Raw genomic sequence first — 53903 nt, 5'->3', positions numbered from 1 at the left:
GCTTCGCCATGTCGTCGCCTTTGTCGTTGAAGGTTGGCGGCCTGCCGCAGGAGTCGTTTGGGACTGCCTTCGGCACCGGCCTCGCGTCGATCCTGGTTACCAGCCAGGGGAGCGAGGCCGTTCTGCTGTGTTGCTCACGCTGTGGACCTGAGTGGTCGTCTGGCGCAAGGCGCAGCCTATCGGTTGAGCTCGTCACTCGGCCAGTCTCCTTCCATACGTGTCGGATCAGTGCACTTGTCATCAGATAGCCAGGTCATCGGACAGGCGTACGGGTTCGGGGTCGTGTCCTATAAAAGTTCGCGTTAAATAAGTCGATCACGCAGCCTGGTGTGCCCTCGCAGAAGAAGGACTGGGCAGCGAAAAGGAAGTGGGGGACTGGCGGTTGAGGTCGAGGATGTCGGCTTCCGGTTCGGGTTCGGTGGGTTCCTGGGCTCGGCGGCCGGCTCGGGCGGTGGTGGCTGCGCGGCGGCATGTGGTGCAGCGGCAGCCGTGGTTGTTGTAGCGGGCTTCGTTGTGAGGGGCGTCCTCGACGCGGCGCTTCTTTCCCAGGGCCTTGGCGTCGGCGAGGGCGGCCGCGAACGTGGGGTCGGTGCGGACGTACCGGGAGGGCAGGTCTGCGCGGAGGCCGACTGATCGAGCGGCCTCTCCGAGGTACATGCCGTTGGCGACGGCGTCGAGGAACCGGGCCTGGACGGCTTCGGTGAACTGCACGGGCCGTCCGCGGCCGGCCTTCACGCGTGGCCCCGGGGGGTGTTGTTGTCGGCGGGGTGGGGGTCGAGGGTGCGGGCGGAGCGGGCGGCGAGGTGGCCCATGGCTTCGTATCCGGCGTCGTCGAGGGCGGTCTGCAGGCGCCGGAGGGCGTCTGGGGTCCAGCGGGGCCGGTCGACGAGGCGGCCGAGACGGAACCCGACGGGGAGGGCGGTGTTCCACACGCGTTCGACGACCTGCGGGTCGAGGTCGGGGAAGAGGAGTGCGGGGAGTTTTTCGGGCTGGCCGGCGACGTCGAGCATGGCGTGGGCGAGGAGTCCGGCGAGGTGTTCGCCGCTGGCGGCGCAGCGTTCGGCGAGGGCCTGGTCGTACCCGTGGGTGGAGGCGGCGGGGGTGGGGGTGGTCATGCTGCGGCCTCCAGGGAGCGCGGGGCGGGCAGGGGGAGCGTGAGGGCGACGGGGCGCGGCCGGACCAGGCGGAGTACCTGCCGGGGGTGGCGGGTTCGTACGGGCCGGGTGTGATCGGCCGGCTTGTAGCGGGGCAGGCCGGGGATGGTGAGCTGGATCGGCGGGCGGGGCTTGGGCCGGTCGGTCCGGGGTGCGGCCGGTACCGGGTGCGGCCCGTCGGGGACGATGCGGGTGTCGGCGGGGAGGATCCCGAGTGCGAGGGCGGTGTCGAGGAGTTCCCGGCGCGAGGTGCGGTCCTTGTCGAGGCCGAGGAGGGTGACGAGGGCGGAGCGTTGCCAGTTCGCGGTGCGCACGTCCATCCCGGCGGCGGCCGCCACGGTCTCGGGGTCGGTGTGGGCGGCGAGCGCCGCCAGGACGGCGCGCTTCTGCGCGGAGCGGGCCCGGGCCAGGTTCTCCAGGGGCACGTCGAGGCCGGCCGTGATGGGGTCGGTGAGCTGGTGGCGGCGGGTGATCCGCGCGCGGTGACGCTCCAGCGCGGTCTGCCCGCCCCAGATCCCTTCCGGCTCGGCCAGAGCGCCGCTGGGCAGTTCGGTGTTGGCGTACGTACGGCAGGCGGCCGCGACCGGGCAGCGGTGGCAGACGGCGATGGCTGCCTGCTCCCGGGCCCGGCGTTCGCGCTGCTCTTCGCTGTCGGGGCCGTGGGACCAGGCGTCGACGGCGAGGCCGGGGTCGCCGGCGGACATTGCGGGCTGGTCGGGGTCGGGGGCGCAGCCGCGGTAGCGGTAGTGGCGGTGGTCGGTGAGGTCCATGTATGCGCGCTGTGCGGTGGTCACGGCGTGCCCCCTTCCTGCTGGCTGGTGATGGCGTGGTGGTGGGTGTCGACGATCCGGGCGGCCTCGTGAAGGACGGCGTCGGCGTCGGCGTGGAAGGCGAGCTCGGCGCGCAGCTTGGCGATGTCGCGCTGCTGGGCGGCGTCGGTGAGCCGCTGCGCCGTGCGATGTCGGGCAGCGCAGCGGCGGTGGTGGATCGACTCCCACACGCAGTAGGCGAGGCCGCCGACGACGACTAGGGCGAGGGTGAGGTAGAGCGGACGGTGGGCCACGGCGGGGCCTCCAGAGTGGTGGGTGTGAGGGTGGGCCCCGCCGTGGTGTGCGGGTGTCAGGCGGCTGCGGCGAACTCGGAGCGGTGGAGGACAGCGCGGAGTCGGCTTCCGATCCATGCGCCGACCTGCGGGGATACGGCGTTGCCGAAGCCGTCGACCTGGTTGCGGGCAGAGCCCCAGACCTTGAAGGACCCCTGGTAGTCGGCGAAGTCGACGTCGAAGCCGCAGCCCCTGCCGACCTCGTAGGCGCGCATCATCCGGAAGTAGCACTCCTCGAGCGGCAACTCTGCGAGGGCGGCCCGCCAGTGAGTCGCAAGCAGCCCGGCGGTGTCGTTGGCGGTGAGGGTGCCGAGCGGGTCGGTCACCGGGTGCGGGGCAGTCTCGGTTCCCGTGGAACCGTTCTGCTTGAACCACCCGGCAGCGGTGAGCATCCCGGGGATCTGGTCGGAGGTGAACGTCGGCATCGGCTCGGTGTGCACGGTCGGCACCGTGTTCTTCCGGAAGGGGATGATGCCGGACGAGACCACGGCGAGTGTCTCGGAGCCGACCTGGGTCGGCAGCGGGGTGGTGGCACCGCGCGGGCCGCCCTGGTAGTTGTCGACGGCCAGGGCCAGGGCCGGAGTCCACAGCTGCTGGACAACCGGCCCCGTCGACAGGATCGACGTCTCCTGCTGGCTGGTCTGCGTCGACATCGGCTGCCACGGGTGCCTCTCCGAGCCGTGTACCGCCTTTGCGGGCATGAGGACCGCCGGGAAGTCGGCGAACCGCTGACGGCACCGTTCCGCGCGGGCCATCGTCGCAGCGGCGAGCGGCCCGGTCGTGCCGTCCTTGAACGTGCGGACCGGCTTGTCACCGATGCGGGTGCCGAGGTCGGTCAGGTCGAGCGCCGCCACCGACGGCGTCATCGGCGGTACGACGGGCCGGCGGCAGCTCGGGCAGCGGTACTCGTACTGCTTGCCGTAGCGGACCGACCCCGTGGGCGGGATGCCCGTGCGCCAGGTCCACACCGCTTCGACGTCCTTGTCGCAGTGGTGGCAGCGCGACACCGGGCGATGCTCAAGGTCGGGGGCGGGCAGCGACCGGTCCCAGAACGCGATGTACAGGCGGTCACGGGATTGAGGCACGCCGAAGAACTGCGAGTTCAGGTACAGGACCTTGTGGTCGTAGTTGAGCAGGTCGAACTGCTTGAGCCACCACCTGTAGGTGGAGCCGTCGCCGACTTTCGCCCGGCCCTGCACCGCGGGTCCCCACGAGGTCAGCTCGGTGGTGCACTCGACGAGGACGATCCGCGGGTGGTGCTGGGCCGCGTAGTGCAGGACGCAGTTCGCGGTCGCGCGGTCCCGCTCCGACCGTGTCACCCGTTCTTCGTAGTCGGGGTCGTCGAGCTCGAAAAGGGCCATGCCCTGCTCGTACGCCTTGACTGTGTTGGCCTGGGAGTGGTTCACGCAGCTGACGCCGGCTGCCAGGAAATCGGCCGGAGGAAGGTCGCGGGCGGAGTGGTAGTCAGCCGCCTCGGGGTCGACCAGGTCGGCGATCCAGTGCTCGGCATCGGGGTGGTTCGCCTCGTGGATCTCGACCTTGTAGGGGCTGTGGTTCGCAGCCATGATCGTGGTGACCCCGGCCATGGCCAGGCCCTTCGTCAGCCCCCCGAAACCGGAGAACATGTCGACGGCCCTCACCTCGTCGTGCCGGAACCGGCGCCGCCGGACAGCCGGCCGGTGCGTGGCGGTGCGGGGCAACTTCTTCGACGGACGAGCCATCAGGCGGCGCTCCTTTCGTTGTTGCGGTCCTCGGCGGCCTGCTCCAGCTCGGCGATCCGGACGGTGACCAGCGTTCGCATGGGCATCCACGTGCCATGCGGGCCCTGTACCTGTTCGTCGAAGACGTTGTGGTGTTCGGCGTCGCCCTTGATCTGCTGCAAGGCGGTGATGCTGTTCCAGCAGTTCCCGTCAGCCACCTGAGCCATGAGGCGCCTCACGTGGCCAGCGCGGTCCTGGGTGGGGGCGGTGGACGGTGCGGCGGCCCCACCGGTTGTGCTCTCGGGTGCACTCGATGCCCCGCCCCGGAGGCTGCTGAGACGCTCGGTAAGAAGGTGCTCGATGGAGACGATCACTCCGTCCGGGCCCGGTACCTGCCGGTCGAGGATGCCCAGCTCGCTGGCCTCGGCCTGCCGCTTGACGAGGGCCTGGTGGCTGTCCCATTCCTTGCGGATGTCCGCCACGAACCGCTTAACGGCGGCCTTCTGCTCGGCCTCCCGCTCCAGGTGCGTCAGACGCTCGCTCACCAGCTCGCCGAAGAGGCGCATTCCCCCGGTCAGGCCGTCCGGGACCTGGGCTTCGGTGAGCTCCTCCTGCTCGAGCTGCTGCAGAAGCGCCTTCAGCCCGCCTGCGTGGCCCCACCGCTTCTGCATCAGCACGACCAACTCGTCGAGGCGTTCCTCGGGAGAAGGCTCGATGCTGAGTGCTTCCTTCTCGGCGTGGGCCTCGTCCATGTCGGTCTTGGACCACAAGGCGAGCGCAGCACCGAACCGCATGCCCGCGTTACGCAAGGCGTCACCGATGGCTTCCTTGACCGCGTTCGGCCCCCTCTTCTTCTGGGCGTCGCCATAGCCGATGCGGGTGTGCCCGCAGACGGTCAGGCGGATCCACAGGCCGCCGTTCTCGTCGAACTTCGGCAGGCCGTTGTCGTCGAACGCCATGGGCTCCCACGTCCACAGCGGATCAGCGTCCAAGAGCCGGCCGGTGAGCTCGGCGTGTCCGACGTAGTCAAGGTGGATGTGGGCGGTGGTCAGGGTGCTCTGGCATACGTCGCACCGCTCGCGCCGGTGCCCATTGGTTTCGCACACCTTGTACTGAGCGTCGCTGCACTTAGAGCAGGAGATCTTCGGGAGCTTGGAGATCTGGTGGGGACCGAAAGGCTCACGCAAGGTGGCGAGCGCGGTGAGGGCGTCCTGGTTCAGGGTGTGCTGGGTCGGACCCTCCGCCGTGGTGGTGGCGGGGGCCTCGGTGGCCGGGGCCATGAGGTCTCCTATGCGGTTGTTGCTGTGGGAGCGGAAGGGGTCCGGTTGTCGGCGTCCAGACCCGCTGCCGCGGCTGTGCCTATGCGGTGGGGACGGAGATGCCGTACTTCTGCATCAGCCATGCCGTAGCCACCTGGGAGGCCTTGGCGGTGTAGCCGAGTTCGTCGGCGCGTTCCGCGCCGGCCTTGTCGGCTGAGGCGCGGAGTTCCGAGCTGACGCGGACGGTGAGGTTCACGGACTCGGCAGCGGTGCCGCGGCGAGCACGTGGGAGCCGCTCTGGCGTGAAGCGGCCGGCGATGAACTCGGCCAGACCTTCCCTGACGTCGTCGGACAGGACGTTGCCCGCGGCTTCCGCCTGTGTCTGGATGGCCGTGCGCAGTGCGAGTGGCATGCGGATGGGCCAGGTGGCGCCGCCGGTTTCGCTGAGCTGGCGCCATCCGCCGGGGGCGAGGACGGTGTCGACGTACTGGGCGAGGTCGTTGGAGCCGACTTCGCGGAGGCGGGCGGCGGCGGCGGTGAGGTGGGTGCGCAGGTCGGTGTCCTTCTGGGGCACGGTCCGGGGTCCTCTCGGAGGGCGCCTGCCGGACCGGCGGCTGCTGGTCGGCGGGCGTGTGGGGGCGTTGGCCATGCCAGTCTCCCTTCTATTGCATTGCGGGCGCAACACAACATGGGTCGGGGTGTTCGGGGCGGTGTGTGACCCGGTGGGGCAACCGTATCCCATATTGCATTGCGCGCGCAATGCAATATGGGTAAGGTGGAGCCACACCACCACGACGGGGGACACCGATGAACGCCCGCAGCCGCCAGGCCCGCCATACCATCCGCGCTCGGATGCGCACCCAGCGCGCCGCCTCCCGCATCAACCGGCGCGGCAACGGATCCCTCACCACCCACTGCATCGCCGCTGGCCTCTCCCCTAAGGAAGCCCGCAGTGTCGCGAGCAGCCTCCGCCGCAACGCGGCCAAGGTCGGCGTGACTGGCCAGGTGGGCATCGCCTACACCAAGGGCCGGGCCCGCACCTGCAGCCGCTACACGCCCGCCCAGGTCGCCCGGATTGCCGTCGTCTACCGGCCGCGCCGTCCCGACTACAAGCGCGCCGCTGCACGCCTCGCACTCGCCGCCTGACTCACCTCTCGGAGAAGTTCGTGACTCAACCTCGACAGCGCATCTGGGAGGTGCGGTCGGCCACTGTTGAAGCGGAGTTCCGGGCGCGCCTGACCGAACTTGGCATAACGCTCCTCGCGCCCGAGTACCTCGGCTACAACGCACCGCACCCGGCTATCTGTGCTGCGGGACACGATTGCACGCCCCGTCCAAACAATCTCCGGCGAGGACGCGGACCATGCCGAACCTGTTCGGGCCGCGACTCAGGGGCGGCCGAAGCCGCCTTCCGCCAGCGGGTTGCCGAACTCGGCGGCACCGTGCTGGAACCGGCGTGGCTGGGTAACCGCGGGTACCACCGAATCCTCTGCCCGGCTGGTCACCCGACCAAGGCGCAGCCCAATCGAGTTCAGCAAGGTGGCGGTATCTGCTCGTTCTGCGCGGGGCGCAGCGTGGAGGGGGCAGAAGCCAAGTTCAAGGCATGTCTCGCGCAGCTGGGAGCGACTCTGCTGGAGGAACAGTGGCTCGGAAGCGCAGCACCTCATCGCATCCGTTGCGTCCAAGGGCACGCGGTGACCACCACTCCAAACCAGGTTCGGACCAGGAACAGCTGCTGCCGAATTTGTTCCCGACGGGACTCGGACACCGCTGCGGCAGAGTTTCAAGAGCGGTTGACCGCACTGGGAGCCACTCTCTTGGAGCCCACGTGGCTCGGGAACAGTCAGCCGCATCTTGTGCTGTGCGCCGCCGGCCACGAGTGCACGCCGCGCCCGGAAAGCGTGCAGCAGGGGCAGGGCCTGTGCCGTCGATGCGCGGGCAAGACTTGGGACGCCTTCTACGTGGTTGCCGACAGTGATGCGGAGCTGGTGAAGTTCGGTATCACTTCCGGCAGCGGCCGCCGTCGCCTCGCCCACCACAGGCGCGACGGATTCGACACTGTCCACCGGTTTCTATCGGGGCTGCCGGGTGATACAGCGCCGAGTCTGGAGAGGGACGTCCTTGCGACTCTCCGCCTGGCGGGCGAAGAACCCATTCGAGGGTACGAGTACTTCCCTGACCGTCTGACCGCGCTCGTACTGGACGTGGTGGACAACTACCCGATCTGTAGAGAGCACTGACCTTGCCAACGACGAAGGCCACCGCCCCCGCTAGGGGTGGTGGCCTCCAAAGTCACACGAGTTGCGCACGCGCAGCGTAGCCGATCATCTCGCCAGCGCGCCAGCCCATCGCACCGACGACAATGAGGCCATGGCCCGACGCCCCCCGAACCAGCCCACCCTGGTCGACGACCCCATAACCGGCTACCGGCACCGGTACTGCCGGCGCTGCGGCCGCGAACTCACCAGCCCCGAGTCCCGCCTGAGCGGCTGGGGGCCGAACTGCGATCCCCACCGGCGGCCCCAGGCCGCCCCGGAGCACCAGGTCGAACAAGAGCCGCTTCCCGGGACCTGACGGCACACATGGCAGTGGCCCCCGCGCCGTGCGAAGTACGCGGAGGCCACCCGGGAACCACACCAACCGTCCGATGGGAGGTGTCACCGCGACCGTACGACCCGCAGCCCCCGTTCGCCCGCCGAGTGCCCGCGCCCGGGTGAGTTCAGGCGCCGGCCAAGTCCCCGACCGACTCGGCTGGAAGCGGCTCCGCCTCCACTCCGCGCCGCAACCGCTCCATCGTCGTGGGCAACGGTGACCATCCATACTGGCCGGCCATCACCCAGTTCAGAGCGTTCACGCCCTTCGCGTACGCCTTCTGTACGCTCTCCGGCCTCAGAGTGATGCCGGGAGGGCCGGCCTTCGACGCCCGCAGCGTGACCCAGAGCGCTGACCGGCCGCCTTCCAGCGGCAGCGCGTTCACCACCTGCTCCCGCACCTCAAGCCACCGCCGCAGCGCCACCCGCGTGCCGTCCCTCAGCGGGTACCACTCCACCTCTGGCAACGGCTCCAGCTCGGCGATCGCCGCCAGCACCCGCTGCCGTACGGCCTCCGACCGCTGATGCACCTGCCCGTACCGGATCGCCTCCACCGTCTTTGGATGTACCTCGGCCAGCGCGGCGATCTCCTCGATCCGGCCGGGCGGTGCCTTCTGCGGCCGACGACGCACCCCGATCGCGGCCTCGTCCGCCGCCACATCCCCCAGCCGCAGCGCCGCCAACTCCCCCGACCGGGTCCCCGCGTCCAATACCAGCCCCACCATCGCGAGGACCCGCGCCCGCTCCGCGCCCGTCAGGCCGATCCCACCGCGCTCCAGCGGCCCCGATGACGCCAGATCCGCCAACCCCCGGTACAGCGCCGCCCGCGAACGCCCGTCGACCGTCGACTTCAGCTCCGGCTGGTCCACCACCGGCAACGCCACCGGCTTCTCCGGCACCACCAGGCCGGCCAGGATCCCCAGACAGTCCCGCACGATCCGCTGCGAAGCCAACGGCAACGGCCTCCCGACCTCCGCCGTCCGGTGCGGGTTCCGAAGCACACCCGCCTCGGCCAGACCCCAGAACGCCTGAAGGGCAGGCCGGGTGAACAACTGCGCCGCCGATCGCCGGGCCCGTTCCGGCATCCCTTCCTGCCGCAACGCCCGGTCGAACATTCCGACCACCATCCACAGCTGATCCGCCCGCGACTTCGACACCTGCAGGAGCAGCCCGCCCGCCGAGGGGGCCGGCTCCCGCCGCTCCCACAGCCCCGGATCCCGCGGCGCGACCCGCTCCACGACCGCGGCGAGCTGCCGCACCGACACCGCGCTGTACTGCATCTCACTCACCTCCGTCGCCCCGCTTCTTCATGGCGGCCTTCCCGATCTGCGCGAGCGGGTTGCGCTCGCCGCTGCTGTCCTCCTCGTCGACGTACCCGATCAGAGCCTTCGACTGGTCGTCCCAGCCACCGTGGCGACCGATGTCGACAATGTCCACGCCCGCGTCCCGGGCCGACTTCACAAACCCCCGGCGCAGCGAGTGTGAACGCCAGTCACCAGGCAGCCCGGTGCGGGCGATGGAGCGGCTGACTACGTCGGAGGCGCCGTTCACGCTAATCCGGCCGGTCGGGTCCCCGATCGGCTCACCGTTTCGCGTCATCTCCACGCCCATGTAGCCCCACTGGTCGATCCGCATGAACAGGGGCCCACTCGTGTGCCCTTCCCGGGCCAGGGCCTCAACCAGGTCGCGGACTGCGGTCACGGTGCACATCTCCAGCTCCGGGTCGGGCAGCACCTCGACGTTCTGCCACTTCTTGCGCTTCTTGCGGTACACCCGCACTCGAAACCCGCCCTCGGGAAGCTCCGTGAAGCTGCCCGGCCAGTCCAGCGGGGCCAGTTCACTGCCACGGGAGGCGAGAGCGTGACCGAGCAACATCAGCGCGGCGTCCCGCTTGCCGACCAGCGTGGTGCGGTCCAGGCGCGCGAGGGCCTGGTGCAGCACCCGCCGGTCGGCCGGCGTCGCCTTCCTCGGCTGCGCGGCCGGATCCTTGGCCAGGGCGAGCTGCTCGCGATACCCGGCCACCACCTTCCGCGCGCCCATGGTGTCCGGCGGCTCGAAACCCGCCGCCCGGTGGGAGGAACGGATGGAGGCAATGATCCGATCCATGGAGTTCGGCCCGTACGGCCGGCCCGTCTTCTCCCGTGGCGTGCGCTTCAGATACGACATGTACGCGGTCACCGTCTGCGGCGCGGCCGGCATGACACGGCGGCCGACCGTCTCACACCACTCGGCGAAGCGGTCCATGTCTCCCTTGTACGCGCGGCTGGTGTCCTTCGGGATACCAGCCTGAACATCCTCCTCGGCCTCCGGGGGCAGCCAGGCGTCGGGATCTTCCTCCGCGAGGAGCACGGCCGGCGAGCGGTCTTCGGCGATGGCGGGCAGCCGGTCGTCCTCGACCAGCTCTGCCTCCACCACCTCCGGCTCGTCATCCACGGCCAGTCACCTCGGCCATCCACCGGCGTAGCGCGGCTACCTCTTCGGGCTGCGCGTGCTCCTGGGCGTACTTCATGACGACGGCGTACAGCGCGCCTTCCAGGTGCTGGTGCTCCTCGAACTGCCGCAGGACAGCCCGGGAGAAGTCCCCGACGCTGGAGTCCCCCCGCTCATCAGCGCTGGCCGCGGCATCGTGGAAGGCCGCGGCCACAAGCAGGTGCGCAGTCGCCTCGTCCTCCGGGCTCATGGTCGCCACGCCTCCTGATAGTCCGGGTGGTCGGCGTACAGCGCGGCGAGGCCCTGGGTGAAGGGGCAGTCCTCGCCGTCGACCTTGCACACGACCATGGGGGTCACCTCGTCGTCCTTCACGGCGGCCTGGAGCGAGGGCTCGTGCTCGGCCAGCAGCTCCCGCTTGAACGCGATGTCTGCCAGTACACGCCGTGGATCGTGGCGCGCTACATGGGCGGCCAGACCGGCGTCGAGCTCGCTGGTCGCCTTCGATTCCCCGCCGTCATCCCGCTGGAGGAGGAGATGCCGTGTGCCCCAGAGGTAGTCGACAGTCTCGACGCGGTCGAACCCGACTTCCCGCGCGCAGCGTTCATCGTCGTCCAGGCGAGCAGAGCAGAAGTCCCACACCTCATCAAGGCGAATTGGCGCTCCGGTCATCGGCTGCTCCCCTGCTCGGATCTTGGCTCCATAGAAGGAACATTATCCGGAGCCAGCAGACTTGATGCCTCGGACAGCGCAGGGGCCGAGAAGGGCGGCTCGTTTACTTAGACGTAGATAAAGGCTCGACAGACGAGCGCGGTCGCGCTACCTTCGACTCGTTAGAAACACTTCTATCCACGTCAGTTGTAACGGGGAGACGCAATGAAGATCACCGTAACCATCGAGCAAGCCACGCCCGAGTTCCAGGACCGCCTGCTCGCACTCCTTGCGGAACACGCCGCCGACGTCCAGGTCGACACCACCTGGACCAAGGAACGCGCCGAGCGCCTCTACACCGCACTGCCCACCCGCGCCCGCAGGATCATCAAGCAGGCAGCAAACAACGGCGGCTACGTCAGCGCAGATGACCTCCGCGACGATGAGAACACCAGCCTCCGTGGCCACAGCGCCGCCATCAAGCGAGCCATCGAACGCGGCGCCGTCAGCGGGTGGTGGCCGGCCGGGCTTGAAGCGGTCGTTATTCCACAGGGCCCCGGCTTCGGAAAGGTTCTCGGCTACCAGATCCCCGACCATCTCGTCGAGACCTTCAAGTACGCCGCCAACAAGCCCTCGCGCGACTGGTAACCTCCACCCCAGAGTTGGCCGACCGACCTAGGCGGCGGTGCAACAAGCCGAAGCGGGCGAGTACACGCTCCCCGTGGACTTAGGACCCCCCCGGGCGTGTACCAGGGGGGTCCTCTTCGTCGTTACTCGAAGAGACGAAAGCATTGGGCCTTGAGCTGAGTGACCTAGTTGTAGTGCGGGTTTGACATAACGATGGCGCCCTTGACGATTTCGCACGGCCAAGGGGCATCGTCGCATCCAGCACAGGTCGGGTTCACGCGGTCGCTGGGAGCGTGTTCCCTCAAGTCCTTCCCGGCCATGCGCCGGGCTGCCGACTCGAACTCGTTCATGCCCCTTGTACGTCTCGCCCGCTCGGAAGACGGCCAAGTCGTACTCGCTGAGGTATTGCCGCGTCTCCTGGTCCACACTCAGCGAGCCTACCCGGTGGTTGTCGTGGCCAGTGCGGTCGCCAACGGCGGGTGAGCGTGCTTGATCGACTTATTTAACGCGAACTTTTATAGGACAGAGAGCGTGGTCCTCCCAGCGTCTAACCAGGTATCAACTCTCGGTAGGCGGCCGTGATGCGGCGTGCGAGGTACGCGTGCCCGGCGTCGTTCGGGTGCACTGAGTCACTGCCGACGTAGGCCGCGGCATTCCCGGTGGTGATCCACGGTCCGTGCGTGCTGATGAGAGTGCCGGTGGCGTCGTAGATGGAGCCGGTAACCGGGGAGACGAACGGAATGCCGGCGGCCGCAGAGGCGGTACGCAGGGTGGTGTCGGTGTTGACGATGCTCGCGCCCGGGCTGCCGGTCGGGGACCAGCAGCCGATGACGGTGATGTGGCAGTTCGGCAGGCCAGACTTCAGCTGGGCGTACAGCGCGTCGGCTGCCGAGCCGATGACGGACTGGGAACCGGCGGCGTCGTTGTACCCGCCGAAGATGACGAGGCGGTCCGGGTTCCAGGCGACAACATCGGCAGCGGCGCGGTTCCCGAAGGTCGCGTACACCGGGCTGGTGCCTGCGCTGATGTAGCCAGTCCCGCCGCGGCCTTGTTCCCACGCGTCGGTGGAACCGAGGTACCGCGCGACGCGGGAGAACCACGTACCGGCGCCGCCCCCGGTGTTCTGGGAGGAGCCGTCGCTGATGGAGTCGCCGAGGACCATGAGCCGGCCGCCCTGGAGCGGGACGCCCCACATGGTGGCGGTGGGTGGAAGGTAGACGCCGCCGAAGGGGACGCTGGCGAAGTCGAACCGGATACGGCGCGGGGCGGCAGTGCCGAGGTCGACGGTCATGAGGTGGCCATTGCCGGCGGTGGTGCCGCCGACGGGCTGCATGAGGTCGGTGACGCGGCGGCCGTCGATCGTCAGGCGGTACATGGCGGCCGTCTGGTGCTGGAATCTGAGCTGAAAGATCGCGGCGTCGGTGCCGAACTCCACCGACCAGATGGACTGCCCGGAGTCATAGGTGTTGGGGTAGCGGCTGGTGGCCTTGACGTAGGAGAGGTTGGCACCGGAGGCGCCGATCTGGAATCCGCCGGCGCCCGCGTACCGGAATGGGCCCGTGGTGTCGGTGCCCGTGAGAGCGACGCCGGCCGGGACGTACTTCACGTATCCGGAGGTCGGCGTGGTGGTCTGAGCGGTGGAGATGACCGGGGCGGTTCCCACGTAGAGGGTGTCGACGGTGACCGGGTCGGGCAGGTCGCGGCGGCGCCACGTGGCGGTCGGGAGGAAGCGGGCGGTGGCGTAGGCACGGTCACCGTGCGGGTCGGTGGCGTTGGCGTGGGCGGTGACCTTGCTCGTGGCGTCGCTCGCCGCAGCATCCTGGGCGGCATCGGCCTTCGCCTGGGCGCCTGTCGGCGTCTCGGCACCGATCCCCGCCGGGGTGATCGGGTCGGAACCGCCCGAGGCGTGCGTGCTGGCGTGCGGGAGCGGAGGGCGGGCGTCGGTGGTGGAGGGGTCATCCGAGGCGAGCGCGGTGTCGGGTCCGGTGCCGGCGGCGCCGAGCGGCGGTTGCGGTCCGGCCGGGCCAGTATCGCCCTTCGGCCCGACTGCGCCGGGAAGCCCCTGAATGCCCTGGGGTCCTTGTTCGCCTTGTGGGCCCGGGACGACGACGTAGTGGGAGCGGGTGGGGTCCGCCTGGTCGATGGTGCCCATGTCGACCTCGGTCTGCGTGACGGAGAGCTTCATGTAGAAGCGGCGGGGGCCAGCGCCGACGATGTTCACGGTGACGAGCCATACCCAGTCGGACGGGTTAGCGCCGGGGATGTCGCACGGCAGGAGGCGTACGCCCAGCTGTCCGTCCGCGTCGACGAGGCGGCCTTGAGCGTTGAAGCGGTACGTGCCGCTGCCGGTGAACGCGACGCCATAGGAGGGGAGGTTGATGACGGGGGCGACGGGCGCGAACGTGACTGATCCGACGGCGGGACCGCCGCCTGCGGGGCTGGCGGCTTCATACGTAACGAGGACAGTCGGCAGACCCTCGGGGAAAGGCACAGGGGCTCCAGGGCTCAGTAGCGGCGGCGGTCGGGGGCCAGGCCGAGGACGGTGACGGAGGAGTGTTGCTGGCCGGGCTGATCGGGGGCGGGGCTGCTGGTGGGGCTGCAGGTGTAGCGGGGCGCGGCCGGGTCGAAGTCGGCGACCGGGCTGCAGGTGTAGGTGACGCCTTGGGGGTCGGTGTAAGTCCATCCGGCCGGGGGCTGGCCGTCCTTGCCGTCGACGCCGTTCGTGCCGTCGACGCCATCACGGCCGTCCTTTCCGTTCTGACCCGGGGTGCCGTCCTTACCGTCGACGCCATCACGGCCGGGGAGGCCGTCAGCACCGGGCCGCCCGGTTGCGCCCGGGGACGGTGTCGGCGCGGGCTCTCCCGGATCGCCCTTGTCTCCCTTCTCGCCCTTCTCCCCCTTCACGCCGGGGATAGGGACGGGCACTGCCGCTCGGTCAGGAAGGTCGTCGACGGCGGCGGTCGGATCAGGCGCGACCGGTGTCTTGCCGTCGGACTCGAGTTGAGAGCGGAGCTTTCGGACGTCGGTGGCGAGGGTGGTGACGGCGTTGCCGCGCAGGTCCGCCTCGGTCGCGAGCTCGTCGTAGGCCCGATCCCGGGCATCCATCTCGGTCGCGAGCTGGTCGTAGGCCCGATCGCGGACATCCATGCGGGCCCACAGAATGGATGCAATCCCGAACAAGGCGACGAGCGCGCACAGGGTGGCGAGGCCACGCCAGCGGGCGGCCAGGAACCGCTCGGTGCGGCTCATCCGGGATCTCCTCCGAGGTTGGTGATGATCAGGCGTAGGCGGGCGATCTCCGCTTCGGCGGCGGCCCGTTGCGCGCAGGCTTCGGCCAGTGCTGCGTCCTTCGCGACGAGCGCGGCGTTCTTCTCGACGATCTCCTCCTTGAGGAGCGCTCTCTCCTCCTTGAGGTTGGAGCGCTCCTCCTGGAGCTCGTCGGTCAGCGTGCTCAGGCTGCTCAGCGACAGCTCCCCGCGCTTGCCCACGAACGCCACCACGGCGGTCGCCAGCACGCCAGCGAAGGCGACGAGCGCCCCCACCAACGTGACGGTGGTCGGGTCCATTCACGGGGTCCAGTCCATGCAGATGTGGGTGAGGGGTCAGGCCGTCGGGCGCGTGCTCGGTCCGGTAATGAGGCTGTCCTGGGCCTTGCCGGAGACTCCGGCGGGCTTCCAGAGTCCGAAGTGGGCGAGGACGCCGGTCGCGAAGGAGACGAGGGCGAGGACCACGGCGGTGCCGAGGTCGTAGTCGGGCCCCGGGTGGGCGTACTCGACGAGCAGGCCGTTGAGTGTGGACAGCGCCAGGAGCAGGACGGCCTTGGCGCCGGCGTGGGTGATGCGGGTGGTGACAAGGCCGACGAGGACCGGCAGGACGACGGAGATGAGCAGGCCGATCCAGTACGCGGTGTCCAGGGTGACGTTCACGAGAGTTCCTCTCGGGGCTGGTATGAGTTGAAGGGGGTGGGGTCAGAGCTGCTTGGGGACACGCAGGCGGTCCCAGGAGGTCTTGCCGGGGATGCCGTCGGCGGCCGCGCCGGAGTAGCCGAGCTTCTTTTGCCACTTCGCGTAGGACCGTTTGTCGGCGTTGGTGAAGTGGGGGCCGGGGCCGTCGGCGTACGCGGAGCAGCCCTCGGCGACCAGGCGGCGGCCCATCGCGGTGATGATCGGGCTGCGGCGGCCGTTGGTGAAGAACGCGGCGCCGGGGAACGGCTCGTACTGCGGGGCTGGGGCCTTGCCGGGGACGGTCAGGCGCTGTCCGATCGCGAGCTCGTCGGGGTCCTTCAGCACGTTGAGGGTCGTCAGCTTGGCCACGGTGGTGCCGTAGCGTGCGGCGATCTCGGAGAGGGTGTCGCCGGCGCGGACCGTGTACGTCGTGCCGGTGGTCGGCGTGGTGCTGCCGCCGGGTGTCGGGGGCTTCGGGGTGGTCGTGCCGCCGGTGGTGGGCTTGCCCGGGACGATCGCGGTGTCGATGGCGCCGGGGTCCCAGTGGTTGTTGCCCGGGACCTGGCCGTGCGCGAAGTGGCCGCCCTTGGTCTGCCAGGTGGTGCGGTCCCGCTTCGTCGCGGCGGCCGCGGTCGCCGGGGGCTTCCCTGCCGGCCAGACGTCGGGGACGCCGTGGGCGCGCCCGGCGGCGATGAGCTTGCGGAAGTTCGGCTTCGTCGCGGGGTTGAAGCCCTTCGTCCACGGTGACGCGGCGCGGCCGAGGACCTCGACCTGGATGTTCACGCGGCCTTCGCGGTTCGTGCGGCGGGAGCCGTCGTTCTTCAGGGCGCGGCCGGACTGGGTGAGCGGTCCGAACTGGCCGAGGAGGTCTGAGACCGGGTCGTAGATGACCTGCGGTTCGGCGCCGACCCTGATGAGGTAGGCGGCGACGCTGTAGAAGTAGGACTTCCCGGCCGGGGACTCGGTGGTGTGCCAGGTGACGCGGGGCGGGTTGCCGGGGGTGTCCATGGCGCCGCCGATGGACTGGTCTCCGAACCGTACGACGCCGTCGATGTACGCGAGTCCGGAGGCTCCGCGCGGCAGGTCGGCGGCTGGCGGGCCCTTGGGGTTCGGGTCGGGCGGGTAGACGCGGTAGTCGGCGGCGTCGGTCGGTACGTACACGTCGAGGTCGCCGTCGTCGCGCAGGACCATGAACGCGCCGTCCTGCCGCGGGTGCTCCTTCACCCACCGTTCGGTCGTCTTCAGGGCGGCGATGGCGCGGACCTTGTCGATGTGGTCCTGGTCGACGGTGCCCAGGTAGGTGGTGGTTCGTTCGAGAGTCGTGGGGTCGATGTGGTCGACCGCGACGTGGAAGGTGCTCACGGGGTGTCTCCGTCGAGTCGGGGCTGGATGAGGTCGATCTGGTCGCGCAGCGCGAGGTAGGTGGTCAGGTGCATCAGGCCGTCGCCGTGGTCGCCCCAGCCGGCGCTCCAGGAGTTCCGGAACCGGAGCACGGTGCGGTCAGGGTCCAGAGCGCCAGTGGCGGTGTGGGCGACGTCTTCGAGGGCGGTGATGCACACCTCGTGGCCGCCTTCGAGCGGGCTCGTGGCCCAGGCGGGGTTGGAGTCGATGAAGCCGCGCGTGCCCGGGTCGCTGAAGGCGGCGTGCCACGGCATGCCCATGAGGACCGGGCCGGTCTGGAGCAGGGCGCAGAGCTGTTCGGTGGTGGTGGCGTGGACGTACTGGGTGATGAGGCCGCGGTCGTGCATGGCCTGGGTGACGCCGAGGCCGGAGGAGCCGACGTCCTGGGTGGGCCAGGTGTAGGTGTGCCACTGGTCGCGGGTGGTGGCGTCGGCGTACAGGCCGATCGCGTAGTGCTGGGCGGCGGCCGGGTCGGTGAGGTTGAGGCCGGCGGCCGTCGCGCGTTCGGGTGTGAGGAGGACGGACAGCAGGGTGGTGGCGGCGTTGCCCGTGCACGATCCGAGGGCGTCCAGGTCCGTCGGGAGGCCATAGTCGGTCGAGGTTCGGATGCCTTGGGTGATCAGGTTGCGCTGGTCGAGTGCGGGGAGGCGCGGTTCCCACGCGGTGGGGCGCAGCGGGCGGCCGTCGTACAGGGGTACGTAGGCGAGGCTGCGCGGGTCCAGGGCCTGGTGGCGTCCCAGGTGGGGCTGGACCTCGTACGTGGTGACCGTGGTGTCGGGCATGGCCCGGCTGCTCCTGCACTTCCCCGCGCCCAGAGCTGATGGAACTCTCGCGCACCTTGCTGGTGCGGTCCCTCGGGGGTGGAGCAGTGGGCGGAGGGTCACCCTTGTGATCAGCGTAGAACGACGGGGGCGGATCCATCCCCCTGCTCCGGGGTCAGTCGAGGGGCCAGGACATGTTGGTGAAGTCGTAGAGCGCGTTCACGGCGAGGGCGCCGGACGTGTAGAGGGTGACGTTCCCGGTGTCGTCGATCCGCCCGCCGAGGAGGCCTGGTGAGCCGCTGGCGACGTTCGGGACGGCGAAATAGTGCGCCTTCAGCGGCCTGTACTCGGTGGGGACTGTGAAGCCGATCTGGTTTCCGGGGCCGTACGCGGTTGCGACCATGGCGCAGCCGTCGAGCCTGGCGCGCTTCGCGCCGCGGGAGAGCCGGAGCGTCTGGTAGGTGCCGTTGGTGGACTGCTTCCAGTAGGTGGAGAAGGTGGGGGTGGTCCAGTCGCCTTCTTCGGAGAACTGGCCATGGGGGCCGACGAGTGCGTGGGTGACGTGCATGCCAGGCACCGAGGCGGCGGCGTCGTGGGTGAAGCCCTTGCCGGTGGAGTCCAGCCAGTCAAGCTTGTTGGCGGTGATGAGGAGGCGGCTGGAGCCGCGGTAGAGGGCGATCTCGTCGCCTTCGACCTTGATGAAGGAGAACGGGCCGGCGGAGCCGTCTTGGGCGAACGCTTCGATGACGCTGGTGCCGCTGTCGATGCCGCCGTCACCGCGGAGGTAGCAGTAGTTGCGGGAGCTGTTGGTGTTGATCTTCCATTCGCCGCCGAAGGTGTCGGCGGGCGAGGTCATGGTGAGTTCCGCCCTGCCGCTGTTGGCCATGGGTGCTTCTACTTGGATCGTCGGCTGGGGGCCGCCGCCGGAGGTGATGGTGGTGGAGCTGACCAGGCCGGGCAGGTGCTCGTCGGGGTGGCCGGAGTAGAGAGCGATGCCGGGCACGTCTGTTCCGCCAGCGTCAGGGGCGATGACGACGCGCCGGCCGCTGGTGCCGGTCTGGAGCGTCTTTCCGGTGATGACGTCGGGGATTTCATCGGCGACGACCAGGGCCGGGGCTATCGGCCCGTTCTGTTCGGAGGGGGCCGAGGCGGTGCCGGAGCTGGTGCGGGTGACGAGGCGGACGTACAGGGGTGTCTCGGTGGGGATGGTGACGGTGGCGCCCTGCGGGGTCTCGATCGTGTTCTGGAGGGTGGCCGAGGTTGGGGTGAACCCGGCGGTCTCCGAGGAGTGCACTTCTACGCGGGCGAAGTCGAGCGGCACTACCTCACTGTTCACGAAGCCGCCGTCCCAGGAGGCGGCGACGCCGCCGAGGACGGAGGCGACGTACGGGGCTGTGGGCGCGGACGGGACGGGGCCGTTGACGAAGTTGGCGGCGGTGGTGCCGTCGGCCTGCTGGCCGACGAGGGCGCGCAGGGATCCGCCGGCGTCGCGGACCTCGAGCGCGCCGTCGTCCAGGGACGCGGAGGAGAGGCGGGAGGAGCGCTCCACCTTAGAGAGGCGCTCCTCGAGCTGGGTAATTCTGGTTCCGAGGTCCATCAGGACACTGCTCCGTACTGGTAGCTGTCGGCGGGGTTGAGGGTGAGGACGGCTTGGGGGCCGCCGGGGGCGTGGGGGCGGTATGTCCAGCCGGTGATGCGGCACCAGCCGGTGTAGTCGGTCCAGGCGTTGTGCACGCGGACGTAGATGTCGTCGCCGACCTGCCACGACCCGAACCGGGCAGAGCGGGTGTTCCGGATGGTGATCTGGGGGACGGCGCCGAGGCGTTCACGGCGGGCTCGTTCGGCGGCCGCGCGGGCGGCGAGGACGTCGTTGGCCTTGACGTCGGGCAGGTCCAGGACGTGCTCCAGGCGGAGCCGTCCGTTGCGGACGGCGGAGGTCTGCCGGCGCTTGGCGGAACCGTCGCCAGCGCCGGACGCGATGACGACCTGGGCGTACTCGTCGCCCGATATCTGGACCTCGGGGTCTTCGACGATGTTGATGCCGGAGGCGAAGGTCAGGTCGGTACGGCGGGCACCGAGGCGCGGCCAGCCGAGCCGGATCCGCTTCACGATCGCGGTCTTCGCCGTGTTCCATTCGCTGACGCAGGTGTAGTCGGGGGTGGCGTCGCCGGAGACGAGCTCGTCGACCCGGTCCCCGAGCTTGGGTGTCTCCCAGGCGTTGAAGGTGTACGGGTCGGCCGGGGTGCCGATGGTGGACGTGGACGTGGTGGAGTCGACGATGACGCCGAGGTTGCCGTCGGCGACGGACTGGGCGTAGGCCCAGATGTCGCGGATGACCTGGCAGCGGTCGGCGTAGGTGTAGGGGCCGCGGCCCTGAAGGTTTCCGTGGAGGTCGTGGCGGCGCTGGGGGTAGGACGACCACGAGGCGGCCTCGATGGAGAGCAGGTTGCCCTGGGTGCGGGCGTCCCAGACGAGACCGCCCCAGCGGATCTCGCCGTCTTCCTCGACGTAGATCTCGGTCGTGCCGGGGTCGACGAGGGTCGGCTGCTGGGCGAGCAGCCGCGGTGCGAGACGGCCGGTGAGGCTGCCGGGGCCGTTGAGTTCGGGCCCGTACTCGAGGTCCTGCAGCGGAAGGGCTTGGGAGAGCCACTCTCCGGTGAGGGCGTGCCGGGTGAGCACGCGCAGGCTCATCGCGGGGCCTCGGTGAACTGGACGTCCGCGATGAACGTCGAGCTGCCGTCGACGTTGATGCGGCCGGTGTTGCCGGAGTAGCCGGCGGCCTGGACGCGTAGGAGCTGGGTGGTGCCCCGGTAGGAGGCGGGGATGGTGAGGGTGTCGGCTACCTCGAATGGGGCGCGGCGGACGCCGGTGCCGCCGTTGTCGTCGATGGTGACGAACTGCAGGGTGAGGGAGGCGCCGAAGGTGGCGCGGATGCCGCCGTAGAAGTTGGCGGTGGACAGGCGTGCCTGGGAGGCGCGGACGCTGATGATGGCCTGGCTGGCCCAGTCGGGGACGGCGACGTTCCAGCCGGGGTGGGTGGAGAAGTAGGCGTAGGTGGTGGAGGCGCCGAGTTCGGTGCTCGCGGCGGTCGGGGACTGGACGGGAAGGAGGGTGCGCTGGGTGCGGGGTACGGCGATCTTCCGGACGTCCTTGATGTAGGCGTCGGTGATGGTGGCGGTGGAGGCGGGGATGTCGATTCGGGCCAGCGGGATGCCGGTGCGGCCGTCGGGGATCGTCGTCGCCGTGGAGGAGACGTTGGGGATGACCTCGAAGTAGGTGACCGGGTCGACGGCGGGGTCGCGTGTGCCTTCGTAGTCGGGGTCTTCGACGCGGACGATGACGAGGTCGGAGCGGGGTGTGCCGGCGGTCGGGGCGATGGTGACGGTGGCGGAGCCGACGTTGCAGACGGCGTAGGTGCCCTGGAAGGCGTTCACCTTGCCGCGGATGACGCCGGAGCCGTCCCCGACCTGGACGGCCCCGCCGGGGGTAGCGAGCTGGGTGACTTTCAGGTCGCTGCCCTGGGTGATGCCCTCGGCGCCGAGGGACAGGTCCCGCACCAGCATGCGGAACTGCTGGGCGGAGTGGGTGGCGCCGTTGGTGAGGATCGGCGCGGGGAACAGGGCCATGGTCGCGTCTCCTCAGAGGGCGGTGTAGGCGTCGCGCCAGGTCAGGCGCAGGCGGGCGGTGTTGGTGGCGTCGAACGCGGTCCAGCGCATCTCACTGGTGCCGGGGGGCAGGGAGAACAGGTCGATCCGAGAGGCGGGGCTGAGGAGGGTGGAGGCGTTGCCGCCGGTCTCGCGGATGACGGTGCGGTGCCCGGGCCGGGTGTCGATCTCCACCCACTGGCCGGCGGCCAGGGAGAGCGTGGGCAGGTGGAGGGTGCGGCCGGATTCGACGTGGCGGAGGGTGGCCTGCGCGCAGGGGCCGGTGATGCGGATGACCGGCCAGGCGGGGGCGTCACCGGAGTTGGTGACCCAGCCGGGCCGGTCGGCGGCCACCGTGCCGTCCTGGACGTAGATCGGGGCGGTGACGGGTGCGGTGAACCCGCCGCCGGTGAGCCAGCCCAGGGGGAGCTCGGTGGTGGTCTCGGTGTCGGCGTACCAGGTGGGGTCGGTTGCCACCCATTCGATGTCGAGGGGGATGTAGCCGTGGACGGCCTGCCGGAGCTCGGCATCGAGGCGACGCAGGCGGCCTTCGAGGCGTTTGACCGGGCGGCCGGGCCACGCGATCCGCAGGGCCTGGGTGACGCCGCCGGCGAGCCGTACGGTCGTGTCGGCGGACGGCTGCTGCAGCGCGGCGAGGACGTCGAGTGCGGCGGCGCGCTGGCCGGGGAGTTTGATGGCGGCGGCGATCTGGACGTGGCGGGCGGCGTAGTAGTCGGGGCCGGGCCAGGCGCCGTCCATGGATGGCTGGTCGAAGTCGTTGTCGCGGACCGGGGGCCGGGCCAGGCCGGTGATGTCGTGGATCGGCACGTTGGTGTCCTTGCCGATGAGGACGCCGCCGAGGTCGATCTGTCCGGTGGTGAGCGTCAGGTCAGGCACGGGCGGCCACCCCTCCCCTGCGGGCGCGGCGCGCCTGCCATTCGAACGCGGCCTGGATTTCGTGGGCGGATGCCCCGGTGCGGACGGCGGGGACGGTCAGGTTGTAGGTGTCGCCTGCTTCCTTGACGACGACGACCTGCCGGGAGGAGAGGTCGGTGAGGCCGACGCCCATCCGGGCTGCGGCTTCCCGCAGGACGGGCAGGGCCTGACGCCTCTTGTGTGCGCCGAGGGGGATGAAAGCCTCCCCGCCGGTCGATGGTTCGGCGAAGGTGACGGCGCCGGCGCGGGTGGCGTAGATGCCCTCGCGGATGCCGCCGTCGGCGTAGGACAGGCCCTTGCCTGCTCGGGCGAGGTCGGCGAGGAATTTCGTGGCCCGGGAGCCGAGGGCCTTCTTGATCTGGGCGGAGGCCTTGGCGGCGGTGTCGATGATGACGTCCTCGCCGAGGCCGGTCTTGTCGGCCACGTCGTGGATGCCGGTCTTGCTGCTGGAGATCGCGGCGATGATCGCGACTAGCTGCTGCACCTGCTCGGTGCTGAGCTGGTTGTTCGCCTTCTTCGCCGCGGTGTTCGCGGCGCCCGCCTTGTTGTTGTCCTTCACGGCGGCTGCGGCCAGGTCGACGGCGGCCTGGTCGCCCTGCGCGGCGAGCTGCCGGGCGAGGTCTCCGTGGCCGCGGGCGGCGAGGGTGACGAGGTTCTGCTGGAACCGGTAGTCGCTGGTGATGGCGCCGTTCAGGGCCCGGGTGTAGTCGGACAGCGAGGCCTTCGCGGTGGCGGCGAGACCCCGCAGCGCGGCGGCCATCTCGTTGATGTACTTCGTGGAGCCGTTCGCCATCTTCTTCGCCAGGGCGACGCCGTCCTTGCCCATCGCGGCGAGCGCCTCGGCGACGTCCCCGCCGACCCGGTCGGCGACCTTTTCCAGGTCCCGGTTCCACGCCTGCGTCGCGCGCGAGTTCGCCTTCAGGGACTTCTCGACCTGGCCGAGGTCGAAGAAGGAGACGTCCTTGCCCTTGACCTTCTTCGTCTTGTGGCCGGCCTGCCCGGCGTCGTTCGGGCTGTAGAGGGAGCCGGTGCGCGGGTCGTAGCGCCAGTCGGTGACACCACCGTTGGCGTTCCACTCGATTCCCGACGGGTTGCCGCCCAGGCGCCGGACGGTCTCTTCCACGATGGAGCGGGAGCGGGGCCGCTTGGACGGGTGGAGGGGTACGTAGGCCTCTCCCCCGGTCTCGTCCTCCGCCCACACCCGCCATGCGCCGGCCGGAGCGATCTGAGCGACGTGGTTCTCCCGCACGCCGCCGTTGGCGTAGAAGTCCAGGACGGAGCCGCGGGCCTGCGGGGCCTGCACGGAGTTCGGGATGCCGTTGCCGTCGGAGTCCCACTTGGTGCGATTCAGGTAGGTGGTCGTGACGGTGATGTCGATGTTGCGGTCCTGCAGGCGGTCGCGGGCCGCCTGGACCGCGCCGATCCCAGCCAGGGCCGTGCCCGTCTGGGCGGTGACCCGGACCTGGCCGTCGGGGAGGGTCTCGGTCTTGTAGCCGAGCTGGTTGAGCAGGGTGATGGCGTCGGCGGTCAGCGCGGAGACGGTGACGGACTTCGTCCCGGGGGTGGCTTCGATCTTCGCGATGACCTGGTCGAGCCCGGCGAGCGCGTCCTCGCGGTCCATCTCGACCTTGAGCTTTTTGGCGTCCGGGATCTGCAGCATCTGCTGCCGCAGGATCTCCGCCTGCCCGGAGGTGAGACCCATCGCGGCGGCGGCGGCCATGAACTGCTCGCGGCCGCGCTGGTAGATGCCGTTGACGGACTCCCACGACGCGCCGGATTCCCGGGCGGCAGAGGCGGCCTCGTCGGTCTTGGTGCCGAGGTCCTGCAGCGCGGACGCGGCGTCCCGGGCCTTCTGGGAGTTCAGGTCGAGGCGGCCGCCGGTCATCGTGAGTGCGCCGGCGTTCTTCGTCGCTGCTTCGGCGGTGTCGTCGATGGCCTGCTCGAACGCGATCTGTCCGCCGAGCGCTGCGCGGTTGGTGTCGTTGAGGGCCTGGATGGAGGCGCGCAGGCCGTCCGCGCTGGCTTTCTGGCCGTCCAGCTTGGCCTGTGTCGCCTGCGCCTGGGCGCCGAAGACGCCCATGGACTGGGCGGCCAGGTCCTGCTCGGCCTTCAGCCCGGCGACCGACGCCTGGTACTCGGGGAAGATGGCGGCGATGTCCTTGGTGGAGTAGCCGGCCGCCTTCAGCGCGCTCTCGAACTGCTTGTACTGGTCGGCGGCCAGGTCGGCGTGCCCCGAGGTGGCGAGGGAGGCCATGGCCTCGTCCAGGCCCTTGAAGTCCTCCTCCAGCGCGGAGATGGACTTGTCGCCGTTGACGAGCTCGTCGACCTTCCGGGTCAGCTTGTCCATGCCGCCGAGGCCGGTGAAGGACAGGATCTCCTTGGCCTTCTCCATGCCCTTGGTGGCGCCCTCCAGCTCGCGGAGGGACCGGACGAAGCCCTTCATGTCGCCGAACGTTCTCTGCAGCTCGCCGGTGAACTTCCCGGCCTTCCCGAGGTTCTTCAGCGACGTTGTCAGCTTGTCGACGTCCGGGGGCGCGCCCTTGGCCTCTTCGGCCAGCTGGTCGATGGCCATCACGGCGACCGTGAGGACTGCGAGGACGACCGACGCTTTCTGCATGGCGGTGAGCTGCTGGGTGACGCCGGCCATCGCGGAGGCGACGCCGCCGAACCGGGCCGCGCGTGTGAAGCGGCTGGTGTTGGTGGCCATGACGCCCATGACCGGGCCGAGGGCGCCCATCGCGAGTCCGGCGAGCTGGATCGCCTTGAACGCGAACGCGACCTGAAGGAGAGTGGCGAGCACGTCGGTGGGGATGGCGTTGACGAGCTGGGCGAACGCGTTGACGACGGTCAGCATCGTGACGCCGGCCTCGGAGCCCGCGGCGACGAGCTTGAGGAGCATGGTGAACAGCTCGGACAGGGTGTCGGCGACCGCCGGGCCGTTCTCGCGGGCGTAGGCGAGGAACTCCCTCAGGTTGCCGCCGATCTCGCCGGAGTCGAGGCCCCGGGCGAGCCGGATGACGCCTGCGTTGGCGCGGGCGAGGGTCTCCACCGCGAAGGTGGTGAAGTCGTCCATGAACTCGTCGAAGGCGCCGGTGTTCACCGCGCCGCCAATGATCGTCATGAACCGGCTGGCCTCGCGGGAAGCGCCCTTGGCGAGCGGCGTCGTCTTGTCGAGGAGGCCGGAGAAGATCGCCATGCTCTTGTTGGCGACCGGCATCGTGTCGCCGGCCAGGGCGTTGGACCAGTCCTCGTAGTGGTCGGTCAGGACGTCCCACCCTGCCGCCGCCTGACGGGTGGCGGCAGGCATCTCCTTGAGGATGCGGACCTGCTCGAGCTCGGCCTTGGCCGCCTCCGGGGAGGTCCGGCCGTGTTCACGGACGGCCTCGTCGTAGGTGGTCTGCGCCTCGGCGGCTTCGGTGAGTGCTTTGATCTGTCCGGCGATCGCGATCGCGAACACGCCGGCCGCGACACCGGCCGCCCCCAGGCCGGCGGCGATCGGGACCGTGGCGGCGGCGATCGGCAGGAGCGCGGTGCCGAGCATCCCCGCCAGGACCAGAAGCTGACGTCCCCGGGCCGTGGTGTTGCCCATCGCGTTGCCGGTGGAGCTGACGCTGCCGCGCAGGCCACGCATCCGGCCGGTGACCCGCGTCAGGGTCTCGTCCAGGCCACCCATGGTGGTGGTCAGCGTGCGGGTGCGGGCATCCAGGGTCTCGAGACGCCCGTCGGCGGCCGACGCGGCGGTGCTCAGGCGCCGGATTCCCCTGGCGGCCAGGAGTGCACGGGACCTCAGTTCGTCGAAGGCGGCGGCTGTGTCCTCGGCGCGGCGGCGTAGCGTACGCAGTGCCTCCGCGGTGTCCTGCGCGGCGTCCTGGACCTGCCGTAGGGCGAGCGCGCCGCCGGTGCCGGTCTGGTCGTCGAGGCGGACATGGACGGTGATGTCCGTATCCAGCTGCCGCAGGCGTTCCTCGGTCAGCCGGATCTGGTCACGGAGCTGCCGCATCTGGCGGGCGGCCCGGTTGGCGCGGGTCTCCAGCCTGCCGAGACGGGTAGCGGCGGTCGAGGCTTGGGAGGCGAGGCTGCGCAGTCCGGTCGGGGTGGTGCCGAGCTGCCGGATCTCACTGCGGGCGTCACGGACGGCGGAGGCGAGGTTGCGGGCGTGGGTGGCGTTGCGGCGCAGAGTCTGCGCGAGGTTCGTGCCCCGGCCGCGCAGGTCAACGCTCAGGTTCCAGTTGGACACTGCCCGCCCCCCTCCTCTACTCGTCGTCGTCTTCGTCGTGGCGGCGCCGGTTGGCCCGCTTGTGTGCCCGCTCGATCTCCAGCGCCGCGTGGACCTCGGTCGGAATCAGCGCGAGCTTCAGGCCGTGCATGTCGGTGTCGGTGTTCTGGAGCTCGGTCTGCTTGTCGGCGAGGACCTGGCAGCCCACGCACCGCTGGACGGTGACCGCCCAGGCGTCTTCCTCGTCTTCGTGGCCGTGGTCCCAGTCGTCGTAGCGGGTGCCGCACTGCGCGCAGACGGTCCGCTGGTAGGCCCGGTACGCGAGGGCTTTCTCGCGGTCGCGGGCGGTCCAGCGGCCGTCGCCCAGGCCGAGGTACTGGGAGTGCGGGATCCGGTAGGTCTCGCACAGCTCCAGCTCGGTGCGCAGTCGCTCATCGTGGATCAGCCTTTTCCCAGGTCCATGCGGACCTCGGAGTGCAGGTCCCAGGCGGTGTTGAACAGCGCGACGGCCTCTGCCTCGGCCCAGGTGTCGAGGAACGAGCGGGCGTCAGCGGGGGTGAGACCGTCCACGGAGGTGGCGGCGATCAGCTCCGGCCCGAGGGACTCGACGTTGACGATCTGACCGTCCTCGGCGCCTTCCTCGGTCGGCGGATGCGCGGCCTTCAGGGCTTCGAACTCCAGCCGCGGCAGGGCCCGGAAGGTGAGGACGATCGCCTCGTCATCGAACACTTCCTGCGCGGCGGCCAGGTTGGCCTGCGCGGCGGCGAGCGCCGCCTGCAGCACGGGCTCGTCGGGGCTGCGCTCCAGGTTCTGGGTGGCGCGCTGGTGCCGCTGCCGCGCCTCGGCCAGTGCCTGGCGGACAGCGGCGTTGTCGCAGATCGTCAGCGTCGCGGTCGGCCGCTGCCGGTTCTGCAGCCGTGCGAGCTTCGCGGCCCAGTGGGCGTCCTTTGCGACGGCGTCGGCCGGCGGTGCGGGGGTGGTGGTCTTGGGCATGAGGGTGGTCCTCCGTCAGGGGAAGGGGGCCCGGCCGGGCGCGATGCGCCCCTTCCCGAACACGTCGGGCCCGGCCGGGGACTGGGGGGAGGGCGGGGTCAGCCGCCGGGGGTGGTCGTGGTGACGGTGACCGCCGGGCTGGTGCCGCCGGTCAGGGAGCTGGTCGCGGTCATCTGCGGCACGTCCTGGCCGTCGTACTGGCCGCCGAAGGTGACCGTGACCGGGGCGCCCGGGTGGGGGCCGCCCGCGCAGACGACGTCACCGGAGTTGATGTTGGACAGGCCCTCGAGTGCGGTCTGCACCGCGGACGCCGTGGCGCTGTACGCGATGGGCGCGGTGGTCTGGCCGGAGAACGTCAGCGTGTAGGTGCCGCCGGTCGGGGAGCCGGTGATGGTGACGGTCTGGACCTCGTCGGTGCCGGCGGCTGGGACGGCGATGCTGAGCGCCGGGGTGTCGGTGATGGAGAACCGGGCGGTCCAGCGGGCGGGCTCGTTGTCGACGGTGATCGCGGCCGACTGGGAGGCGACCCGCACCGGATAGACGTCCATCGACTTGTTCGCGGGGATGTCGCCCTTGCGGAGGATGATGATGAAGCCGACGGTGCCCTTGGCGAGGGTCTCCTCCAGGGTGCTGGAGACGTCGTCCTCGTAGAAGGTGAGCGAGCTGTCGGCAGCCTGGTCGTCGCCGGGGATCTTCGAGGTGAACGTGGACTCCAGGTCCGGAGTCTCGATCTCCGCGTTCTCCAGGACGAAGCCTTCGACAGAGGAAATCTGCTTGGTGAGCTTCGTGGCGCTGCTGAGTTCGGCGCGGGTGGGGATGTAGGACTCGGAGGCGATCGTCTCCGTGAAGAGAATCTTCGTGACGCCCTTGCGGGAAAACCTGCCCATGATGGGGACCCCTTGAAATGCGCGTGCGGCTTCTGGCGGCCACCTGCGTTGGTGGCGTCCGCGTGGGGTCCCGCCGCGGTGCGGTCGTGCGCGCCTGAACGGCTCAGGCGGGGGTCAGGGCGAACCTGAACCGCTGTACGTAACTGATGATGGCATCGCCTGGATCATTCGTTCCCCCCGGTTCGGTCTCGAGCCCGCGGCGGATCACCTTGTGCCCGGGGACGGTCAGGGTGTGGAGCCACAGTCCGGTTGTGGGGTGGCGCTCGAGGACGACGCGGCGGGCTTTGTCCGCCATCCACTCGGCCTGCTCCAGCGCGCCGGACGACTCCGGGCGTTCCGGGTCGGGGCCGGACACGGACGTGACCTGGTAGACGAGGTCGGCATCCTCGTGCTCGTCCGCGAGCGGCGCGCCGGACAGCTCGGTCGTGAGCGCGTCGACGACGTAGTACGGCGGGCCGCTCACCCCGGCGGGCGCCTTGCTACGGCCGACGGGCAGGCCGGTGCCGGTGACGAGCATGGTGACGAACGCGTTCGTGGCGGTGCGGCGGTCGATCACGTGAGGGCCTCCTCGGCGGCCAGGCCCATCTGCTCGCGGAGAGTCGCGCCGATGAACGGCAGCGCGGGCTGCACATGCGGGTAGGGCGGCTGGAAGAAGTGTCGGCCGAGGGAGTCGGTCATGTCGTAGAACCCGAACTCAAGACGGCGGCCCTGCGGCTTGCTGGTACCGATGGTGCACTGGGCGCCGTGCGGAATCGGCTGGTGGACGTCCTTCCACGAGGCCCAGTAGGCGCCGGTGATGATGTTCGGCCCGGGCCGGCCGGACGCGTTGCTGCGGATGGCGGCCACCCCGCGGGCTCCGACGTGCCGCATGCGGCGCTCGATGGCCGGGCCGATGGCGTCGGCCGCAGCCTCCAGCCGGTCGGCGAGCTGGTCCAGGTCGACGGTCCTCATGCCGGGCTCCGCTGCTGATCGAGCTGCGTGCTCCGTACGGCCTGCGCCGTGCCCGCGCGCCCCTGGTCGGCGCACGTCCAGGATCGGCCCAGGAGCTCGCTGTCTCCCCCATCGTGGACGGCGGTCACGGTGACGATGGCGTCCTTCGGCGGGACGGGGGCACTCAGCGGGGTGAAGAGTCGGTAGGCGGACCGGGTGGCCTTCGGCCAGGGAAGGTTGGCGTCGATCACGCTCATGACAGGCGGCCCGGACACCGGCTGCACCGCGCCGGCACCTTCGTACAGCACGGTGTCGGCCGGGTACTCCAGCTGTCCAGTGGCCGGGTTGAGGTCGGGCTCTCCCGCCCCGGGCAGGACGATCTGCACGGTGTCGAGGAGGAGGTTCTCCCCCACCCATGTGCCGATGTCGGCGAGGACGTCGTCGAGGCCGGCCATCAGGTCGTCTTCCCCTGCGCCCAGTCGGCGGCCTGCTGAAGCATCGCGCGGGCGAGGGCGTACCGGTCGTCTCCGAGGTCTTCCCGGTCCAGCGCCGCCTGCTCCAAGGCCTGCGGGTCCAGGGAGGTAAGGAAGTCCGCGATCAGCTGCGCGGGCGCGGGCTGCTCCTCTCCGACGACGACGTGCGCCAAGCCGTCGAACACGGCACCGTCGCGGTGCGGGGCGGCGTAGAGGACGAGCATGGGCGGCTGCCCGAGACGCTGCTCGAGGGTGAAGGCGCGCAGCTGGTCGGAAAGGTCGACGTCACCCAGTTGCACGGTGGACGTGATCCCGTCGGTGGTGATGCGGACTCGGTGGGGAGTGCTGGCCAGGCTCAGGGGCGCGCCGTCGGCGTCGTTCACCGGGTGGACTCCTTCTTCTCTTCCTTGCGTTCCGCGCGGGCGGCCTGCCAGGAGCTGATGTGGCCGATGGCGATGGCGTACCACGACATGCCGACGAGGTAGGGGATCGAGGACTTCCACCACAGCACCGTGGGGAGCAGCAGGAGCAGCCATACGACGAAGAGGGTCACGTGGAGGCGTTTCCAGAACTGGGCTGACATGGGCTACTCCTCGTTCTCGTCAGCCGCTGCAAGGTCCGGGTCAGCACGTTCGGTGTCGGAGTCGACGGCGAACCCGATGGGGGGCTTGGCCGGCTCCGGCGCGGGGCCGGGCAGGGCGTGGAACAGGCTCAGGGCGGCCTTCTCGGCGGCGCGGACGCTGACGTGTTCGCCCTTGGTGGTGGCCAGGTGGACGGTCTTGTCGGAGGTACTCAGCGTGATGCGCATCAGAACGGTCCTCCGAAGGCGTAGTCGGGTCGGGAGATGATGTCGGGGCGGGGGTAGAACTCGCGCTGGCAGTGCGGGTGGGCGACCGAGTGCGCGAGGGCGTCCTGCACCGTACGGAGGGTGCCGTGGGCGCGGTCAGGGTCGTCGTGCGTGGTCCAGCCGCAGTCGCGGCCGTCGCGGACTTCCATCCAGTCACAGCGCAGTTCGTCGGCAGCGGTGCGGATGGCGCCGGCGTTGGCGGTGGTGACGGCTTGCCAGGACAGGGCGGCGCGGGCCCAGGATTCGACGGGGTGGCGGGCGTCGCCGGAGTAGATGACGGTGCCGAGGGGGTGCTCGCGCTGCAACAGGTCGCGGTCGAAGCGGGCGGCGGAGAACCGGTCGGCGCGGGTGCGGGCGGCGTCGAGGGCGGCGCGGAGGAACGCGCGGGCGCGGCGAAGGGCTTCGGCGAGGCGGCCCATGAGGTCGGCGTAGTACTGCGCGGTGAGGCTCGTGATGGCGCCCTGGTGGCGGCCAGTCCACGTCCAGGGGCGGTGGGGGCGGCCTGCGTGGTCGAGCGTGGCGTACGCGCCTTCGCGGTAGGCAGCGGGGAGGTCGGTGGCGGCCCAGCGGGCGGCAAACGCGGCGACGGCGCGGTCGAAGGCGGCGAGGGCCTGCTGGAAGGCGAGGGTCGCGGCGCGGATCGCGGCGAGCGCGGTGCGTCCGGGCCGGACGGCGGCGAGCGCCGTCAGGAGCCGTGTCTGTGCGGTGGTGAGGATCCGCCAGGCGGCGGTGATCCGGCCGGTGGCGTCGGTGATGAGGGCCTGGAGGCGTGCGCGCAGCGAGCGGCGCCGTAGTGGGGTGGTCATCGCCGGGCCCGGGGCACGAGGTGGATGACGCCGATGTCGCCGGCCGTGGGGTCGGGGGCAGGATCGTCCGGGGACGGCGGCTGACCGGCCTCCAGCGCGGCGATCTGCCGCTCGTACGCCTTGATGTTCTCGGTGTAGGAGACGGCGACGACGCCGGACAGGTTCACGCTGGTGGGCTGGGTGCGGAGCTTCGCGATCCGCTCGTAGAGGACTTCGATGGCGACGGCGCGGGCGGTGCCGAGGCGGGCGTAGCGCTGTTCGAGGTCGATGAGGTCAGTGGTGGCGCCGAGCTGGGCGAGCAGCCAGGCGCGGATGGCCTCGGTCATCGGCTCCTCCAGGCGGTTGGGGTGGGAAGGGGGTGGGCGAGGTACGGGCCCGGTCCGGCGCCCCCACCGGGGTCCGGGCCCGTACTCCGCTTACTGACCGCCGGTGCCCTCGGCGGCGGTCTCGGCCTGCTTGCGCGTGGCCGTCTTCTTGGCCGCGGTGCGGGCGGCCGGCTTCTTCTCCTCGACTACGGGCGCGGCCTGCTGGCTGCTCACTTCGTCGGGGTTGGCGTCCGGGTCGGTGGGGTCATCGTCGCCGGAGTCGGTGCCCGATCCGTCGCCAGAGGCGGCGTCCGGGTCGTCGCCGGAAGGGGTCTTGCCGTCGCCCTCCGGGGTCTCGGCCTTGGCCTGAGTCCGTAGGCGGGGCAGCTTGCCGTCGACCCAGGCGGCCGGGTTCGTCACGAGCGCCGCCAGACGCGGCTCCGGGGTCGTACCCGGGGCCAGTTCCACCGTCTGGTGCGTGTCCGGGTCCTGGACGTACACGGTGCTGTTCAGCTGGGCGGCCATGGGTCACCACACCGTCGCGGCGATGTGGATGTCCGGGGTGTACATGACCGGAAGCGCCGCGGCGGAGCCCTTCGTGTACACCTGCGGGGGGTCGTCGTTGTACCCGCGGGTGACGACGATGCCGGGAGCCTCCTCGCGCAGGATCGCCGGGTTCGAACCCTGGGACAGGATCAGGCCGTCGGCAGTGAGGCCGTACTGCGTCTCGGCCCACTGAGACGGGTTCGGCGGCAGGAGGAAGAACATGTCCTCCGGCAGCACGCGGACGTCCGATCCGGTGTCCAGCTCGATCTTCACGTCGTACGTGGTGATCGGCGGGAGGTTGTAGCGGGCCCGGACCACGTTGACCTCGTTCGGGGCGAGGACGGCGGTGGGGATGGTCGACGCCGAGTTCACGCTGCCGTAGTAGGCGGCACGGTAGGAGTCGTTGGACAGCATCAGCGCCCACGTCTTGTACGAGGTGAGCGCCCGGGCGGGCGTCGGGGCGCCGGAGGCACGCAGGACCTCGATCCAGCGCATCTCGTCGCCGAGGATGTCGGCGGTCGGGTCGGTCCACGCGGTCGGCGCGGTCGGCATGTTCGCCGACGGGACGCTGTAGTCGGCCTCGATCGACAGGTTGTTCTCGCCGGTGAGCGTGAACTTGCCGTCGATGAGGAGGTCGCCGGCCGCGAGCTCGAGGCGCTTCTTGATGGACAGCACGTGTGCGGCAACGTCGTCGTATACGGCGCGGACGAGGTCGCGGGTGTCCATGCCGCGGTCGAGGCTTTCCAGGATGGTCTCGAACTCGCCGACGATGTACTTCTGCCCGAGGGGCAGGAGCTTGCCGGAGGTCGCGAACTGCGTGATCTCACGCGTGGCGACCTTGGTCTGCGCGTCCCACGCTCGGTAGGACGCGGCGGCAACCCTGCGGCGGGTGCCCCGGTGCTCCCACTTCACGGAGTCGATCGTGCGCTCGGGAATGACGGACTGGGTGAGCAGGTAGTCGGCGGGAGTCTGGATCTCCCGGACGAAAGCCTGGATCTCCGTCGGGTTCAGGTCGCGGAGCAGGAGCTCCATCATGTCGGTCATGGTGGCTCCTGGTCAGATTCCGTAGGCGAACTGGGTGTTGGATCCGGCCGGGACGTCGGTCGGGTCGAAGGCGACGGGCAGCTTGGCGACGTTGATCTGGCCGTGGACCATCAGCGCTGCGGCGGCCTTGGTGTGACCGGGGTAGAACGACACCTCGGTGAAGAGGAACCCGGCGAACATCTGCGAGCCGTCCGACGCGGTGGGGGTGTCGCCGCCGGTCGTGGTGGCGATGGTGATGTCCGGGGTGGTGCCGCCGGTGAACGCCTCGGTGGTGGTGACGGCGGCGACGTTCTCGCCGAGGTACTGGCCGCCGTAGGTCAGCGTCCACGGGCCGCCGGCGTTGCCGGTGACGACGATGTCGCCCGGGTTGACGTTGGACAGCGCCTCGAGCGCGGTCTGTACCGCCGCGGCGGTGGCGTTGTAGGCGATCGCCGCGGTGGTCTGGCCGGTGAACGTGATCGTGAAGGTGCCGCCGGTCGGAGCGCCGGTCACGGTGAGGGTCTGGACCTCGTTGGTGACGGCGGCGTACGGGGCGTACAGCCCGGACGCGGTGATCTTGCCGAGGGGGATGCCGGACTTCAGCTTCCGCTCGGGCTGGTACTTCGACGCCTCGGTCCAGTGCAGGTTCTGGCTGAACTTCGTGAGGTCGAGGGTGACGGTCTGGTTGGCTTCGATGCCGAGCATGCTCATCAGCCACGGGCGGCCAACGACGAGCGTCTCGGTGGTGGTGTACGGCTGGATGTCCACGCCGTGACCCCTTTCGCGTGAGCGCGGGATAGGTGCGGGCACCTGGTGTGGTGCCGTCCACGGGGGTCAGGGCGTGGTCCCTCGGGTGGTGCTGGTCTGGCGGTCAGGCTGCGTCGTCGCTGCGCAGGCCCATCTGGATGGCTCGGGCCCGGGCGGCAGCGCGGACAGCGTCCTTGCCCGATACGGGGGTCCGGGCGGGCGGCCCGCCGGCGGGGGCGCCGCCGGGAGCGGGCGGCAGGCTCTGGGGGGCCGGGGTGCCGCCGAACAGGGCGCCGCGGCGCTCCTTGAGGGCAGCGGCGGCCGCAGTGATGGCCGCGGCGTCGGCGTCGTCCGCGAGCTTGCCCTTCACCAGGGCGAAGGCGTCTTCGAGGTCATCACCGGTGGCGCCCAGGCGGACGAGCTCGGCCCGTATCTGCGTCTCACGCTGAAGGGTGGCCGCGGCCTGCTCCTTGGCCTCGGCGGCCGCGAGGCGGGCAGCGAGCTCCTGTTCCCGGTTGTTGAGTTCCTCGGCTCGGCGCTGCTCTTCGCTGAGTTGTGCCTTGCGGGTCTCCTCCGCGCCTTTCAGGAGCTTGCCGAACTGCTTGGGGTCGAAGTTGTCCGGGTCGAAGGGAAGCCCGGACGCCTCGCACAGTTCCCGCAGTGCGGCGGCACGGCCCTTGTCCTTCTCGCGGGTCATGATGACGGAGAAGCGGCCCTGGGTCATGGGCTGACCGGTGTACTTGTCGATGAGGAGTTCCCGGTCGTCGTTGATGACGCGCGCCTCGGGCGGGACGACCGTGGGCGCGCCGGGCTTCTGGTGCTGCTGGGCGCGGGCGGCGACTTCAGCCGGGGTGGGGACGGCCGGGGGCGTGACGGCCGGGTCGCCGTTGTAGAAGACGGCCAGGGCCTCGATGCCCGTGTAAGGGCGGGCCCATGCGGACGACACAACGGGGGCGGTGCGAGTCTGCGCGGGGCGACGCATGAGGGCAGGTCCTCCCAAGGACAGTTCAGGCCCCGCGCCTTGATCCAAGGACACCACAGATCTCACTGTTCGTTCCCCCCGCTCCCCGGTGCCGGGTCCACGAGGGCGTCGTCGTCCTCGTTGGTGGTCGGGAGTTTCGGGGCGGGCGGCACCCGGTCGGGAGTGATGTCGATACCGAGGTACTTGCCGACGGCGTCGGTGGAACCGGTCGCATCGGCGAGGAACCGGGCCTGCTCGAACTGGCGTGCCTGGATCTGCGCGATCTCCTGCTCGATGTCGTCGATGGCCCAACCGGACTCGTTCAGGGTGCGCACCGCGGTCTCCAGGGAGATGACGCCAGCCTGGTAGGCGGTGGTGACCTGGTCGAGGACAGCGGCCTTATCGGTCGGGGTGTACGGGCCGAAGACGAGCTGGGCGGGCAGTGGCCGGACGCCCACCCAGTCAGGGTGCTGGCCGGCGATGTGGAGGCGCTGGGCGAACTTGAGCAGGAGCGCGTACTTGTGGGCGCGGGCCAGGCGCATGGAGCTGATGAGGGAGTCGAGCGGGCCGAGGGACAGCTCCAAGGCGTACCCGGACGGCACCTTGGAGGGATCCATGGTGCCCAGCGCGACCGCGGGGAGGCGGGCGATGTTCGCGGCGCGGTCGGCGAGGTCGTGGCCTTGATTACGGAGCTCGGCGAGCTGCGGGGAAGTGTCGAGGACGTCCATGCGGCCGCCCTCTCCGAGTTCGAAGACCATGCCGGCCGCGACGGACATCTGGGCCTGCCGTCCGCTGGTGGGGCGTCCGGAGATGGAGATAATCGGCGAACCGGTGGTCGCGGAGGCGCGGGCGGAGTCGGTGTCGGTGCCGGAGATCTCGTCGAAGACCTGCAGCACCTTCGCGAGCGACGACTGTCCCCAGTGCTCTTCCGCCGGGGGCACGGTGTTGGGGACGTGAATGATCGGCACGAAGTCGATGAGCAGGTCGAGGTGGTCGAGGACTTCCCCGGTCGGGCTGGTCGCGAAGCGGGCCTTGTCCATGGGCAGGTTGTCGACGTCGATGTTGCCCTTGAGGTCGCTGAGGTCCCAGGTGGCGTCGGTGAGGTAGCAGGTGCGGTACGACGGGCCGTCGTTCCACGGATACGTGCGGGAGATGAGGCCGGTGTCGTCGACCTGGTCGCCGCGGCCAAGGAGCGGAGCGGCGGGGGTGTCGTCGGTCGGCTCGGACATCAGCGGTGCCCGGACGGGCCGGCCGGTCCGGTCGACGCCGGACCCGGTCGCCGGGCGGATCCAGTCCAGCTCGTGCGTGATGCGGCGCAGGCGGGCGGGCAGGCCGCGCTTCTTGTCCTCGGGGAGCTCCCAGGCGAGGTGGACACGGTCGGGGTACTCGGAGCCGTCGCCGTCTTCGGGGAGGACGGGGAAGTAGAAGCCGGGGTCGTACGTGCGGGCGCGGACGCGCTGCTTGGCCGGGTCCCAGAACTCGTGGTAGACGCCGTCGCCGAGGCTGACGGCCTTTCGCTCGGTCTGGAGAATGCGCATGGTGAGCAGTTCGTTCTCGGCCCAGTCCCGAAGGAGGGTCTGGACGCGTTCGGCGGCGGCCGCGCTCGCCGCGGCTTCACCGTCCGCGTCGGGGTCGGCGTCGGCGCCGGGGACGACGATGTGCTGCTCGCGGCCCATCACGTTGGACACGATGGTGTCGACGAACATGCTGGGGTCGCCGAACTCGCGGCGATCGGACGGCGTATCGCCGTCACGGATCTCGGTCAGCTCGGCGACCTGGTTGTTGTCGTACGCGGCGAGGAGCTTGTAGGCGGCCAGGCGCCGCTCGTCGGCGGCCGGCACCCACGAGGCGTGGGCCTCGGGGAACGCCCGCCGGTTTGGCATACCCAGGGAGTCGGAGAAGACAGGCTTGTAGTTGAGCCAGCCCCACGCGTCGATGATGACGTCCTTGACGCCGCTGAACAGGCCCACGGGCACGCCTCCGCTGACAGGCCCCGCGCCATGTGATCAGCGTACGGGGCCCGCCGTGCGTCGATCCCCCAGGCAGCCGCCACCCGTCACCTGCGCCCGCGAAGCCGGCTGTCGCCATAGGAGCCGCTCGTGGCAGGCGCTGCGGCCGGGTCGGCGAGTTCGGTCAGGAGATGGACAGCAGCGTCCAGGCGGTCGGGTGAGTCCATGCCGGGGATCCAGGACACGTACTGCACTTCCAGCCCCGGGTACTCGCCCACGTGATGGACGTGTCCGTTTTCGTAGAGCTGCGCTACCGGCTCGGCACGGAGCCTCTTGCCGACCTTGGCGGTGACCTCGATGATCCGGGGCATCAGCATGCCCCTGGTGGCTCCTTCACGCTCAAGTTCTTGCCAGGCCTGACGCAGGATCTGTGCAGCCATGTCACCGCCGAAGTTCGACTCGACGACCCAAGCGTCTGCCTGAAGCTCGATGGCCAGGAGACACGCTTCGCGCCCCCATTCGGCTGCCCCCATCTTCTTCGACTTGTCGGCGAGAAGGTACATCTCTCCTGCTGCGTCGCGTCCTCCGCCGATGAGGCCGACTTCGTCGCTGTCGTCGCGGCCGCCGGCGGTGTCGATGGCGACGAGGGTGCGGGTGAGGTCGACGCCGCGGAACGCCTGGGGGGTGATGCGGTTGTCCGTGATCCAGGGCCATTTCCAGACGCCGCCTTCTAGCGGTCTGGGTTCTTGCTGGTAGAGGGCCCACCAGCCTCGTTCGCCGACGGCCTTCTTGAACCGGTCAAGATGCTTGCGCTGGAAGCGCTCGGGCCAGAGCGGGTCGCCGACTTTTCTACCGAGGGGGTCGTCGGCGGTCATGGCGATGGCGGGGAGGTTGATGACCGTCCAGTCCTCGGCGCCGCTCTGTAGGATACGGCCGGCGAGATCGTTCTCCGACCAGCGGGTCTGGATGACGATGATGGATCCGTTGGGTTCCATGCGGGTGTTGATGACTTGCTGCCACCAGTCCCAGAGAGTGGCGAGCTTGACGGGGCTGTCGGCGTCCTTGGCGTCCTTCAGAGGGTCGTCGACGATGGCGACGTTCGCGCCCATGCCGGTCAGCGAGCCGCCGACACCGGCGGTAACAAGGCCTCCCTCGGTGTTCTCCAGGTCGAACCGATTCGCTGCCTGGGACCCGTAGCGAAGGTTGATGCCGATGGCATCGCCGTGTGCGCGGATACTGTCCCGGATCCACCGGCCGTGGCCTTCAGCGAGCTTGGCCGCGTAGGAGGCGATCATGACGCGGTGCTCGGGGTTGCGGGCCAGGTACCACAAGGGACCCCAGCGTGCCGCCCGAGCGCTGTTGTGCGTGGGCATCAGACCTCGGCCGACGAGGTAGAGGCTGCCTTCGACCTGGATGCATCGCCCTGGCTCCGGTGCCGCCGGTTCGACCGTCGCGAATCCGATGCGCCGCTTCGTCTTCACCGGGTGCTTGATCGCTTTGCGTGGCAGTGTGCCTTGCGGAAGTCCATCGTGCGGTGTCCAGTCCGTGACCCAGCAAGCGCCCCCCTTCAGCGGGTGGTCGCCCCAGATGGACCGCTCGCGTGTGTCCGGGGCACGCCAGGTGAGGTTCGCCCGGTAGCCGAGGGTCCGGGCGAGGTCACGAACGTCGGCTGCGAGTTCCTCGGATGCGGATACGAAGCGGATGCGCCCGTCGCGCCCAAGGGATCCGTCCGTGTCGACGAGGCCGGCCAGGAGGTCACGCCGCTGGCGCTCGGAAGCGACGAGGTAACGCTGCGGGATGTGCTTCCGTCTGAGTACGCCAGCCGCCCTGAGGGAGGCCATCAGCCCTTTGATGTACTGGTAGTGGACCCCGGTAATGGGGTGAATCCAGCGCGCTCCCAGGACGTAGGGGATGCGGTCCGCGATGTGGTTGACGTCCTCTTCCGTACCGCAGAACGATGCCTTGCCGGTCGTGCCGTCACCGAGCCATACCCCGAGGGTGTAGGGGTCCACGGGGAGGTCGGCGTCGTGGTTCTGCAGCGGCCCGACTGGCGGAAGTTGGAACCGGTAACGGCCGCCGCGGCGGCCCTGCGGCCCAGAGTGGAGGGTCTGTGTCGTCAGGTAACGCGTCTCGACGATTCTCCATGCGCGCCGGCTTCGGTCGTACACCGACCATTCGTGGTTGGGGTGGACGAGCACCGACTGTCCGTCGCTGAACGTGACCCGCATCTTCTCGTCCGAAGGATCGGAGACCCATTGGACCAGCACTGGGTTGCCGTTGGGGGCGTAGACGTAGTCGCCGACTTGGAGGTCGCCGTGACGCTTCCACCCCTCGGTGGTCAGCACCGGCTCCGAGTCGGCGACCTGCTTCCCGTGCCGAGGAGGCATGTTGAGGAGCACCCGCATGCGCTCACCGGCGGCGATGCGGACGAATGCCTTGTCGATGAGGTCGAGGTGCCGGGCCTGCCACTCCCGGCCCCCGGTGAGGGCGGCTGCCATGGCGCCTGGGGAGCGTTCGATGGCCATCTGCTGCTCGGCCCAGGCCAGGGCGGCCCGGGTGTCGGTGTCGGCGAGGCGGGTGATGGCGGCACGCTGTTCGGGGGGCAGGGTGCGGTAGATCGCTACCTGCCGCTCAAGAGCCGTGGTCACCCGGACGTCGCTTCCCGGATGAGCCACTGCTCGTAGTAGGCAAGGGCGAGCTGGTCTGCTGTACCGCCTTCCACGGTTCCGCCGAGGAGGATGCCGAGGGCGCCGCGAAGTCCGATGGTCTCGCCACGCACGTGCTCGACCACTGGGTTGGTCGGTTCGGAGTTTCCTCGGCTTGCAGCGGTGAATGCTTCGGCGGCGGCCAGTTCGTAGAGACGGGTAGTGCGGCGGTGGAGTTCCTCCGCGATGGCATCAGCGTGTTCGGTGCTCATTCCGCGCCCTCACTGTCGTCATCGGCCGGGGTGGAGGTGGCTGTGTTGGCGGGGTCGCCGGTGTCCAGCCGGCTGGTTGCGGCGATGATCGCGGCCAGCTTCTCGGGGTCTGCGGTCGACACGGCGATCGGTCCGCCTGCGATCCCGGACACCTCGGTCTGGACGGGCATGTCGAGGCCGTTGAGCTTCGCCCTCCGTTCCATGATCTTCAAGACGGTGGCTTGGGCCTGAACGTCGACCGATTCGCCGATGGGGGAGCCGTCTCTGCTGTACACCGTTCGCTTCTCGGTAGCCTGCGGCCAGATCGCGGCCTGCAGCGCGTCGAGGCGCTCGTTCTCCTGCTGCCGGTACACGGAAGCTTCGGCTGACTCGGCGTCACGGTTCTCCGCGAGCGCGCGGATCAGGTCCTTCGTCGCGGCGTTGCGGCTGGTGTAGCCGAGGCCGAGAATGCGGGGGTCGTCGAAGGGCACGCCTTCGCGGCGGAGCCGGATGAGCTTGGCGCGCCGGTCGTGGACTTCGGCCTGCTTTGCCTTGGAGTGCGGCATGGCGGTGGGGCTCCCGCTGTGGTCAGGCCCCGCGCCTTGCCCTACATGATCCCCCAGGGTTCCGGTTTCGGTCCCCCTGCTCGGGGCGGGGTGGCATTCTGCGCGCATGAGACATGTGCGTGGGGTGGGAATGGCTGCGGCGGGTGTGGCCGCGGTGGCGCTGCTCGCGGGGTGCGGGGACGGCGGGGACGCGAAGGCCGGTGACGGCCCGAGTCCGACGCCGTCGGCGACGACGACCTCGCCGGCTGTGGAGGAGCCGGCGGAGCCGACGTTCGCGGACACCCCGGCGGGCCGGCTGGACAAGCTGGCGTACGAGAACGGGTGGCTGGTGGGCGACGGCAGCGAGAGCGCGCCGTCGCAGTACGTGGTGATGATCTGCGAGTCGATGGACACGCAGAACAAGGTCGGTACGGATCCGGGTGAGTGGATCGCGGAGCGGACCGAGGGCGACCAGGCCGAGGTGTTGAAGGCGGGGATGCCGGAGTTGTGTCCGCGGTGGTCGGCCAAGACGCTGAAGGCGCTGGGTGGGGATCACGTGTGGTCGTACGACGACGGGACGTGGACGGTGAAGGCGAAGCCAGTGAAGCCGGAGTTCGGCGCGGACGAGGGGGAGATCGCGCCGGGCACGTACCGGACGACGGGTGATCTGAAGGACTGCTACTGGGAGCGGACGGCGAAGGACGGGACGGTCCTGGAGAACAAGTTCGCGACGTCGGCGCAGGAGATCACGGTGACGATCCGGGCGACGGACGGGCAGTTCAAGACGGAGCGTTGCGGGCGCTGGCGGATCGTGAAGTAGGCCTGGACATGGGTGGGCCCCACCGGCCGGGACGGCCGGTGGGGCCGGGCGAGTCCGTGCGACGGGGAGACACAGGGGCTCGCGGTTCGAGGGTGGCACGGCCTGGCCTGGAAGGGGCGCGGGGACACCGGGGCTCCCAGGCCGGCCGTACGAGAATCATGCTGACGGATGAACGCCCGGTTGTCCGGGGCGCTTCCCCCTGCCGCCGGGACCGTCCTCCTTCGGCCTGGTGGATCAGACGGGGGTGGAGGCGGGCAGTACGGGATGGTCGATGTGGTGGTGTTCCACCTCGACGCCGTACTCGCCGCCCCAGGCGGCCCAGACGCGGCGTGCGACCGCCTCGGCCACCGCCACACTTCGGTGCCGGCCTCCCTGGCACGCCACGGTGAGGCGGACCAGACGGCCCGGCTCGGCCTCGTCGGCCAGGGCCCGCAGTTGCACGGCGGTCCGGGCGATCAACTCTCGGGCGCCGGGCGTCGCCAGGACGTGGGCGTAGACGTCTTCGTCCAGGCCGGTGCGGTAGCGCATGGTGGGGTCGTCGGCAGGGTTGCGCAGCGCGTGGCGGAGGTCGAGGTAGAGGCCGTCGGTGACGAGGTCGTGGGCGCCGTCGTGGCGGGCGCCGATCGAGCGGATGACAGCGGCGACGGGACCGGTCCCGTCGAGGTGGGTGATCTGCATGGCTTCAGCCTTCCTGGGCTGTGACGCCCCCGGTAGTAGTTGCCCGTTGCGTCCCGGAGATGGCAACGGGCAACGGGCGGAGTCATGGAGCGGCTACTCGCCGGCTTGGGATGCGCGGCGGATGGCGGCGCCGAGGAGGTCGAGGGCATGGTCGGCGTTGCGGCCGGGCGCCCGGTTCCAGGGGCCGATGAGGTCGGTCCAGCCCTGGGCGCGTAGTTCGGTGACGATCCAGGCGGCCCCACGGTGGGCGGTGCTGGTGGATCCGTAGCCGAGGCGGTGCGCGGCCAGGAGGGCGCCGCAGATGCAGCGGGCGCCGCGGGCATCGCGCAGACGGTACGGCTCGTTCTGCCAGCCCCACTCTGTGAGGATCTGCCGGGCGTAGGCGAGGTGGACGCTGGGGCGCAGATCGGTCTGTCCGATGCGGCGCCAGGTGTGGAGGCGGTCGGGGAGAGTGGCGCCGAGGCGGCCGGGCAGGGGCCGTTCGGCCGGTGGGGCTGGGGGGATCTGGGCGAGTGCGGTGGTGACGAGTTCGTCGACGGTGGCGGTGAGCAGGTGGCGCCACTCCCCCGCCGGCCTGTCGCTGGTGGTCGGCGGGTCGGTCGCTTCGGTCGCTGCGCGCGGGCGGGGTTCGGGGGTGGTGGTGGCCCAGTGGGTGACGATCTGCTGCCAGGCGGCGGTGTCGTAGAGGGCGGCGGCCTCGAGGTCCAGGGCGTCGGGGGTGAGGAGGGTGGCGGTCTGCATCGGGGCTGGGTCTCCATCAGGTGTCAGTCCCTCGGGGTGAGGAGGTGGGCTGTGGCCAGGGCCCGGCGGAGCGGGCTGCGGTCGACGGGCAGGCCGGGTTCGAGGCGGGCGATGAGGACGAGGGTTCCGTCGGGGAGCCGGACCGTGAGGGTGTCGGGGTCCGGCTCCGGGAGTGTGGTGGTGCGCATGGTGGTCGCTTACTCGGTGGTCTGGTCGGGGGTGTCGGTCCAGAAGTAGACGGCGCGGCCGGGCTTGGTGATGTTGGGGTGGGCGGCGTACCAGTTCTGGATGGCGGTGTCCGACGGAGGGGTTTCGCCGGGGTAGGCAGCTGCGATCCGTCGGCGGACGTCGTTGACTGTCATGCCGGCGCCTCCAGCCCTGCGGACCAGCTCTGTGATCTCTGTGCGTCGGGGATGGCGTCGGTCCGCTGCGGTCTGGGGCTGCTGGGCTGGGATTGTCTGCGTCGGTGACGGCTGTCGAAGCGACTGCAGCGCCTGATGCTTTCGTGTGACGAAGTCTCGAATGCGTGCCGAGTAGACGAACCATTCGGTGTCCGCGATGCGGTCGCTCGTGAATGCCTTGTGCAGGGAGGACTCGAGGAGGAAGTCGCCGTTGAGGAGCAGGAGGACGTTGCTCCGGCGGAGGGAGAGAGCGGCGACTCGTGCCGTGATGTTGGTGCTCACTCCGATCTTGATTCGGTCGCCGTTGGTCATGAAGTAGACGACTGGGGTGTGGGAGGACTGGCTCCATACCTCCTCTTCTGCGATCTGGGCTTCATCAATGTCCGTGGTGTCGGCATCGAGCAGATCTGCTGTGCTGGCCAGGGCGTTCGCATGCAGGAGATCTGTGACGGCTGCGGAAACCTGCACGGCATGTCGTCGGCAAAGCAGTAGGGGGTGCTTCACGAAGCACGGTGCGACGCATCCGGAGACAAGACACTGGTCATTGGTCACTCTTCGCCCCCGTAGGACGGCTTGATGGCGTAGCGGCCGAACTTGGGCTGGTGGATCCGGTCGTCGGCCTTTAGCCAGCGGCCGATGACGGTCGCATTCGGCGTCTTCTCCTCCGGGTGGAGTTGGGTGAATGCGTCGATGATGGCGGCGGGGCCGATGCCAGAGGGGCCAGCGCCTTCGACAATGCGGTAGACGTGCTGGTAACGGGCGTCGGTGGTGGCGTCGCTGTCGGAGTTGTCGTCGCTGGTGAGCGGGTTGGAGGGAGCCTGCCAGGTGAGGCCGCCCTGTTGGACTACGTCCATGAACTGCTTGTCGAGGTCGTTATCGCGGCTGGTGGTCTCATTGATGGCGTCATGGAGGCGCTTCTTGGCGGCGTCGGCAGCGGCGATCGTTTCCTCAATGCCGTCGGCCGTCGCAGTGTCCCAGTTGGCGGTGACGTTGCTGGCCGGACGGGCGGGCGTAACCGGGGCGGCCGGCGCAGTGGTGGGGGCGGACGTGGCCTGGATAGGTACGGGCGCGGGGCCAGTGCCGAGAAGGTGGCTGGTGTCGTCCCAGCGGTGGTCGTAGGCAGGCCCGGCTGCGGTTCGGGACAGCTCGTCGAGGGCAGGGTGCCGGTCGGCCGTGGCCTTGACGATGTCCAGGATCTGGGCCGGCCGGAGTCGGTAGATCTTCATCGGGTGAGCGGCCCCGTCGCCGTCGCGGACGAGCGCGCAGCCCGGGTAGGGGGCGTCTTCCGCGGAGACGCCGTGGTTGTAGCCGAAGAGGTAGTTCAGTTCGGAGTCGTCGGCGACCTTCATACAGGCCTTGAAAGTGGACTGCTTGAGGAGTTGCGGGTCGGAGAGGACGTCCTGAGTCGCGCGCAGGCCGGAGGTGGTGACGTTGACCGCGGCGGCGCGGGCGATCTCGACGGTCTGGACAAGGTAGTCGGCGATGGCGCGGAGGGTCTCGTCGCGGCGAGAGCGGGTGCTGAAGATTTCGGCGCCTTCGTCGTTGAGGACACGGATCTCGGGCACCTCGTGGTCGACAGGCAGCTTGTCGTCGTTGGCGGCGATCTCGCGGTCCTGGTAGCCGGTCTTGCGGGCCTTGGAAATACGCACGAGGACCTCGGCCATGACGAGGGCCTTTTCGGGGGTGTCGGCGACCCAGTCGATCGGCGGGCGACCGGGCTGGCCAGCTTCTGTCCAGGCGCGCAGCCACTTCAGTGCAAGGCCTCCGCCGTTGAGGTCGATGACCCAGGTGAGGCTGTCGGTCATGCGGCACTGGTTGGCGACCATGACGTTCATGAGGTTGGTCTTGCCGGAGCCGCGCTGGCCAACGAGGAGCATGGAGGCCTGCCGGTTGACCGGGCCGTAGGGGGTGCCGTCGCGGCGGATACCGATGGGTGTGGGGGCGTTGACGGTGAGCGGGGAGTAGTCGGTGGGGTAGGCGACGTCTTCGATGAGCCGGTTGACGGTGGAGACGTCCATGAGGGCGGCGCCGCGGTGGGCGCCGGGGGCGACGTCGACGCCGCAGCCTTCGGGGAGCTTGGCGTCCCCGGCGAGGGCGTCTGTGCGGCTGGCGAGGTTCTTCCAGGTGGCACCGTCGGCGAGTTCGACGTCGAGGGTGTAGCCGGCGCCGGAGTCCCAGGTCTGGACGTTAGGGATGGTGACACCGGGAACGTTGCAGACGCGGGCGATGCGCTCCTGCCACTCGGCGGCGAGCTTGCCGCGGCTGGCCTCACTCTCGGTGTCGCGGGCGGCCTGCTCGGCGGCGGCCGCCTTGGCGGGCGCCTGCTGTTCGGCGCGGTGAGCGCCGGCGATCGCGGCGCCGAAGCCGATGGAGCCGGCGACCAGGGTGCTGATGCCCCAGGTGCTCCAGGGGCTGTTGGCGATGGCCCAGCAGGACCATCCTCCGGCGCCGAGCCATCCGGCGGCGCGTACGGCGAGGGTGGTGCGGGTGACGTGGCGGATGCGTCCGGCGATGTGGGTGCCGAGGAGGCCGGCGCCGGTGATGACGGCGGCGGTCGGCCAGGGGGTGTCGAGTACGTGACCGGCCCAGCTTGCGGTGAGGGTGGCGGCGGCGGCGTTGATCGGGCCGGTGACGGGGCCGTGTCCGCGTTCCCAGTCGAGCTTCACGGTGATCGGGGTGCCTTTCAGGATGGTCGGGAGGGAGGGGCCCGGCCGCCGGTGGGGCGGCCGGGTTGGGCGGGGTTAGAGGTTGGAGCGGACGTCCCACATGGCCTCGGCGTGGGCGCCCTTGCGGGGGTTGCGCAGCCGGTCGAGGTCGACGCCGTGAAGCTGCTCGAACGCGGGGCGGAGTTCGCGGGCAAGTTCTGCGGCCTTCATCTGCAGGCCGTAGATCTGCCGCATGAGGTCGACGATGGTGGGGTCGAGCGGCCAGTGCGCGTCGGCGTTTTCGACGGTGGTCTTCATGGCGGTGGCGTGAAGCTCGAGCGCTTCAGACAGGCCGGAGAAGTCCTCGCCGACCTGGAGCATGCCCTGGGGCTGGTAGTTGGCGGCGATGCGGGCCATTTCCATGGCGGGGGCGACGAAGTGGTGTCCGCCGGACATGAGAGGTCCTCCCTTGGCGGTGGTGGGGGTGTGGATGGCGCTGGTGGGCCGGCGGACGAGGGGGCCGACCGGGGCGGGGGTGGGGGTGGGTTGGGGGGTGTTCTCGGCCTGCTTGCGGGCGCGGCGTGCACGGAGCTTGCGCCATACGTCGCGGAGGCGTTCGGATCCGGCGCTCCAGCTGCGGTGCCACAGGGTGGACAGCAGTCCGGCGGTGGTGGCGAGGAGCCCATCGGCCAGGGCGCCGGGGGCCTTGCGGATCTGGCGGGCGAGTCCGGCGGCCGTGGATTTCGCGGCGCTGATGGCGGCTCGCTTCGCTGCGGCGCGGGCGGGGCCGGTGGCGTTCCACCCGGCGACAGCGGCGCGGCGCGCGATGTGGCCGGTACCGCGGGCCGCTGCGCGGGTGGCGCGGCCGAGCGCGGCTTTGACCGTGCCGGAGCGCCTCGTTGCTGAACGGTTCGCGCTTTCGGCTGTACCCGTGGCGCGGCCGTGGCGGGCGTCCGTCGTACGGCGCCCCGCCGGAGCGGTCGTGTCGCCGCGGCGGTTCCTGCCGCCACCGAGGAGTCCCGCCCCGGCCCGACTCGCCGCAGTCTGCTCGTGGCGGCCGCCACGCCCTGGGGCGCCGCCACGGCCAGAAGCGGAATCCATGGCGCCTGCTTTCCGGGGCGCCACAGTGCGACCCGCCACGGACGCCATGGCGCCACGGAGCGTCTTCCTGGAGGCGCCCGCCGACCCGCCACGCCTGCTGCCGATGGCGCCACGGGAGGCGCCGCCGGATCGAGTACGGCCCGCCTTGGCGGCGCCACGAGACCCGCCACCGGTAGCGCCACGCAGTCCCCCGCGCGAGGCGCCACGCAAGGACGCTCCCCGACGCACGGCGGCGCGGCGGCGGAGCGCCACGCCGGTGGCGCCGGCCGCCATGAGGGCACCGGTGGTGGCGGCCGCCACGGGCCCGCCGTACTGGTACGCGGCGGTCAGCGTCAGGGCGGTGACGTTGCCCGCTCCGGCCAAGACCGGACCGACCGGCATACCGCGACCGCCCGCCGTACGACGAGGCCGGGCAGCAGTCTCGGCCGGCGGCTGCTGGGAGGGCGGGACGGGCCAGTTGGCGGTGACTGCGGGCGCCGGACCTGGAGCTGCCGGTGCGGTGGGCGCCGGGCTGATGACGAAGGCGGGCGGGGTCTGGGCGGTCTGGGCCGGTGGTGCTGTGCGGTTCACAGGGGGCCTCCAGGTCGACTGCGACTGCGACTGCGATTGCGACTGGGTGGTGCGAGTACGGGGGTTGTGCCTGTTCAGAGGGGGCATCCGGGCGGCTCGGTCGGAGTCGCAGTCGGAGTGGGAGTGGAAGTCACGGGCCCCGGTCGGCGCTTCGGTGAGGGCCCGCAGGGGTCAGTCGTCGGTGCCGGTCAGCGCCCGGACGTTCTCCGCGCCGAGCGCGGCCAGGTGCGGCTGCTGCGCCTCGATCTCGGCGCGCAGCTTGTTGGCGTACTGCCGGGAGGTGTGCTTGGACCGGATCCGCTTCAGCTCGGTGACCATCTCCGACTCCAGGGGCCGCCGGCCGTGCCGGGAGTAGAGGCTGAGGATCGCCGACTTCGCCGCGCCGCGGCCGGTGGCCTCGGTGGCGTCGGTCTTCTTCGTGGCGGGCGCCACGGTCGCGGTGATCGTGGCGTCAGGATCCGTGGCCTCGTCGACGGTGGCGGTTCCGTGGGTGGCGCTGTCGTCGTGGAGGGTGGTGGCGGGGTCCGTGGCGTCGGCCGTGGCGGGCAGGGGCCGCTCCGTGATGGCGCTCCAGGGCGTGCCGGTGGCGCCCCGCCTCGCCGCGCCCTGGGGCGCCACAGCGGTGGTGTTCGTGGCGGGCGCCACGGTGGGCCGCTCCACGGCGCTACCGGTTCCCAGCTCGGGGCGCTCCGGAGCGGTAAGCGGAATCTGAGCGAACGTGGCGTGGGGCGTCGGGGCGGGGACCCGCTCCAGGATGGTGGCGCCCCCGCTGAGGATCGTGGCGGCCCGCTCCGTGGCGAGTTCTTCGCGGAGTTCCGCGACGGCCTCGTGCTCGGTGAGCGCCGCTCGGATGTGAGCGTCGAGCGTCTTACGCGAACGGAACGGGTGCGCGATCCACGCCCACTTCCCGAGGACGGGGAGGGTCTGGGCGACTCGGCCCAGGGCGCGGAGCGTGGCGCGGTGTTCAAACTTGTGCCACATCTCGAAGGCGAGCTCGGCGATGACGGGTGCGGAGGCGAAGATGACGCCGCCGACGGTCCCCCACTTCTCGAGTTCGGCGTGCTTCCAGTTCACCCAGGAGCTCGTGCAGACCATCGCGAACATGGCCAGGCGGGGAGCGAGGCCGGAGTCGGTGGTGGTGGCGTAGGACTGGCCGAGGAGGGCGAAGAAGATCGCGGCGACGTCGAAAAGGCCGCAGCCGAGGAGGGCGATCGGCTTGGGCGTGTGGAACGTGTCGGTGAGGAGGGTGAAGATCGACCAGGTTCCGACGCCCAGGGCGGCGGCCATGACGAGGCCGAGCACGATACGGATGGCCCACTTCTTGTAGTCCCGCCCGGCGGGCTGGACGAGAGGGTCGAAGAGCGAGTTCGGGGCGGTGTGGGGGGCGGCCCCGGCGGTGGGCAGGGGCTGCCACTCCCCCAGGGCGGGGAGCTGGGGCGGCTGGGGGCCGGCCGGGGTCGTGGTCATGGTGAGCGGTGTCCTTCCGGTTCGGGAGAGGAGCGACGGGGGCGGGGTCAGCGGGTGTTGCGGGCGTTGGCGTAGTCGGTGCGGGTGCACCCAGCGGCCTCGGCGGTGTCGAGGGCGGCGGCGGCCGCGTTGGTGGCCTGCTGGGTTTCGGGGCTGGTGGGTCCGTGCGCGGCGGCGGTGTTGATGAGGTGCTGGCCGGCGGCGACGGCGGCGGCCGCGGCGGTCTCCTTGCTGGACATGTCGGGCTCCTTCGGGGTTCAGGCGGCGCTGCGGCGGGAGGTGGGCAGGTCGTTGGGGAGGTCGAGGGGGGACGGGCCGCCGAAGTAGGCGCGGCGCTCGAGCCGGTACGGGTTGAGGGGGTAGGCGGCCCACTGGTCGGGGGTGAACGGCATCTCGCCGGTCGTGCCGATCGCGTCGACGGCGAGCAGGTCGCGGTCCTCGAGGTCGGCGATGAACGTCTTCACGCCGGCGATGAAAGCCTCAACGGAGGGCGCAGCGACGGGGGCGGGCTGGGTGTGCTTGCGGTTCCAGAGCTTCATGGCGGTGGTTCTCCTTCAGGTCAGGCGGCGGCCGGGAGTGCCGGGGCGGGGGCGGGTGTGGGGAGGTGGGCGAGGCAGTCGTCGAGGTACTCGTCGATCTCGGGGCCGCACCAGTCGGCGGGGTCGCCGTGCGCGGCGCGGAACTCGACGGGGGTCGGGATGGCCATGTCGTTCAGCTCCTGTCGGGGATGGCGGTCCAGCGGTTTCCGGTGCGGCGGATGGTGACGGCGAGTCCGGTGATACGGCCGGCGTTCGCGGTGACGGGGCCGGTCTGTTCGAGGTGGTTGAGAAGTTCGGCGATCTGGGTGGCGATCGTCTGGGCGCGCTGTTCCTTGCGGCGGAGTTCGTCGGGGCTGCCGGTGTGCATCGAGGCCTCCGTGCGGGTGGTGGGGGTCTGGCCCGTTGTCGGCTCCCGGGCCGGACCCCTCGGGGAGGGTGGTCAGGGGCCGGAGATGAGCCCGGCGATGTCGTTGGTGTGCTCGCGGGGCGCGTACAGGGCGGTCTCGTACGCGTACTGCTCGCCGCGCTGCTGGATCTGCTTCACGGTCTCGGGGTCGAGGTCGCGCAGGGCCGGGTTGGAGGCGGGGTTGGTGAGGCGCTGCACGAGGAGGCCGAGGGTGTCGAGGAGGTCGACGCCACCGGACCCGGCGATCGCGGTCAGGATCGTCTGCGTCTTGTCGGCGTCGTGCAGGTCCACGGCCAGGAGCCGGATCCCGTCACGGAACATGTCGACCCCGGCATGGATCCCGGCCAGGTCATCGAGCGCGCCTTCGAGTTCCTCATCGAGCGGCGGAACACCGACCCCGGCCTGCATGGGGGCGGCCTCGCCAGGAACATGGAGCCAGGGGTAGTCGCCCATCACAGCTCCCCGTCCTCGGTGATCTCGTCGAACGCGGCCACGGCGTGCTTCGGGTCGATCGCGGCGATCGCCATCAGCCCGTCGACGTCGAGACCGATGCAGTGCTCCTCAAGGTCAGCGAGGAGGAACGGGTCGATGGCGGTTTCGGGGGCCTGCTGCTCCCGGTAGGCGACCAAAGAGAGCGTCGCGTCGTTGAGCGCGGCGACCGCGTTGGCGGACAGCAGTGCGTCACCGATGTAGCTGCCGTCGGGCATCCGGAGGCTGATCCGCAGGACGGTGGTCGCGGTGTCCGGGGAGAGGGCCTGGAGTTGCATCAGCAGCTCGACGGCGCGCATCTCATCCGGCGACAGTTCACGATCAGCCATCACGCCACCCGCTTCACGGTCGCGGTGGTCGGGGCCGGATCGTACGCAACGTGCGGGGCCAGGCGGAGGATCGGCTGACGCTCGTAGCCGGGGAGCATCTGCTTGAGCGTCCGGCGCGCCGGACGGGTGACGAGCTCGTCGTCACGCTTCATCCGGCGCAGCGCGTCGGCGATGTCGGGGAGGGCGAGTGTGCGAGTAGCCATGTGGCGGTTACGATCCATACGGATCGGCCTCCTGTATGCGCAGGTGGGCGGGTTCTCGTCCTTCGCGGTGTTGGTAGCACCGGGTCGGACACGCGGCCCTGGTCCAGCAAATGCTGGATTGGGGCCGTTCTGTTGTGCCGATAACGACATTAGCCCCTGACTTGCTTTATGGCAAGTCAGGGGCGCAAGATGGAGGGACACGTCATCGCTACGGATGAAGGAGGACCCGACTTGGTGACCTTCCGCGAAGCTGCGCAGCGCGTGGTGGACGAAGGCATCGCCCCGACCATGAGTCACCAGCGGATCTCGCAGCTGTACAAGACCGACGAGGACTTCCCACCCGTCCAGACGATCGGCCGGGCCAAGGTTCTCGACTGGAAGATCGCGAAGACTTACTTCGTGGCCCACGCAGCAAAGGCAGCAAGCCGGGATAGCCGGCGCCGCCAAAGGGAGACGGACGAGTCGTGACGGCATCTTGGGGCCTCCCCGAGGGCTGCGATCGGTTACGAGCCCATGGCACCACCGCCAACTCCTGGCGCCGAGGAAGCCGTTGTTGTCAACCGGCCATGGCCGGATCTGACAACAGCCCAGCTCCCGGCATCAGTGACATAAGCCGCACGACGCACTCCCGACGAGACACGAGAGGAGGAACACTCACCGCATGACGACGTTCCCGGAGCTGCTCCGCAAGCTGCGCATGGAAGCTGGCTGGTCCTTGGCCCGCCTCGCGCAGCACGTCCACTACGACCGCACGTCTCTGCACTCCTTCGAGTCCGGCCGCAGGCCGGCCCCGTTCGAGGTTGCGGAGAGAGCCGACGAGGCTCTGGGCGGGAACGGCCTGCTGGTGGCGAAGTGGCGGCAGGAGGATGCAGCGCGGCGAGAAGCTGCTGCGGCGCACCAGGTGCGTGCTGCTGCCCTCGCGATGTCGCACGATCTGACGGCTCTGGCGGAGTTGGACATCTCGGAGCTGCAGGAGGGTGTGGAGTCGACTGCGGTCGACTACCTGGCCTGTCCCCCGGCGCCGATGATGGACCGCGCTCACGCGCTGCGAGGCGAGGCCTTCGAGCGTCTGCGGTCGGGCCACTTCCGGCCGGCCGACCGGGCGGACCTGTACGTCGCCGCAGGACGGTTGTCCGGCGTGTTGGCGTACGCGCTGCTCGACCTGGGTGACGCCGTCGAGGCCCACGCGCACGCGGTGGCCGCAGGGCGGTGCGCCGAGTTCGCGGGCGACGCGGAGCTCGCGGCATGGGTCGCGGGGACGAAGTCGCTGATCTCACGGTTCCAGGGCGACTACGGCCGAGCGCTGGAGTACATCCAGGACGGCTACCAGTGGGTCGGCGGCGGGCACGGGACTGGCGAGGCGCGGCTGCGCTGTGGCGAAGCCCAGTGCTTGGCGAACCTCGGTGACTCCCGAGCGGCCAACCGCGCGCTGGACGGTGCGGAGCTGGCTCGGGAACGGATCCGGCGGGAGGACTCCATCGAGGGCCTCTTCGGGTTCAGCCGGGCCAAGCAGTCGTACTACGCCGGGTCGTCTCTGATCTGGTTGGACGGCGGGCACGACGCGGAGCGGGCGGTGCGAGAAGCATCGGCGGCGATCGCGTTGTGGCAGGCCGGCCCGGACGCGGAGCGGTCCCTGGACGATGAGCGCCTGGCGCACATCTATCTGGCGACGGCCCGGGTGCAGCTCGACGACGTCGAGGGCGCGGCCGACGCGATCCGGCCGGTGCTGTCGTTGCCCTTGGAGGAACAGATCTCGTGGATCGTGAAGCGGGCTGATCGGCTGGCGGGGATGCTCAGCGCGCCCCGGTATGCCGGGAACCGCACGGCGGTCGAGACCGTGGAAGCGATCAACGCCCTCGCGGCGTGAAGGAGGACCGAGAAGTGAGCGTCTAGCGTCTGACCTGCACGTTTATGACGGCCGACCGGTGTAGAGACCGGCCGACCGCCTTGTAGCCGCTGACCTGCGAAGACAAGCGGCCAGGTGAACCACTCCAGCAGAAGGGTTCGGCATGACTCTATGCCTTTTCCGGGGTCACGTGAAAAGTCCCCGCAAGGTTGAGGCGATCGCATGAGCGACCGCCGGAACAGCCTGCCCACGTTCGTCACATTCGCCACCGGCGCGGCTCTGCTACGTCAGCTGGGCATCGACCCGGAAGCCACCGCCGACTCCGTCCGGCACATCGCGCGGTCTCGAGAGTCCTGGCCGTTTGGCGACGGGCCCAGCAAGGTCCCATACGAGCGGATCGCGAACGCCCGCGCCATGGAGACCAAGATCTTCCTGGAGTACCTGGAGAAGGAGCCGCCGAACCCGCGCGGCCGCGGCCGGGACAAGAAGCCCCGCGCCCGGCCGGGTGATCCCGGATGAACGGCTTACGGCGGCGCCATCACAGCACCGGAACGCGCGAAGGACCGGCGAGTTCGCAGCTCGGCCGGCCCTTCAAGCACAACAGCGGATCGCAGCCCGCTGGCAAGAACGCTCCCGCACCTGTCATAGAACGAGGTCGCTCATGTCCAAGAGCGTACCGGGCCGAGGCTGCCCGGCAAGTAGCACCCCCGCAAGGATCACGCGAGTGATGGGGGACGCCCTGTGAACGAGGAGTTCGGCTCCAGCTATCTGGAGCGCGCGTGGGAGGCCCCCGAGGAAGTCGTGCTGAGGCGCGAGCTTGTACGGACCTCGGGCCTTCAGCCGGAGGACATTGGGGTTCTGGCCGAGCTCCTGCTCCGTGACCCGACGCTGCCTTCGACCATGGAAGCGATCAGACAGGACCTCCAGCAGATGGGCTGGAAGATGGGCAAGGACCGGTACAGCGCGATCGCGGGCCGCCTGACCAAGGCGGGCCATCTCGCCCGGGTTTCGGTGTACGACGAGGTGATGAAGCGGCCCGCGTGGGTGACCCGGGTGTTCCGGAACCCTGCCAACAACCAGCAGTACGTCGATCTGGGCATCACCGCATCCACGCAGGTCGGAGCCGAAGTGCGGGAAACCCGCCATCCGGGCGCGGACCAGGGTTCCGAACTGCGGAAAACCCGCGATTCGCCTGGTCAGGGCCGGAATGCGGAAAACCCGCGATCCGGAGCCGAACTGCGGAAAACCCGCGATCCGGAAACTGGCGTTTCCGCAGGTCACGGGCGGAATGCGGAAAACCCGCGATCCGCTGTTCACCCCCCACACCCCCCGGAGGAGGTGGAAACC

64 protein-coding genes are annotated in these 53903 nt (G+C 70.1%); 9 read left to right on the top strand and 55 right to left on the bottom strand.

Annotated elements, in window-relative coordinates; genetic code table 11:
* Nucleotides 1-315: 315 nt before the first annotated feature.
* The 7 genes from ACF06X_RS33485 to ACF06X_RS33455 all read right to left on the bottom strand — a co-directional run bounded on the left by ACF06X_RS33485 (nucleotide 316) and on the right by ACF06X_RS33455 (nucleotide 5789).
* On the bottom strand, nucleotides 316-711 hold the full coding sequence (locus ACF06X_RS33485; protein ID WP_392291093.1) for a hypothetical protein: 396 nt from the start codon (nucleotides 709-711) through the stop codon (nucleotides 316-318).
* Nucleotides 712-731: 20 nt separating this feature from the next.
* Nucleotides 732-1115, bottom strand: coding sequence for a hypothetical protein (locus tag ACF06X_RS33480; protein WP_392291092.1), 384 nt, complete (start codon nucleotides 1113-1115; stop codon nucleotides 732-734).
* Nucleotides 1112-1948 (bottom strand): WhiB family transcriptional regulator, encoded by an 837-nt coding sequence (locus tag ACF06X_RS33475; RefSeq protein ID WP_392291091.1) that lies wholly within the window; start codon nucleotides 1946-1948, stop codon nucleotides 1112-1114. The genes ACF06X_RS33480 and ACF06X_RS33475 overlap by 4 nt, the downstream gene beginning before the upstream one ends.
* Nucleotides 1945-2217, bottom strand: coding sequence for a hypothetical protein (locus ACF06X_RS33470; RefSeq protein ID WP_392291090.1), 273 nt, complete (start codon nucleotides 2215-2217; stop codon nucleotides 1945-1947). Before ACF06X_RS33470 ends, ACF06X_RS33475 begins: the two co-directional genes overlap by 4 nt.
* Before the next feature lie 56 nt (nucleotides 2218-2273).
* Nucleotides 2274-3977, bottom strand: a complete 1704-nt coding sequence (locus ACF06X_RS33465; RefSeq protein WP_392291089.1) for a DNA cytosine methyltransferase — start codon at nucleotides 3975-3977, stop codon at nucleotides 2274-2276.
* Nucleotides 3977-5236, bottom strand: coding sequence for a hypothetical protein (locus ACF06X_RS33460; RefSeq protein ID WP_392291088.1), 1260 nt, complete (start codon nucleotides 5234-5236; stop codon nucleotides 3977-3979). The genes ACF06X_RS33465 and ACF06X_RS33460 overlap by 1 nt, the downstream gene beginning before the upstream one ends.
* 79 nt (nucleotides 5237-5315) lie before the next feature.
* A complete protein-coding gene (locus ACF06X_RS33455; protein ID WP_392291087.1) occupies nucleotides 5316-5789 on the bottom strand; it encodes a hypothetical protein in 474 nt (157 codons plus the stop codon).
* 233 nt (nucleotides 5790-6022) lie between these two features.
* On the opposite strand from ACF06X_RS33455, the gene ACF06X_RS33450 reads away from it, so the two are divergent.
* The 3 genes from ACF06X_RS33450 to ACF06X_RS33440 all read left to right on the top strand — a co-directional run bounded on the left by ACF06X_RS33450 (nucleotide 6023) and on the right by ACF06X_RS33440 (nucleotide 7789).
* On the top strand, nucleotides 6023-6361 hold the full coding sequence (locus ACF06X_RS33450) for a hypothetical protein (RefSeq protein WP_392291086.1): 339 nt from the start codon (nucleotides 6023-6025) through the stop codon (nucleotides 6359-6361).
* Nucleotides 6362-7032: 671 nt separating this feature from the next.
* Nucleotides 7033-7455, top strand: a complete 423-nt coding sequence (locus ACF06X_RS33445) for a hypothetical protein (RefSeq protein ID WP_392291085.1) — start codon at nucleotides 7033-7035, stop codon at nucleotides 7453-7455.
* A gap of 130 nt (nucleotides 7456-7585) precedes the next feature.
* Nucleotides 7586-7789, top strand: a complete 204-nt coding sequence (locus ACF06X_RS33440) for a DUF6011 domain-containing protein (protein ID WP_392291084.1) — start codon at nucleotides 7586-7588, stop codon at nucleotides 7787-7789.
* Nucleotides 7790-7934: 145 nt separating this feature from the next.
* Here the strand turns inward: ACF06X_RS33440 and ACF06X_RS33435 are convergent, their stop codons facing one another.
* From ACF06X_RS33435 to ACF06X_RS33420, 4 genes are read right to left on the bottom strand one after another with little or no spacing between them, the layout of a single operon-like run.
* A complete protein-coding gene (locus ACF06X_RS33435) occupies nucleotides 7935-9095 on the bottom strand; it encodes a hypothetical protein (protein WP_392291083.1) in 1161 nt (386 codons plus the stop codon).
* Entirely contained in the window at nucleotides 9088-10239 is a 1152-nt protein-coding gene (locus ACF06X_RS33430) for an integrase (RefSeq protein WP_392291082.1), read from the bottom strand. The genes ACF06X_RS33435 and ACF06X_RS33430 overlap by 8 nt, the downstream gene beginning before the upstream one ends.
* The gene (locus ACF06X_RS33425; RefSeq protein WP_392291081.1) at nucleotides 10232-10495 is read right to left on the bottom strand and encodes a hypothetical protein; all 264 of its coding nucleotides are present in this window, start codon (nucleotides 10493-10495) and stop codon (nucleotides 10232-10234) included. Before ACF06X_RS33425 ends, ACF06X_RS33430 begins: the two co-directional genes overlap by 8 nt.
* The gene (locus tag ACF06X_RS33420; RefSeq protein ID WP_392291080.1) at nucleotides 10483-10905 is read right to left on the bottom strand and encodes a DUF6221 family protein; all 423 of its coding nucleotides are present in this window, start codon (nucleotides 10903-10905) and stop codon (nucleotides 10483-10485) included. Before ACF06X_RS33420 ends, ACF06X_RS33425 begins: the two co-directional genes overlap by 13 nt.
* Before the next feature lie 204 nt (nucleotides 10906-11109).
* Between ACF06X_RS33420 and ACF06X_RS33415 the strand changes: the two genes are divergently transcribed.
* Nucleotides 11110-11532 (top strand): hypothetical protein, encoded by a 423-nt coding sequence (locus ACF06X_RS33415; protein ID WP_392291079.1) that lies wholly within the window; start codon nucleotides 11110-11112, stop codon nucleotides 11530-11532.
* Between the two features lie 526 nt (nucleotides 11533-12058).
* Here ACF06X_RS33415 and ACF06X_RS33410 read toward each other — a convergent pair.
* The 30 genes from ACF06X_RS33410 to ACF06X_RS33265 all read right to left on the bottom strand — a co-directional run bounded on the left by ACF06X_RS33410 (nucleotide 12059) and on the right by ACF06X_RS33265 (nucleotide 40342).
* Nucleotides 12059-14002: a GDSL-type esterase/lipase family protein gene (locus tag ACF06X_RS33410; protein ID WP_392291078.1), complete on the bottom strand. Its 1944-nt coding sequence runs from the start codon at nucleotides 14000-14002 to the stop codon at nucleotides 12059-12061.
* Nucleotides 14003-14016: 14 nt separating this feature from the next.
* Nucleotides 14017-14760, bottom strand: a complete 744-nt coding sequence (locus tag ACF06X_RS33405) for a collagen-like protein (protein ID WP_392291077.1) — start codon at nucleotides 14758-14760, stop codon at nucleotides 14017-14019.
* Nucleotides 14757-15077 carry a hypothetical protein gene (locus ACF06X_RS33400; protein WP_392291076.1) on the bottom strand — a complete coding sequence of 107 codons (321 nt, stop codon included), beginning with the start codon at nucleotides 15075-15077 and terminating at the stop codon, nucleotides 14757-14759. The genes ACF06X_RS33405 and ACF06X_RS33400 overlap by 4 nt, the downstream gene beginning before the upstream one ends.
* A gap of 36 nt (nucleotides 15078-15113) precedes the next feature.
* Nucleotides 15114-15437, bottom strand: a complete 324-nt coding sequence (locus tag ACF06X_RS33395) for a hypothetical protein (protein ID WP_392291075.1) — start codon at nucleotides 15435-15437, stop codon at nucleotides 15114-15116.
* Nucleotides 15438-15479: 42 nt separating this feature from the next.
* Nucleotides 15480-16463 (bottom strand): peptidoglycan-binding protein, encoded by a 984-nt coding sequence (locus tag ACF06X_RS33390; protein WP_392291164.1) that lies wholly within the window; start codon nucleotides 16461-16463, stop codon nucleotides 15480-15482.
* Between the two features lie 350 nt (nucleotides 16464-16813).
* Nucleotides 16814-17638: a hypothetical protein gene (locus ACF06X_RS33385; protein WP_392291074.1), complete on the bottom strand. Its 825-nt coding sequence runs from the start codon at nucleotides 17636-17638 to the stop codon at nucleotides 16814-16816.
* A gap of 154 nt (nucleotides 17639-17792) precedes the next feature.
* On the bottom strand, nucleotides 17793-19214 hold the full coding sequence (locus tag ACF06X_RS33380) for a hypothetical protein (protein ID WP_392291073.1): 1422 nt from the start codon (nucleotides 19212-19214) through the stop codon (nucleotides 17793-17795).
* Nucleotides 19214-20308, bottom strand: a complete 1095-nt coding sequence (locus tag ACF06X_RS33375) for a hypothetical protein (RefSeq protein WP_392291072.1) — start codon at nucleotides 20306-20308, stop codon at nucleotides 19214-19216. Before ACF06X_RS33375 ends, ACF06X_RS33380 begins: the two co-directional genes overlap by 1 nt.
* Nucleotides 20305-21243 (bottom strand): hypothetical protein, encoded by a 939-nt coding sequence (locus tag ACF06X_RS33370; protein WP_392291071.1) that lies wholly within the window; start codon nucleotides 21241-21243, stop codon nucleotides 20305-20307. Before ACF06X_RS33370 ends, ACF06X_RS33375 begins: the two co-directional genes overlap by 4 nt.
* 12 nt (nucleotides 21244-21255) lie before the next feature.
* A complete protein-coding gene (locus ACF06X_RS33365; RefSeq protein WP_392291070.1) occupies nucleotides 21256-22158 on the bottom strand; it encodes a phage distal tail protein in 903 nt (300 codons plus the stop codon).
* The gene (locus ACF06X_RS33360; RefSeq protein WP_392291069.1) at nucleotides 22151-26434 is read right to left on the bottom strand and encodes a hypothetical protein; all 4284 of its coding nucleotides are present in this window, start codon (nucleotides 26432-26434) and stop codon (nucleotides 22151-22153) included. Before ACF06X_RS33360 ends, ACF06X_RS33365 begins: the two co-directional genes overlap by 8 nt.
* Before the next feature lie 16 nt (nucleotides 26435-26450).
* Nucleotides 26451-26621, bottom strand: coding sequence for a hypothetical protein (locus ACF06X_RS33355; protein WP_392291068.1), 171 nt, complete (start codon nucleotides 26619-26621; stop codon nucleotides 26451-26453).
* A gap of 233 nt (nucleotides 26622-26854) precedes the next feature.
* Nucleotides 26855-27406, bottom strand: coding sequence for a hypothetical protein (locus ACF06X_RS33350; RefSeq protein WP_392291067.1), 552 nt, complete (start codon nucleotides 27404-27406; stop codon nucleotides 26855-26857).
* Nucleotides 27407-27504: 98 nt separating this feature from the next.
* Nucleotides 27505-28293: a hypothetical protein gene (locus ACF06X_RS33345; RefSeq protein ID WP_392291066.1), complete on the bottom strand. Its 789-nt coding sequence runs from the start codon at nucleotides 28291-28293 to the stop codon at nucleotides 27505-27507.
* A 103-nt stretch (nucleotides 28294-28396) separates the two neighbouring features.
* Nucleotides 28397-28849, bottom strand: coding sequence for a hypothetical protein (locus ACF06X_RS33340; protein ID WP_392291065.1), 453 nt, complete (start codon nucleotides 28847-28849; stop codon nucleotides 28397-28399).
* Nucleotides 28846-29244 carry an HK97 gp10 family phage protein gene (locus ACF06X_RS33335; RefSeq protein WP_392291064.1) on the bottom strand — a complete coding sequence of 133 codons (399 nt, stop codon included), beginning with the start codon at nucleotides 29242-29244 and terminating at the stop codon, nucleotides 28846-28848. Before ACF06X_RS33335 ends, ACF06X_RS33340 begins: the two co-directional genes overlap by 4 nt.
* Nucleotides 29241-29678: a DUF6093 family protein gene (locus tag ACF06X_RS33330; RefSeq protein WP_392291063.1), complete on the bottom strand. Its 438-nt coding sequence runs from the start codon at nucleotides 29676-29678 to the stop codon at nucleotides 29241-29243. Before ACF06X_RS33330 ends, ACF06X_RS33335 begins: the two co-directional genes overlap by 4 nt.
* Nucleotides 29678-30079, bottom strand: coding sequence for a hypothetical protein (locus ACF06X_RS33325; protein WP_392291062.1), 402 nt, complete (start codon nucleotides 30077-30079; stop codon nucleotides 29678-29680). The genes ACF06X_RS33330 and ACF06X_RS33325 overlap by 1 nt, the downstream gene beginning before the upstream one ends.
* Nucleotides 30076-30279 (bottom strand): hypothetical protein, encoded by a 204-nt coding sequence (locus ACF06X_RS33320; protein WP_392291061.1) that lies wholly within the window; start codon nucleotides 30277-30279, stop codon nucleotides 30076-30078. Before ACF06X_RS33320 ends, ACF06X_RS33325 begins: the two co-directional genes overlap by 4 nt.
* A 3-nt stretch (nucleotides 30280-30282) precedes the next feature.
* A complete protein-coding gene (locus ACF06X_RS33315) occupies nucleotides 30283-30504 on the bottom strand; it encodes a hypothetical protein (RefSeq protein ID WP_392291060.1) in 222 nt (73 codons plus the stop codon).
* Nucleotides 30504-31349 (bottom strand): hypothetical protein, encoded by an 846-nt coding sequence (locus tag ACF06X_RS33310; protein ID WP_392291059.1) that lies wholly within the window; start codon nucleotides 31347-31349, stop codon nucleotides 30504-30506. Before ACF06X_RS33310 ends, ACF06X_RS33315 begins: the two co-directional genes overlap by 1 nt.
* Nucleotides 31346-31675, bottom strand: coding sequence for a hypothetical protein (locus ACF06X_RS33305; RefSeq protein ID WP_392291058.1), 330 nt, complete (start codon nucleotides 31673-31675; stop codon nucleotides 31346-31348). Before ACF06X_RS33305 ends, ACF06X_RS33310 begins: the two co-directional genes overlap by 4 nt.
* Before the next feature lie 90 nt (nucleotides 31676-31765).
* Nucleotides 31766-32179: a hypothetical protein gene (locus ACF06X_RS33300; RefSeq protein ID WP_392291057.1), complete on the bottom strand. Its 414-nt coding sequence runs from the start codon at nucleotides 32177-32179 to the stop codon at nucleotides 31766-31768.
* 3 nt (nucleotides 32180-32182) lie between these two features.
* Nucleotides 32183-33244: a major capsid protein gene (locus tag ACF06X_RS33295; protein ID WP_392291056.1), complete on the bottom strand. Its 1062-nt coding sequence runs from the start codon at nucleotides 33242-33244 to the stop codon at nucleotides 32183-32185.
* Between the two features lie 12 nt (nucleotides 33245-33256).
* The gene (locus tag ACF06X_RS33290) at nucleotides 33257-33991 is read right to left on the bottom strand and encodes a hypothetical protein (protein WP_392291055.1); all 735 of its coding nucleotides are present in this window, start codon (nucleotides 33989-33991) and stop codon (nucleotides 33257-33259) included.
* A gap of 103 nt (nucleotides 33992-34094) precedes the next feature.
* Entirely contained in the window at nucleotides 34095-34916 is an 822-nt protein-coding gene (locus ACF06X_RS33285; protein WP_392291054.1) for a hypothetical protein, read from the bottom strand.
* A gap of 98 nt (nucleotides 34917-35014) precedes the next feature.
* The gene (locus ACF06X_RS33280; RefSeq protein WP_392291053.1) at nucleotides 35015-36901 is read right to left on the bottom strand and encodes a hypothetical protein; all 1887 of its coding nucleotides are present in this window, start codon (nucleotides 36899-36901) and stop codon (nucleotides 35015-35017) included.
* Between the two features lie 86 nt (nucleotides 36902-36987).
* Complete coding sequence (locus ACF06X_RS33275; protein ID WP_392291052.1) at nucleotides 36988-39528, bottom strand: terminase large subunit domain-containing protein; 2541 nt, start codon at nucleotides 39526-39528, stop codon at nucleotides 36988-36990.
* Nucleotides 39525-39797, bottom strand: coding sequence for a hypothetical protein (locus ACF06X_RS33270; RefSeq protein WP_392291051.1), 273 nt, complete (start codon nucleotides 39795-39797; stop codon nucleotides 39525-39527). Before ACF06X_RS33270 ends, ACF06X_RS33275 begins: the two co-directional genes overlap by 4 nt.
* On the bottom strand, nucleotides 39794-40342 hold the full coding sequence (locus ACF06X_RS33265; RefSeq protein ID WP_392291050.1) for a hypothetical protein: 549 nt from the start codon (nucleotides 40340-40342) through the stop codon (nucleotides 39794-39796). Before ACF06X_RS33265 ends, ACF06X_RS33270 begins: the two co-directional genes overlap by 4 nt.
* A gap of 106 nt (nucleotides 40343-40448) precedes the next feature.
* On the opposite strand from ACF06X_RS33265, the gene ACF06X_RS33260 reads away from it, so the two are divergent.
* On the top strand, nucleotides 40449-41141 hold the full coding sequence (locus ACF06X_RS33260; protein WP_392291049.1) for a hypothetical protein: 693 nt from the start codon (nucleotides 40449-40451) through the stop codon (nucleotides 41139-41141).
* Between the two features lie 234 nt (nucleotides 41142-41375).
* On the opposite strand, the gene ACF06X_RS33255 is transcribed toward ACF06X_RS33260, so the two are convergent.
* The 14 genes from ACF06X_RS33255 to ACF06X_RS33190 form a co-directional block, all read right to left on the bottom strand.
* Nucleotides 41376-41819 carry a hypothetical protein gene (locus ACF06X_RS33255; protein ID WP_392291048.1) on the bottom strand — a complete coding sequence of 148 codons (444 nt, stop codon included), beginning with the start codon at nucleotides 41817-41819 and terminating at the stop codon, nucleotides 41376-41378.
* Between the two features lie 93 nt (nucleotides 41820-41912).
* Nucleotides 41913-42560: a hypothetical protein gene (locus tag ACF06X_RS33250; RefSeq protein WP_392291047.1), complete on the bottom strand. Its 648-nt coding sequence runs from the start codon at nucleotides 42558-42560 to the stop codon at nucleotides 41913-41915.
* A gap of 23 nt (nucleotides 42561-42583) precedes the next feature.
* On the bottom strand, nucleotides 42584-42748 hold the full coding sequence (locus ACF06X_RS33245; RefSeq protein ID WP_392291046.1) for a hypothetical protein: 165 nt from the start codon (nucleotides 42746-42748) through the stop codon (nucleotides 42584-42586).
* 9 nt (nucleotides 42749-42757) lie between these two features.
* Complete coding sequence (locus tag ACF06X_RS33240) at nucleotides 42758-43429, bottom strand: GIY-YIG nuclease family protein (protein WP_392291045.1); 672 nt, start codon at nucleotides 43427-43429, stop codon at nucleotides 42758-42760.
* An 80-nt stretch (nucleotides 43430-43509) separates the two neighbouring features.
* Nucleotides 43510-45627, bottom strand: coding sequence for a hypothetical protein (locus ACF06X_RS33235; protein ID WP_392291044.1), 2118 nt, complete (start codon nucleotides 45625-45627; stop codon nucleotides 43510-43512).
* Between the two features lie 75 nt (nucleotides 45628-45702).
* Nucleotides 45703-46707 (bottom strand): hypothetical protein, encoded by a 1005-nt coding sequence (locus ACF06X_RS33230; protein WP_392291043.1) that lies wholly within the window; start codon nucleotides 46705-46707, stop codon nucleotides 45703-45705.
* Between the two features lie 741 nt (nucleotides 46708-47448).
* The gene (locus tag ACF06X_RS33225) at nucleotides 47449-48744 is read right to left on the bottom strand and encodes a DUF2637 domain-containing protein (protein ID WP_392291042.1); all 1296 of its coding nucleotides are present in this window, start codon (nucleotides 48742-48744) and stop codon (nucleotides 47449-47451) included.
* Between the two features lie 47 nt (nucleotides 48745-48791).
* A complete protein-coding gene (locus tag ACF06X_RS33220) occupies nucleotides 48792-48983 on the bottom strand; it encodes a hypothetical protein (RefSeq protein ID WP_392291041.1) in 192 nt (63 codons plus the stop codon).
* An 18-nt stretch (nucleotides 48984-49001) separates the two neighbouring features.
* Nucleotides 49002-49283: a hypothetical protein gene (locus ACF06X_RS33215; RefSeq protein WP_392291040.1), complete on the bottom strand. Its 282-nt coding sequence runs from the start codon at nucleotides 49281-49283 to the stop codon at nucleotides 49002-49004.
* 20 nt (nucleotides 49284-49303) lie between these two features.
* Complete coding sequence (locus ACF06X_RS33210) at nucleotides 49304-49450, bottom strand: hypothetical protein (protein ID WP_392291039.1); 147 nt, start codon at nucleotides 49448-49450, stop codon at nucleotides 49304-49306.
* Between the two features lie 5 nt (nucleotides 49451-49455).
* Nucleotides 49456-49650, bottom strand: a complete 195-nt coding sequence (locus ACF06X_RS33205; RefSeq protein ID WP_392291038.1) for a hypothetical protein — start codon at nucleotides 49648-49650, stop codon at nucleotides 49456-49458.
* A gap of 72 nt (nucleotides 49651-49722) precedes the next feature.
* On the bottom strand, nucleotides 49723-50142 hold the full coding sequence (locus ACF06X_RS33200) for a hypothetical protein (protein ID WP_392291037.1): 420 nt from the start codon (nucleotides 50140-50142) through the stop codon (nucleotides 49723-49725).
* The gene (locus ACF06X_RS33195) at nucleotides 50142-50507 is read right to left on the bottom strand and encodes a hypothetical protein (RefSeq protein ID WP_392291036.1); all 366 of its coding nucleotides are present in this window, start codon (nucleotides 50505-50507) and stop codon (nucleotides 50142-50144) included. Before ACF06X_RS33195 ends, ACF06X_RS33200 begins: the two co-directional genes overlap by 1 nt.
* Nucleotides 50507-50710, bottom strand: coding sequence for a hypothetical protein (locus tag ACF06X_RS33190; RefSeq protein WP_392291035.1), 204 nt, complete (start codon nucleotides 50708-50710; stop codon nucleotides 50507-50509). Before ACF06X_RS33190 ends, ACF06X_RS33195 begins: the two co-directional genes overlap by 1 nt.
* Before the next feature lie 234 nt (nucleotides 50711-50944).
* On the opposite strand from ACF06X_RS33190, the gene ACF06X_RS33185 reads away from it, so the two are divergent.
* The 4 genes from ACF06X_RS33185 to ACF06X_RS33170 form a co-directional block, all read left to right on the top strand.
* Entirely contained in the window at nucleotides 50945-51178 is a 234-nt protein-coding gene (locus ACF06X_RS33185) for a hypothetical protein (RefSeq protein ID WP_392291034.1), read from the top strand.
* A gap of 193 nt (nucleotides 51179-51371) precedes the next feature.
* Nucleotides 51372-52577 (top strand): helix-turn-helix domain-containing protein, encoded by a 1206-nt coding sequence (locus tag ACF06X_RS33180; protein ID WP_392291033.1) that lies wholly within the window; start codon nucleotides 51372-51374, stop codon nucleotides 52575-52577.
* Between the two features lie 201 nt (nucleotides 52578-52778).
* Complete coding sequence (locus tag ACF06X_RS33175) at nucleotides 52779-53075, top strand: hypothetical protein (RefSeq protein WP_392291032.1); 297 nt, start codon at nucleotides 52779-52781, stop codon at nucleotides 53073-53075.
* 222 nt (nucleotides 53076-53297) lie between these two features.
* A partial coding sequence (locus tag ACF06X_RS33170) for a hypothetical protein (protein ID WP_392291031.1) occupies nucleotides 53298-53903 on the top strand: 606 nt, incomplete at its 3' end.

The sequence above is a fragment of the Streptomyces sp. NPDC015346 genome, assembly GCF_043078785.1.
In the GTDB taxonomy this organism is placed as follows: domain Bacteria; phylum Actinomycetota; class Actinomycetes; order Streptomycetales; family Streptomycetaceae; genus Streptomyces.
This window is presented reverse-complemented; position numbering and strand designations above follow the sequence as displayed.

Bases quoted from the DNA above. Each gene is read 5' to 3' on its own strand.
- ACF06X_RS33480 (WP_392291092.1), bottom strand. From the start codon at position 1,115: ATGACCACCCCCACCCCCGCCGCCTCCACCCACGGGTACGACCAGGCC.
- ACF06X_RS33465 (WP_392291089.1), bottom strand. From the start codon at position 3,977: ATGGCTCGTCCGTCGAAGAAGTTGCCCCGCACCGCCACGCACCGGCCG.
- ACF06X_RS33460 (WP_392291088.1), bottom strand. From the start codon at position 5,236: ATGGCCCCGGCCACCGAGGCCCCCGCCACCACCACGGCGGAGGGTCCG.
- ACF06X_RS33450 (WP_392291086.1), top strand. From the start codon at position 6,023: ATGAACGCCCGCAGCCGCCAGGCCCGCCATACCATCCGCGCTCGGATG.
- ACF06X_RS33440 (WP_392291084.1), top strand. From the start codon at position 7,586: ATGGCCCGACGCCCCCCGAACCAGCCCACCCTGGTCGACGACCCCATA.
- ACF06X_RS33420 (WP_392291080.1), bottom strand. From the start codon at position 10,905: ATGACCGGAGCGCCAATTCGCCTTGATGAGGTGTGGGACTTCTGCTCT.
- ACF06X_RS33415 (WP_392291079.1), top strand. From the start codon at position 11,110: ATGAAGATCACCGTAACCATCGAGCAAGCCACGCCCGAGTTCCAGGAC.
- ACF06X_RS33405 (WP_392291077.1), bottom strand. From the start codon at position 14,760: ATGAGCCGCACCGAGCGGTTCCTGGCCGCCCGCTGGCGTGGCCTCGCC.
- ACF06X_RS33400 (WP_392291076.1), bottom strand. From the start codon at position 15,077: ATGGACCCGACCACCGTCACGTTGGTGGGGGCGCTCGTCGCCTTCGCT.
- ACF06X_RS33390 (WP_392291164.1), bottom strand. From the start codon at position 16,463: ATGGACACCCCCGGCAACCCGCCCCGCGTCACCTGGCACACCACCGAG.
- ACF06X_RS33385 (WP_392291074.1), bottom strand. From the start codon at position 17,638: ATGCCCGACACCACGGTCACCACGTACGAGGTCCAGCCCCACCTGGGA.
- ACF06X_RS33380 (WP_392291073.1), bottom strand. From the start codon at position 19,214: ATGGACCTCGGAACCAGAATTACCCAGCTCGAGGAGCGCCTCTCTAAG.
- ACF06X_RS33375 (WP_392291072.1), bottom strand. From the start codon at position 20,308: ATGAGCCTGCGCGTGCTCACCCGGCACGCCCTCACCGGAGAGTGGCTC.
- ACF06X_RS33370 (WP_392291071.1), bottom strand. From the start codon at position 21,243: ATGGCCCTGTTCCCCGCGCCGATCCTCACCAACGGCGCCACCCACTCC.
- ACF06X_RS33350 (WP_392291067.1), bottom strand. From the start codon at position 27,406: ATGCCCAAGACCACCACCCCCGCACCGCCGGCCGACGCCGTCGCAAAG.
- ACF06X_RS33345 (WP_392291066.1), bottom strand. From the start codon at position 28,293: ATGGGCAGGTTTTCCCGCAAGGGCGTCACGAAGATTCTCTTCACGGAG.
- ACF06X_RS33335 (WP_392291064.1), bottom strand. From the start codon at position 29,244: ATGAGGACCGTCGACCTGGACCAGCTCGCCGACCGGCTGGAGGCTGCG.
- ACF06X_RS33330 (WP_392291063.1), bottom strand. From the start codon at position 29,678: ATGGCCGGCCTCGACGACGTCCTCGCCGACATCGGCACATGGGTGGGG.
- ACF06X_RS33320 (WP_392291061.1), bottom strand. From the start codon at position 30,279: ATGTCAGCCCAGTTCTGGAAACGCCTCCACGTGACCCTCTTCGTCGTA.
- ACF06X_RS33315 (WP_392291060.1), bottom strand. From the start codon at position 30,504: ATGCGCATCACGCTGAGTACCTCCGACAAGACCGTCCACCTGGCCACC.
- ACF06X_RS33310 (WP_392291059.1), bottom strand. From the start codon at position 31,349: ATGACCACCCCACTACGGCGCCGCTCGCTGCGCGCACGCCTCCAGGCC.
- ACF06X_RS33305 (WP_392291058.1), bottom strand. From the start codon at position 31,675: ATGACCGAGGCCATCCGCGCCTGGCTGCTCGCCCAGCTCGGCGCCACC.
- ACF06X_RS33300 (WP_392291057.1), bottom strand. From the start codon at position 32,179: ATGGCCGCCCAGCTGAACAGCACCGTGTACGTCCAGGACCCGGACACG.
- ACF06X_RS33295 (WP_392291056.1), bottom strand. From the start codon at position 33,244: ATGACCGACATGATGGAGCTCCTGCTCCGCGACCTGAACCCGACGGAG.
- ACF06X_RS33270 (WP_392291051.1), bottom strand. From the start codon at position 39,797: ATGAGCACCGAACACGCTGATGCCATCGCGGAGGAACTCCACCGCCGC.
- ACF06X_RS33265 (WP_392291050.1), bottom strand. From the start codon at position 40,342: ATGCCGCACTCCAAGGCAAAGCAGGCCGAAGTCCACGACCGGCGCGCC.
- ACF06X_RS33260 (WP_392291049.1), top strand. From the start codon at position 40,449: ATGAGACATGTGCGTGGGGTGGGAATGGCTGCGGCGGGTGTGGCCGCG.
- ACF06X_RS33255 (WP_392291048.1), bottom strand. From the start codon at position 41,819: ATGCAGATCACCCACCTCGACGGGACCGGTCCCGTCGCCGCTGTCATC.
- ACF06X_RS33250 (WP_392291047.1), bottom strand. From the start codon at position 42,560: ATGCAGACCGCCACCCTCCTCACCCCCGACGCCCTGGACCTCGAGGCC.
- ACF06X_RS33245 (WP_392291046.1), bottom strand. From the start codon at position 42,748: ATGCGCACCACCACACTCCCGGAGCCGGACCCCGACACCCTCACGGTC.
- ACF06X_RS33230 (WP_392291043.1), bottom strand. From the start codon at position 46,707: ATGGATTCCGCTTCTGGCCGTGGCGGCGCCCCAGGGCGTGGCGGCCGC.
- ACF06X_RS33225 (WP_392291042.1), bottom strand. From the start codon at position 48,744: ATGACCACGACCCCGGCCGGCCCCCAGCCGCCCCAGCTCCCCGCCCTG.
- ACF06X_RS33220 (WP_392291041.1), bottom strand. From the start codon at position 48,983: ATGTCCAGCAAGGAGACCGCCGCGGCCGCCGCCGTCGCCGCCGGCCAG.
- ACF06X_RS33215 (WP_392291040.1), bottom strand. From the start codon at position 49,283: ATGAAGCTCTGGAACCGCAAGCACACCCAGCCCGCCCCCGTCGCTGCG.
- ACF06X_RS33210 (WP_392291039.1), bottom strand. From the start codon at position 49,450: ATGGCCATCCCGACCCCCGTCGAGTTCCGCGCCGCGCACGGCGACCCC.
- ACF06X_RS33205 (WP_392291038.1), bottom strand. From the start codon at position 49,650: ATGCACACCGGCAGCCCCGACGAACTCCGCCGCAAGGAACAGCGCGCC.
- ACF06X_RS33200 (WP_392291037.1), bottom strand. From the start codon at position 50,142: ATGGGCGACTACCCCTGGCTCCATGTTCCTGGCGAGGCCGCCCCCATG.
- ACF06X_RS33195 (WP_392291036.1), bottom strand. From the start codon at position 50,507: ATGGCTGATCGTGAACTGTCGCCGGATGAGATGCGCGCCGTCGAGCTG.
- ACF06X_RS33190 (WP_392291035.1), bottom strand. From the start codon at position 50,710: ATGGCTACTCGCACACTCGCCCTCCCCGACATCGCCGACGCGCTGCGC.
- ACF06X_RS33180 (WP_392291033.1), top strand. From the start codon at position 51,372: ATGACGACGTTCCCGGAGCTGCTCCGCAAGCTGCGCATGGAAGCTGGC.
- ACF06X_RS33175 (WP_392291032.1), top strand. From the start codon at position 52,779: ATGAGCGACCGCCGGAACAGCCTGCCCACGTTCGTCACATTCGCCACC.